Origin of the sequence: Streptomyces tyrfis (assembly GCF_037034285.1) — a bacterium.
Lineage (GTDB): Bacteria > Actinomycetota > Actinomycetes > Streptomycetales > Streptomycetaceae > Streptomyces.
On record NZ_JBAGJZ010000030.1, the window covers coordinates 56,540 to 103,407 of the forward strand.

Annotated in this window: 42 protein-coding genes and 2 pseudogenes; 22 read left to right on the forward strand and 22 right to left on the reverse strand. The window is 74.0% G+C overall.

Annotated elements, in window-relative coordinates; genetic code table 11:
• The first annotated feature begins 55 nt into the window (after positions 1-55).
• Positions 56-277, forward strand: coding sequence for a hypothetical protein (locus WA762_RS22545; protein WP_335937858.1), 222 nt, complete (start codon positions 56-58; stop codon positions 275-277).
• A gap of 27 nt (positions 278-304) precedes the next feature.
• Here the strand turns inward: WA762_RS22545 and WA762_RS22550 are convergent, their stop codons facing one another.
• Positions 305-1,912, reverse strand: coding sequence for an AMP-binding protein (locus WA762_RS22550; protein ID WP_335937860.1), 1,608 nt, complete (start codon positions 1,910-1,912; stop codon positions 305-307).
• 55 nt (positions 1,913-1,967) lie between these two features.
• A complete protein-coding gene (locus WA762_RS22555; RefSeq protein ID WP_335937862.1) occupies positions 1,968-3,644 on the reverse strand; it encodes an AMP-binding protein in 1,677 nt (558 codons plus the stop codon).
• Between the two features lie 132 nt (positions 3,645-3,776).
• Between WA762_RS22555 and WA762_RS22560 the strand changes: the two genes are divergently transcribed.
• From WA762_RS22560 to WA762_RS22570, 3 genes are all read left to right on the forward strand, one after another.
• A complete protein-coding gene (locus WA762_RS22560; protein ID WP_335937864.1) occupies positions 3,777-4,628 on the forward strand; it encodes a response regulator transcription factor in 852 nt (283 codons plus the stop codon).
• 321 nt (positions 4,629-4,949) lie between these two features.
• On the forward strand, positions 4,950-5,825 hold the full coding sequence (locus tag WA762_RS22565; protein ID WP_335937865.1) for a DMT family transporter: 876 nt from the start codon (positions 4,950-4,952) through the stop codon (positions 5,823-5,825).
• A gap of 110 nt (positions 5,826-5,935) precedes the next feature.
• Entirely contained in the window at positions 5,936-6,361 is a 426-nt protein-coding gene (locus WA762_RS22570; protein WP_335937866.1) for a cold-shock protein, read from the forward strand.
• A gap of 168 nt (positions 6,362-6,529) precedes the next feature.
• Here the strand turns inward: WA762_RS22570 and WA762_RS22575 are convergent, their stop codons facing one another.
• Entirely contained in the window at positions 6,530-6,760 is a 231-nt protein-coding gene (locus WA762_RS22575; RefSeq protein ID WP_335937868.1) for a DUF6296 family protein, read from the reverse strand.
• Positions 6,761-7,028: 268 nt separating this feature from the next.
• On the opposite strand from WA762_RS22575, the gene WA762_RS22580 reads away from it, so the two are divergent.
• Positions 7,029-7,484, forward strand: a complete 456-nt coding sequence (locus WA762_RS22580; protein ID WP_335937870.1) for a DUF5709 domain-containing protein — start codon at positions 7,029-7,031, stop codon at positions 7,482-7,484.
• A 314-nt stretch (positions 7,485-7,798) separates the two neighbouring features.
• Complete coding sequence (locus WA762_RS22585) at positions 7,799-8,164, forward strand: nuclear transport factor 2 family protein (protein WP_335937871.1); 366 nt, start codon at positions 7,799-7,801, stop codon at positions 8,162-8,164.
• Between the two features lie 138 nt (positions 8,165-8,302).
• On the opposite strand, the gene WA762_RS22590 is transcribed toward WA762_RS22585, so the two are convergent.
• Positions 8,303-9,121 carry an ArsR/SmtB family transcription factor gene (locus tag WA762_RS22590; protein WP_335937916.1) on the reverse strand — a complete coding sequence of 273 codons (819 nt, stop codon included), beginning with the start codon at positions 9,119-9,121 and terminating at the stop codon, positions 8,303-8,305.
• Between the two features lie 229 nt (positions 9,122-9,350).
• Between WA762_RS22590 and WA762_RS22595 the strand changes: the two genes are divergently transcribed.
• Positions 9,351-11,750, forward strand: a complete 2,400-nt coding sequence (locus tag WA762_RS22595; protein WP_335937873.1) for an endonuclease/exonuclease/phosphatase family protein — start codon at positions 9,351-9,353, stop codon at positions 11,748-11,750.
• An 88-nt stretch (positions 11,751-11,838) separates the two neighbouring features.
• Here WA762_RS22595 and WA762_RS22600 read toward each other — a convergent pair whose 3' ends face one another.
• From WA762_RS22600 to WA762_RS22610, 3 genes are read right to left on the reverse strand one after another with little or no spacing between them, the layout of a single operon-like run.
• Positions 11,839-12,810, reverse strand: a complete 972-nt coding sequence (locus WA762_RS22600; protein ID WP_335937875.1) for an alpha/beta fold hydrolase — start codon at positions 12,808-12,810, stop codon at positions 11,839-11,841.
• Between the two features lie 20 nt (positions 12,811-12,830).
• Positions 12,831-14,081, reverse strand: a complete 1,251-nt coding sequence (locus tag WA762_RS22605; RefSeq protein WP_335937877.1) for a beta-ketoacyl-[acyl-carrier-protein] synthase family protein — start codon at positions 14,079-14,081, stop codon at positions 12,831-12,833.
• Positions 14,078-14,311, reverse strand: coding sequence for a phosphopantetheine-binding protein (locus WA762_RS22610; RefSeq protein ID WP_335937879.1), 234 nt, complete (start codon positions 14,309-14,311; stop codon positions 14,078-14,080). Before WA762_RS22610 ends, WA762_RS22605 begins: the two co-directional genes overlap by 4 nt.
• 363 nt (positions 14,312-14,674) lie before the next feature.
• Here WA762_RS22610 and WA762_RS22615 point away from each other — a divergent pair, with 363 nt between their 5' ends.
• The 9 genes and pseudogenes from WA762_RS22615 (at position 14,675) to WA762_RS22655 (ending at position 25,560) form a co-directional block, all read left to right on the forward strand.
• Positions 14,675-15,424 carry a nitroreductase family protein gene (locus WA762_RS22615; RefSeq protein ID WP_335937917.1) on the forward strand — a complete coding sequence of 250 codons (750 nt, stop codon included), beginning with the start codon at positions 14,675-14,677 and terminating at the stop codon, positions 15,422-15,424.
• A gap of 181 nt (positions 15,425-15,605) precedes the next feature.
• Positions 15,606-16,706 (forward strand): annotated as a pseudogene (locus WA762_RS22620) (N-acetylmuramoyl-L-alanine amidase); the annotation flags it as partial.
• 295 nt (positions 16,707-17,001) lie between these two features.
• Positions 17,002-18,438: an MFS transporter gene (locus WA762_RS22625; protein ID WP_335937881.1), complete on the forward strand. Its 1,437-nt coding sequence runs from the start codon at positions 17,002-17,004 to the stop codon at positions 18,436-18,438.
• Positions 18,439-18,532: 94 nt separating this feature from the next.
• The gene (locus WA762_RS22630; RefSeq protein ID WP_335937882.1) at positions 18,533-20,110 is read left to right on the forward strand and encodes an FGGY family carbohydrate kinase; all 1,578 of its coding nucleotides are present in this window, start codon (positions 18,533-18,535) and stop codon (positions 20,108-20,110) included.
• A gap of 74 nt (positions 20,111-20,184) precedes the next feature.
• Positions 20,185-21,858, forward strand: coding sequence for a glycerol-3-phosphate dehydrogenase/oxidase (locus WA762_RS22635; RefSeq protein ID WP_335937883.1), 1,674 nt, complete (start codon positions 20,185-20,187; stop codon positions 21,856-21,858).
• The gene (locus tag WA762_RS22640; RefSeq protein WP_335937884.1) at positions 21,855-23,408 is read left to right on the forward strand and encodes an FAD-binding oxidoreductase; all 1,554 of its coding nucleotides are present in this window, start codon (positions 21,855-21,857) and stop codon (positions 23,406-23,408) included. The genes WA762_RS22635 and WA762_RS22640 overlap by 4 nt, the downstream gene beginning before the upstream one ends.
• A 43-nt stretch (positions 23,409-23,451) precedes the next feature.
• The gene (locus WA762_RS22645; RefSeq protein WP_335937885.1) at positions 23,452-24,114 is read left to right on the forward strand and encodes a glycerol-3-phosphate responsive antiterminator; all 663 of its coding nucleotides are present in this window, start codon (positions 23,452-23,454) and stop codon (positions 24,112-24,114) included.
• Between the two features lie 7 nt (positions 24,115-24,121).
• Positions 24,122-24,424, forward strand: a complete 303-nt coding sequence (locus tag WA762_RS22650; RefSeq protein ID WP_335937886.1) for a putative quinol monooxygenase — start codon at positions 24,122-24,124, stop codon at positions 24,422-24,424.
• The gene (locus WA762_RS22655) at positions 24,421-25,560 is read left to right on the forward strand and encodes a zinc-binding dehydrogenase (protein WP_335937887.1); all 1,140 of its coding nucleotides are present in this window, start codon (positions 24,421-24,423) and stop codon (positions 25,558-25,560) included. The genes WA762_RS22650 and WA762_RS22655 overlap by 4 nt, the downstream gene beginning before the upstream one ends.
• 175 nt (positions 25,561-25,735) lie before the next feature.
• Here WA762_RS22655 and WA762_RS22660 read toward each other — a convergent pair whose 3' ends face one another.
• Positions 25,736-26,404: a class I SAM-dependent methyltransferase gene (locus WA762_RS22660; protein ID WP_335937888.1), complete on the reverse strand. Its 669-nt coding sequence runs from the start codon at positions 26,402-26,404 to the stop codon at positions 25,736-25,738.
• A gap of 285 nt (positions 26,405-26,689) precedes the next feature.
• On the opposite strand from WA762_RS22660, the gene WA762_RS22665 reads away from it, so the two are divergent.
• The gene (locus tag WA762_RS22665; RefSeq protein WP_335937889.1) at positions 26,690-27,967 is read left to right on the forward strand and encodes an MFS transporter; all 1,278 of its coding nucleotides are present in this window, start codon (positions 26,690-26,692) and stop codon (positions 27,965-27,967) included.
• Between the two features lie 22 nt (positions 27,968-27,989).
• Here WA762_RS22665 and WA762_RS22670 read toward each other — a convergent pair whose 3' ends face one another.
• The 10 genes and pseudogenes from WA762_RS22670 to WA762_RS22715 all read right to left on the reverse strand — a co-directional run bounded on the left by WA762_RS22670 (position 27,990) and on the right by WA762_RS22715 (position 37,990).
• Complete coding sequence (locus WA762_RS22670) at positions 27,990-28,802, reverse strand: urease accessory protein UreD (protein WP_335937890.1); 813 nt, start codon at positions 28,800-28,802, stop codon at positions 27,990-27,992.
• On the reverse strand, positions 28,799-29,458 hold the full coding sequence (ureG, locus tag WA762_RS22675) for an urease accessory protein UreG (protein WP_335937919.1): 660 nt from the start codon (positions 29,456-29,458) through the stop codon (positions 28,799-28,801). Before ureG ends, WA762_RS22670 begins: the two co-directional genes overlap by 4 nt.
• A gap of 97 nt (positions 29,459-29,555) precedes the next feature.
• A complete protein-coding gene (locus tag WA762_RS22680; protein WP_335937891.1) occupies positions 29,556-30,221 on the reverse strand; it encodes an urease accessory protein UreF in 666 nt (221 codons plus the stop codon).
• Positions 30,221-31,923 (reverse strand): annotated as a pseudogene (locus tag WA762_RS22685) (urease subunit alpha). Before WA762_RS22685 ends, WA762_RS22680 begins: the two are co-directional and overlap by 1 nt.
• Position 31,924: 1 nt before the next feature.
• Positions 31,925-32,245 carry an urease subunit beta gene (gene ureB, locus WA762_RS22690; protein WP_335937892.1) on the reverse strand — a complete coding sequence of 107 codons (321 nt, stop codon included), beginning with the start codon at positions 32,243-32,245 and terminating at the stop codon, positions 31,925-31,927.
• Positions 32,242-32,544, reverse strand: coding sequence for an urease subunit gamma (locus WA762_RS22695; RefSeq protein WP_335937893.1), 303 nt, complete (start codon positions 32,542-32,544; stop codon positions 32,242-32,244). The genes ureB and WA762_RS22695 overlap by 4 nt, the downstream gene beginning before the upstream one ends.
• 245 nt (positions 32,545-32,789) lie before the next feature.
• On the reverse strand, positions 32,790-33,968 hold the full coding sequence (locus WA762_RS22700; protein ID WP_335937894.1) for an XdhC family protein: 1,179 nt from the start codon (positions 33,966-33,968) through the stop codon (positions 32,790-32,792).
• A 166-nt stretch (positions 33,969-34,134) separates the two neighbouring features.
• Positions 34,135-36,519, reverse strand: a complete 2,385-nt coding sequence (gene pucD, locus WA762_RS22705) for a xanthine dehydrogenase subunit D (protein WP_335937895.1) — start codon at positions 36,517-36,519, stop codon at positions 34,135-34,137.
• Positions 36,520-36,521: 2 nt separating this feature from the next.
• Positions 36,522-37,097, reverse strand: coding sequence for a (2Fe-2S)-binding protein (locus WA762_RS22710; RefSeq protein WP_335937897.1), 576 nt, complete (start codon positions 37,095-37,097; stop codon positions 36,522-36,524).
• 2 nt (positions 37,098-37,099) lie between these two features.
• Positions 37,100-37,990 (reverse strand): FAD binding domain-containing protein, encoded by an 891-nt coding sequence (locus WA762_RS22715; protein ID WP_335937899.1) that lies wholly within the window; start codon positions 37,988-37,990, stop codon positions 37,100-37,102.
• 411 nt (positions 37,991-38,401) lie between these two features.
• On the opposite strand from WA762_RS22715, the gene WA762_RS22720 reads away from it, so the two are divergent.
• Entirely contained in the window at positions 38,402-40,099 is a 1,698-nt protein-coding gene (locus WA762_RS22720) for a PucR family transcriptional regulator ligand-binding domain-containing protein (protein ID WP_335937920.1), read from the forward strand.
• Positions 40,100-40,428: 329 nt separating this feature from the next.
• Positions 40,429-41,211: a hypothetical protein gene (locus tag WA762_RS22725; RefSeq protein WP_335937901.1), complete on the forward strand. Its 783-nt coding sequence runs from the start codon at positions 40,429-40,431 to the stop codon at positions 41,209-41,211.
• A 213-nt stretch (positions 41,212-41,424) separates the two neighbouring features.
• On the opposite strand, the gene WA762_RS22730 is transcribed toward WA762_RS22725, so the two are convergent.
• Together WA762_RS22730 and WA762_RS22735 are read right to left on the reverse strand one after the other, a co-directional pair.
• Complete coding sequence (locus WA762_RS22730) at positions 41,425-41,919, reverse strand: hypothetical protein (RefSeq protein ID WP_335937903.1); 495 nt, start codon at positions 41,917-41,919, stop codon at positions 41,425-41,427.
• Positions 41,920-42,069: 150 nt separating this feature from the next.
• Positions 42,070-42,882, reverse strand: a complete 813-nt coding sequence (locus WA762_RS22735) for a GntR family transcriptional regulator (RefSeq protein ID WP_335937905.1) — start codon at positions 42,880-42,882, stop codon at positions 42,070-42,072.
• Positions 42,883-43,027: 145 nt separating this feature from the next.
• Between WA762_RS22735 and WA762_RS22740 the strand changes: the two genes are divergently transcribed.
• Positions 43,028-43,876, forward strand: a complete 849-nt coding sequence (locus WA762_RS22740; RefSeq protein ID WP_335937907.1) for a (2Fe-2S)-binding protein — start codon at positions 43,028-43,030, stop codon at positions 43,874-43,876.
• A gap of 191 nt (positions 43,877-44,067) precedes the next feature.
• Positions 44,068-45,141 (forward strand): DUF2637 domain-containing protein, encoded by a 1,074-nt coding sequence (locus tag WA762_RS22745; protein ID WP_335937908.1) that lies wholly within the window; start codon positions 44,068-44,070, stop codon positions 45,139-45,141.
• A gap of 42 nt (positions 45,142-45,183) precedes the next feature.
• Here WA762_RS22745 and WA762_RS22750 read toward each other — a convergent pair whose 3' ends face one another.
• Positions 45,184-45,558 carry an ATP-binding protein gene (locus WA762_RS22750; protein ID WP_335937910.1) on the reverse strand — a complete coding sequence of 125 codons (375 nt, stop codon included), beginning with the start codon at positions 45,556-45,558 and terminating at the stop codon, positions 45,184-45,186.
• A 346-nt stretch (positions 45,559-45,904) separates the two neighbouring features.
• Here WA762_RS22750 and WA762_RS22755 point away from each other — a divergent pair, with 346 nt between their 5' ends.
• Positions 45,905-46,330 carry a ribonuclease domain-containing protein gene (locus WA762_RS22755; protein ID WP_335937911.1) on the forward strand — a complete coding sequence of 142 codons (426 nt, stop codon included), beginning with the start codon at positions 45,905-45,907 and terminating at the stop codon, positions 46,328-46,330.
• 130 nt (positions 46,331-46,460) lie between these two features.
• Here the strand turns inward: WA762_RS22755 and WA762_RS22760 are convergent.
• On the reverse strand, positions 46,461-46,868 hold a 408-nt coding region (locus tag WA762_RS22760; RefSeq protein WP_335937912.1), incomplete at its 5' end, for a PPC domain-containing protein.

The following is a 46,868-nucleotide window of genomic DNA, read 5'->3' on the forward strand; positions in this document are numbered from 1 at the left end:
CAGCGGGACACAGATGTTCGGTGGTTTGTCAGTGGCGGCCCCTAAACTGGGGCGCATGGCATTAACTCCACGACACGCACCCTCCACCGGCCCCGTTTCCCCGTCCCGTTCGTCCCGCCCGTCCGCCGCCCAGGCGAACGAGGCGATACGGGCGCTGGTCGACGCGCGGGCCGGTCAGGAGTGGTCCTCCGTGGAGTCGGCCGCCTACGAGGTCCTGCTGATCGAGTGGGCGGCCGCGACCCGGGGCGCCGGCGGCGACATCATCGAGGCCGCCTGACCGCGCCCCGGCGCCGGGGCGGGCCGTTCAGGCCCCGTAGCCCTCGCGCAGCTCGATCTTCCGGACCTTTCCGCTGACCGTCATCGGGAAGGACTCCAGGATCCGCAGCCGTCGCGGGATCTTGTAGTGGGCCAGCTGTTCGCGGCAGTGGTCCGTCAGCTCCTCCAGGGTCGGCGGGTCGGCCGGGTCCTTCGGGATGACGCAGGCCAGTACCTCCTCGCCGTAGGTGTCGTCCGGCACCCCGACGACCTGCACGTCGGCGATCTTCGGATGGCCGTGGAGGAACTCCTCGACCTCCCGGGGATAGATGTTCTCGCCGCCGCGGATGATGACGTCCTTGATCCGGCCGACGACCTCCACATAGCCGTCCTCGCGCATCACCGCGAGGTCGCCGGTGTGCATCCAGCGGCCGGGGTCGATGACCTGCGCGGTGCGCTCGGGGTCCTCCCAGTAGCCGAGCATCACGCTGTAGCCGCGGGTGCAGAGCTCGCCCGCCACGCCGCGTTCCAGGGTCGCTCCGGTCACCGGGTCGACGACCTTGACCTCCAGATGAGGCATGACCCGGCCGACCGTGCCGGTGCGGCGCTCCAGGTCGTCGTCCCGTCGGGTCTGGGTGGAGACCGGCGAGGTCTCCGTCATCCCGTAGCAGATGGAGACCTCCTCCATGTGCATCTCCGCGACGACCCGCTTCATCACCTCGACCGGGCACGGCGATCCGGCCATGATGCCGGTGCGCAGCGAGGACAGGTCGTACGAGGCGAAGTCGGGCAGGTTGAGCTCCGCGATGAACATCGTGGGCACGCCGTAGAGCGAGGTGCAGCGCTCCCGCTCCACGGCGGCGAGCACCGCGGCGGCGTCGAAGGCGGCGGCCGGGATCACGATGCAGGCGCCGTGCGAGGTGATCGCGAGGTTGCCCATGACCATGCCGAAGCAGTGGTAGAACGGGACGGGCAGACAGACCCGGTCCCGCTCGGTGTAGGCGACCAGCTCCCCCACGAAATAGCCGTTGTTGAGGATGTTGTGGTGGGTGAGGGTGGCGCCCTTGGGGAAGCCGGTGGTGCCCGAGGTGTACTGGATGTTGATCGGGTCGTCGCAGGACAGCTCGGCCTCGCGGGCGGCGAGCCGTTCCTCCGTCACGGACCCGGCGGCGGCCAGCAGTTCGTCCCATGAGGGGTCGCCGATGTAGTGCACGGCGCGCAGACCGGGGCAGTCGTCGCGGACCCGGCCGACCAGGGCGCGGTAGTCGCTGGTGCGGTGCGAGAGCGAGGAGATCAGCAGGGACACCCCGGCCTGCTTGAGCACGTACGCCAGCTCGTGCGCGCGGTAGGCCGGGTTGACGTTGACCATGATGGCGCCGATCCGGGCGGTGGCGTACTGGGTGAGCACCCATTCGGGGCAGTTGACCGCCCAGATGCCGACCCGGTCCCCCCTGCCGATCCCCGATCCCATCAGCGCGCGGGCCAGTTCGTCGACGGCCGCGCCGAACTCGGCGTAGGTCCAGCGCCGTCCGGAGGCGACGTCGACCAGCGCCTCGCGGTCGCCGAACGCCTCCACGGCGCGGTCGAGATTGCGTCCGATGGTGTCGCCCAGCAGCGGCGTGGTGCCGATGCCGTGCGCGTAGGACAGTTCGCTCATTCCACTTCCCCCTCTGCGTGCCCGGTTCCGGTGATGTGCGCGCGGCGCGGCCCGCTCATCGGAAGTCGCCCTCGTCGTACTCGGCGCCGCCGCCCTGCGCCGTGCGCTCGCGCAGTTCGATGCGGCGGATCTTGCCGGAGACGGTCTTGGGCAGGTCCGCGAACTCCAGCCGGCGGACCCGCTTGTATGGGGCGAGGACCGAGCGGGAGTGCTCGAACAGCACCTTCGCGGTGTCCGGGCCGGGCTCCCAGCCGTCCGCGAGCACGATGTACGCCTTCGGCACGGCGAGCCGCACCGGGTCCGGGGCCGGGACGACCGCGGCCTCGGCCACGGCCTCGTGCTCCAGCAGGGCGCTCTCCAGCTCGAACGGCGAGATCTTGTAGTCGGACGCCTTGAACACGTCGTCGGCGCGGCCGACATAGGTGATGTAGCCGTCCACGTCGCGGGAGCCGATGTCGCCGGTGCGGTAGTAGCCGCCCGCCATCGCCTCGGCGGTCCGCTCCGGATCGCCGTGGTACGCGGTCATCAGGCCCACCGGGCGGTTCGACAGGTCGATGGAGATCTCGCCCTCGACCGCGCCGGGCTCACCGGTGACCGGGTCGAGGAGCTCGATCCGGAACCCGGGGCTGGGGCGCCCCATCGACCCGGCCTTCAGCAGCTGGCCGGGGGTGTTGGCGACCTGGACGGAGGTCTCGGTCTGGCCGAAGCCGTCCCGGATGGTGACGCCCCAGACCCGCCGTACCGTCTCGATGACCTCCGGGTTCAGCGGCTCTCCGGCCGCGACGACCTCGCGCGGCGGGTTCTTCAGCTGGGAGAGGTCGGCCTGGATCAGCATCCGCCAGACGGTGGGCGGCGCGCAGAAGCTGGTGACCCCGGAGCGGTCCATCTCCGCCATCAGCCGCGCCGCGTCGAAGCGGGTGTAGTTGAAGATGAAGACGGTCGCCTCGGCGCTCCAGGGCGCGAAGAGGTTGGACCAGGCGTGCTTGGCCCAGCCGGGCGAGGAGATGTTGAGGTGCACGTCGCCGGGCTTGAGGCCGATCCAGTACATCGTCGAGAGGTGGCCCACCGGGTAGGAGACATGGGTGTGCTCCACGAGCTTGGGGCTGGCCGTCGTGCCCGAGGTGAAGTAGAGCATCAGCGGCTCGTCGGCGTCCGTCTCGCGGTCCGGCGTGTAGGCCGCCGGGTGGCCGTCGGCTCCGGCGTACGACAGCCAGCCGGGCACGTCGGCGCCGACGGCGATCCGGGTGTAGCCGCCGGGCACCTCGTCGAACTTGGCGGTGTCGGCGTCCCGTACCAGCACGTGCCGGATGCGGCCGCGCTCCACCCGGTCCCGCAGGTCGACCGGGCCGAGGAGGGGGGTGGCCGGGACGATGACGGCGCGCAGCTTCATCGCGGCGAGGGCCGTCTCCCACAGCTCGGCCTGGTTGCCGAGCATGACCAGGATCCGGTCACCGGCCCGAACCCCCTGGGCGCGCAGCCAGTTCGCCACCCGGGCGGAGCGCTCGGACATCCGGGCGAAGGACACCTCGGTGCGCTCGCCGTCCTCCTCCACGATGTGCAGGGCGGTGCGGTCGTTGCCCTCGGCGATCACGTCGAACCAGTCGAGCGCCCAGTTGAAGTGGTCGGTCCGGGGCCAGCGGAAGCCCTCACAGGCCGCCTGGTAGTCCTCGCGGTGCCGCAGCAGAAAATCCCGGGCGGCCCGGAACGTCTCCGTCGCGTTGGTTGCCGACATGTGCCCTCCTCGTTGCGGACCGGACCGGTCGCTTAACATCATGTAAACAGTGACCCAGATCTCACCACCCCCGAACGGGGGTGCGCCGGGCGGGGTCGCCCAGCCCTCCGGACCGGTCAGAGAGGCGTCAGCGTGCCGGAACCCGACAATGCGGTCGACATGCGGGCAGCGCTGTCGCGGCTGCGCCGGACCAGCGGGCTGCCCGTGGTCTTCGGCGGGCTGGTCGCGGACACCCGCCATGCCCGGATCGCCGAACTGAACGGGGCACAGACCGCCGCCCTGCGCGGGCTCGTCATATCGGCGGGCAGCGGCCTGGGCGGCAAGTCGATCGCCCTGTCCCGGCCGTGCGCGGTCACCGACTACCGCGCCTCCCGCCACATCAGCCACGAGTACGACATGGCCGTCGCGGCGGAGGGCCTGCGCTCCGTGGTGGCGGTGCCCGTCGTCGTACGGCGCAGGGTGCGCGGCCTGCTGTACGGGGCGCTGCGCGAGCCGCTGACGCTCGGGGACCGCACGTTCGACGCGGCGGTCGCGGCGGCCCGCGACGTGGAGCAGGCCCTGGTCGTGCGGGACGAGGTGCGACAGCTGCTGGCCACCGCCCGGGACCAGGCCGCCGACCACGGGGCCGCGACCCCGCAGGCGTGGGAGGACGTGCGGGAGGCCCATCGCGAACTGCGCGCCCTGATGCCGAGGGTCGTCGACCCGGCGCTGCGCGAGGAGCTGCTCGCGGTGTGCGGGCGGCTGGCCTCGGCGTCGGGCGCGGAGGCCCGCGCTCCGGCGCGGTGCGAGGTGCGGCTGGCGCCCCGTGAGCTGGACGTGCTGACCTGTGTGGCCGCGGGCACGACGAACGCGGTGGCGGCGGCACGGCTCGGCCTGCGGCCGGAGACGGTGAAGGGGTATCTGCGGTCGGCGATGCGCAAACTGGGCGCGCACACCCGGCTGGAGGCGGTGGTGGCAGCCCGGCGCGCGGGGCTGCTGCCGTAGGGGCGGCGCCTTTCGTGGGATGCGCTCCCGGGCGAACCGCCCGGGAGCGCCGATGTGGAGCACCGCTCGCGCACCGGTCCGCACGCCGCTTGCGCACCCGTGTGGCGCGGCGCGCGGCCCGTGCTCCGGCGCGGAGCGGCTCCGTGCGTTCCGGCGGGCCGGGGCGCGCGGCAGGCGCGGCGGACGCGGAGGGTGTGACGGGACGCCCGCGCGGGAGCCGCCGGTCCGGCGCGGGCGGGCGCGCCCGGCGGCTCGGCGTCCCGCCATGCCGCAGGGCGGCCGGACCCGGGTTCGCGGGCCCGTCGCCCGCATCATGAGGAGGTGATCAGTGTCCTGTTCGCCATCCTGACCGCACTCAGCAACGGCGCGGCCTCCGTCCTGCAGCGCCGGGCGGCCCGCGACGTCCCGGACAGCGAGGCGATGCGCCTGTCGCTGATCGGGCATCTGCTGCGTCGGCGGACCTGGCTCGCCGGGATCGGCATGGTGATCGTCGCGGCCGTCTGCCAGGCGGTGGCACTGGCCACCGGGCCGATCGCCGTGGTCCAGCCGATCTTCGTGATCGAGCTTCCGGCCGCGCTGCTGATGGCGGGGTTCGCCATGCGGGTCCGGCTGCCCGGCCGGCTCTGGTACGCGGTGGCGGCCATGACCCTGGGGCTCGCCCTGGGCATGGCCTCGGCGGCGCCGGCGGGCGGGGGCGCCTCCGTGCACGGGGTGCTCTGGGTCCCGGCGCTCGTCCTCACCGGGATCTTCGAGGCGATGCTGATCGGCGCGGCCCTCGGCACCCGGGGCAACGCCCGGGGAGCGCTGCTCGGCCTGGCCGCCGCCTGCGGCTACGCGCTCACGGCCGCTCTCATGAAGGACGCCATGGCGCGGCTCGAAGGGGGCGGCGGGGCGGTGGCGCTGCTGACCTCCTGGCAGCTGTACGCCACCGCCGCAGCCGGGGTCGGGGCGCTGTTCCTCCTGCAGAACGCCCTCCAGGCGGGCATGCTGGTCGCGGTGCAGCCCCCGCTGACCCTGGGTGACGCCGTGATCAGCGTTCTGTACGGGGTGACGCTCTTCGGCGAGCAGCTGCGGACCGGGTGGTGGCTGCTGCCGGAGCTGCTCGCGCTCGGCATGGTCGCGGCCGGCAGCGTCGAGCTGGCCCGCTCCCCGCTGGCCTCCGGAGCCGTTCCTCCGCCGCCGCGCACGCTGCGCTGAGCCGCGCGCGATTCCCCGGGCGGGTCGCGCGACGCGACCGCCCGGGCTATTCTCCGGTCGAGCCATGTGAGGCGACGGGCGAGGGGCCCGGTTCTTTTCTGGGGGTAGGTGTGGTTTCTGGTCGCGTGGTGCGATTCGACAGTGCGCGGGGATACGGCTTCATCGCGCCGGATCACGGTGGGGAGGACGTCTTCCTCCATGTGAACGACATGCTGATCCCCGAGTCCTATGTGCACACGGGCACCGTGGTCGAGTTCGAGATCGAGGACGGCGACCGGGGGCTGAAGGCGTCCTCCGTCAGGCTCGCGGAGGGCCCCGATGGCAAGCCGCTGACCCCGCCGAGGCCCGCCCCGTCCGCCCACTCCGCGTCCCCGGACGACGACACCCTGTGCGATGTGCTGAGTTCGGCCGCGTACACCCGGGAGGTGACCGACATCCTGCTGGAGTCGGCGCCTTCGCTGACGGGTGCTCAGATCCTGCAGATCCGGGGCGCGATGCTCCAGTTCGCCAAGAACCACGGCTGGACCGAGGGCTGACCCGAGGGGCCGTCCCGCGCACGGCGGGCGTCCCGCCCCCGCCGCCGGACACGGTCCGACGGCCGCACACCGACCGGAGGCCGCACACGGTCCGGGAGCCGCACACGGTCCGGGAGCCCGGGGGCCGCGCAGGCCGCCGGCCCCCGCGTACGGCACGCGCGGGGCGCTTCACGCGCTCGGTTCGCGCACCACCAGCGGTGTGCCGAGAACCTGGTGTCCGCCACTGGCCAGCATGCGCACCTCTCCTCGGTCGCTGATCTCCGCGCGCACGATCCCGGTCTCGTCCTCGTAGATCGGGTACCCGCCCGCGCCCGACCGCTCGGTACGCCGGACGGTCACGGTGTCGTCCTCCACGGCGGACGACTGGAACACCAATTCGTAGATCTCCGGGTAATCCATGGCGGCTCTCCCGAATACCGATGGGGCGCAGGACCTGGCCCGCCTGCCACTCTCATCGTGCCTCGGACCGGCCGTCCGCGCCCAGGGGCCAACGGCTGCGGACTCGCGCCCCGGCCACTTATCCTGAAGCCGTAAGGGCGTTTCGGGGACCTCGGCGCATCGAGCGCGCGTTCCGGGACATGACCCGTATCCACCGGAGCCGCCCGCTTCACCCGGGTCGTGTGTACGGCCGCGTGGCCGGGCCCCCGGGACCGGGAAGGAACCGACCATGAAGGATGCCGAGATGGGGGACGATGTCTACCAGCCCCAGTCGCCGGAGGCATCCGACCTCACCGAGCAGCTCGACGCCGGGGACACCCTCGACGTCCGCGGCCCGGCCGACCCGCTCGACGAGGGCTATTCCCCGCCCGAGCGGCCCTGGGCGGTGGAGGACCGGGGCACCACGGCCGCCGAGCAGCACAGCGGCGAGTCCCTGGAGGGCCGTCTGGCGCGGGAGCTTCCCGATGTCGCCGCGGCCGACGGCGACGGTGTGGGCGATCTCTCCAACGGCGACGGCGAGCTCTGGGACATGGAGGTCGGCGTGATGCGCGCCGGGCGTCTCACCCGGCAGCTGGACCTCGACGATCCGGACACGCTGGCGGCGGAGGACGTCGGGATCGACGGCGCGGCGGCGTCCGCCGAGGAGGCGGCCGTGCATGTGATCCCGACGGACAACCAGGTGTGAGCGGGCGAAGCCGCCCGCCATGCGCCCGCCATGCCTCCGCAGGCCGCCGGTGCCCGTCCGCGGCCGCGTCCGGCCGCGCTTGACCCGGCGCGCATGACCCGCGCGCATGGCTCGGCGGCGCATGACAACGGTCGCGCATGACCCGGTCGCGTGTGACGCCGGTGGGGCTCGGCCCCGGTCCGCATGGTCCGGTCCCGCATGGTCCGGTCCCGCATGACCTCGGGAGTAATCGACGTGCCACCGGTCGTCGGAGATCGTGTGTTCACCGACGGAAACCCGGCGCCACCGCCGGGACACCAGGAGAGGAACACACCATGACCGCGCACGAGCACGCCGTCAGCCGCTACTTCGCCGCCTGGAACGCGGCCCCCGAGGACCTGGAGAAGGCCGTGGCGGACGCCTTCACCGAGACCGCCCCCTACACCGACCCGCTGGTCGAGGTGCGCGGCCACCAGGAGCTCGCTGCCGTGATCGCGGGGGCCCACGAGCAGTTCCCCGGCTACGAGTTCCGACCCCTCGGCACCCCGGACGGGCACCACGACGTCGTGCGCTTCAGCTGGGAACTGGTGCTGCCCGCCGACGGTTCGGCGCCGGTCGCCGGATCGGACGTGATCACCCTCGCCGAGGACGGACGGATCACGTCGGTGACCGGCTTCCTCGACCGGGTGCCCACGGCCTGAACGCCGCCCCGTCCGGCGCCCCGCCGCGCCCCGCCGTCCGCCACGCGCCGCACGGCGGACGGCGGACGCCGGACGCCGGACGCCGGACGCCGGAAAGGCCGGACCGTACCGGCGGACGCCGGACGTACCGCCGTCACGTCACGCCGGTTCGTCGAGGAACTTCCCGCCCTCCAGCAGGGTCTTGAGCGTCGAAAGGATCACCACCCAGCCGCCGCTGACGCCCTCCAGCATCCTGCTGTCCGGGCTGTCGAAGCCGTCGTGGGTGACCGTCAGCCTGACTCCCGCCTCGGGCTCCTCGGCCGGCTCGATGTCGAAGGCGACCTTCGACCGCTCCCGGACCGCCTTCTCCCACTCCTCGTCCGAGGCGAAGTCGAACATCTGGCGGTGCATGGGCTGCAGCGTGTGCCAGGTGTACGAGAGGCGCCGGCCCGGCACGGCCTCCAGCACCCGCTGCCCGACCTCCTCGAACTCCCCGTCCGGGTCCATCTTCCAGCGGACCGGTGCGCCGGGCTCCCAGGTCGAGTCGGGGCCGTACCCGCCCATGTAGATCCGGATGGACTCGGGGTCGGTCAGCGCCTGGTAGAGCTTGTCGGGCGTGGTCTGGATGTAGATGGGGTAGACGAACTCGGGCTTGTCCATGGCTGTTCCCTCCAAGGTCCGTGCGAGGCGGGACGGGGCGGCCGGGCGGTGGTGTCCGTAGCGTCCGATCCAACGGTCCGCGACCTCCCGGAGCGGCTCCGGGTCGAGGTAGTGCAGCTTCTCCCGGCCCCGCCGCACGGCGACGACCAGGGACGCCGCCTCCAGGACCGCCAGGTGCTTGCCCACCGCCTGCCGGGTCATCGCCAGGCCCTCGCCGAGCTCGCGCAGGCTCTGTCCGTCCCGCGCGGTCAGACGGTCGAGGAGTTCGCGCCGGCTCGGGTCGGCGAGCGCCCTGAACATCGCGTCCGTCACCGTCATCGCCGCCACCGCCGCCCGTTCCGTCCGCGCTCCTGTCTCCCCCTTCACCCTAAGGGCTGTCCTGTCGAGCGGCACTTCTCGGGCAACCATTCGGTTGCGCACCGGGCGGGACCCGCCCTCGTCCCTCCCGGACGCCGTCATGATGTACGGAATTCACTTCTGATGTCTTGTCAAGGGTGGTTCTACGCGCATAGTTTTTGCCCTCACCAGACTTCGGGAGCAACTCACCGTGCGCATAACCAGACCCCGTTCCGTCCTCCTGGCCGGCGCCGTCGCCGTGACGCTGTCGGCCACCGCGCTGCCCGCCGCCTTCGCGGCCCCGTCCGCGACCGCCGTCATCTCCGAGGTGTACGGCGGCGGGGGCAACTCGGGTGCGACGCTCACCCGGGACTTCATCGAGCTGGCCAACGCCGGCACCGCCGCGTACAGCCTGTCGGGCTTCAGCGTGCAGTATCTGCCCGCCGCCCCCTCGGCCGGTTCGCTGTGGCAGGTCTCCGCGCTCACCGGTTCCCTCGCCCCCGGGGGCCGCTACCTCGTCGCCGAGGCCCCGGGGACCGGCGGCACCGAGGCGCTGCCGACGCCGGACGCCGCCGGCAACATCGCGATGGCGGCCACCGGCGGCACCGTGGCGCTCGTCTCCGGGACGACCCCGCTGACCTGCAAGACGGCCGCCGACTGCGCGGCCGACAGCCGGATCGTGGACCTCGTCGGCTACGGCTCCGCCGTCGTCAGGGAGGGCAGCGGCCCTGCCGCGGGCGCGTCGAACACCGCCTCGGTGGCGCGCGGGGCGTCCCTCGCCGACACCGATGACAACGCCGCGGACTTCACCGCGGGCGCCCCGACCCCGGTCAACTCGGCCGGTGAGACGTCCGGCGGCTCCGGACCGGTCGACCCCGGCGGCCCGACCGAGCCCGGCAGCGTCCGGATCCACGACATCCAGGGCACCACCCGGGTGTCGCCGCTGAACGGCCGGCAGGTGGCCGGGGTCCCGGGCATCGTCACCGGCGTGCGCGCCACCGGTTCGCGCGGCTTCTGGATGCAGGACCCCTCCCCGGACTCGGACCCCCGTACCAGCGAGGGCGTGTTCGTGTTCACCGGCTCCGCCGCCCCGGGCGTCGCCGTGGGCGACTCGGTGCTGGTCAGCGGCAAGGTGGACGAGTACTACCCGTCGACGACCAGCCAGTCGGTCACGGAGATCACCACGCCCAGGACGACGGTCCTGTCCTCGGGCAACCCGCTGCCCGCCCCGGTGGTGCTCGACGCCGCCTCGGTGCCGGACGCCTATGTGCCGTCGGCCGGCGGCGGATCCATCGACCCGCTGCCCCTGGAACCGTCGGTGTACGCCCTCGACCTGTACGAGTCGCTGGAGGGCACCCGGGTCCAGATCTCCGACACCCGGGTGACCGGCGCCACCAACGCGTACGGCGAGGTCTGGGTGACCGTGAAGCCGCACGAGAACCGGACGGCGCGGGGCGGCACCCTCTACTCCTCGTACGACGGCCAGAACACCGGGCGCGTCAAGGTGATGTCGCTCGACGCCGGCCACCCGGTCCCGGTCGCGAACGTCGGCGACGTGCTGTCCGGCGCCACCACCGGGGTGATGGACTACGCCTCGTACGGCGGCTACACCCTCCAGGCCACCGAGCTCGGCACGCGCACCGACCGTCACCTCCGGCGCGAGGTGACGCGGAAGCAGAAGGGCGGCGAGCTCGCCGTCGCCACGTACAACGTGGAGAACCTGGACGCGCTGGACGAGCAGGCCAAGTTCGACACCCTCGCCGAGGGCGTCGCCGTCAACCTCTCCTCGCCGGACATCGTGTCGCTGGAGGAGATCCAGGACGACAACGGCGCGGTGAACGACGGCACGGTCGGCTCCGAGGCCACCCTGAAGCGATTCACCAACGCGATCGTCGCCGCGGGCGGTCCCCGGTACGCGTGGCGGTACATCGCCCCCGAGAACAACAAGGACGGCGGCGAGCCCGGCGGCAACATCCGCAACGTCTTCCTCTTCAACCCCAAGAGGGTCGACTTCGTCGACCGTCCGGGCGGCACCGCCACCACCACCGTGGCCGCGGTGCGGACGAAGAAGGGCGTGACGCTCTCGGTGTCGCCGGGCCGGATCGCCCCGAACAGCGACGCCTGGGCCGACAGCCGCAAGCCGCTCGTCGGCGAGTTCCGCTTCCACGGGAAGCCGGTCTTCGTCATCGGCAACCACTTCGCGTCCAAGGGCGGCGACCAGCCCCTGCACGGCAAGTACCAGGAGCCCAAGCGCAGTTCGGAGACGAAGCGGGTGCGGCAGGCGGCGGAGGTCAACACCTTCGTCAAGTCCCTGCTGGCGGCGGACGACTCGGCCCGGATCGTCACGCTCGGGGACCTCAACGACTTCGCCTTCTCCCCGACGGTGAGCGCGCTGACTGCCGGCAAGGTGCTGAAGCCGCTGATCAACACGCTGCCGGCGAACGAGCGTTACAGCTATGTGTACGACGGCAACTCGCAGACGCTGGACCACATCCTGACCAGCCCCGCCATCCGCCGCTTCGACTACGACGTGGTGCACATCAACGCGGAGTTCGCGGACCAGGCGAGCGACCACGACCCGCAGATCGTGCGCGTCAAGGTCACCGGATAGGAAGCCGGGACGGCCTGATACGCCGTCGCGGGCGGGTGCCCGCGACACGGGGTGGGGGCGACCGGACGGCCGGACGCCCCCACCGGTGTCACCGCCGTCCGGCCTGCCGGCCCGGCGGGCCGGACGGCGCGTTCACGCGGCCGGCGCCGGGCGCGGCGTTCACGCCCCCGGCGCCGGCCGCGCGCGGTCCGCGCGGCGCGGGGACGGCGGCCAGTCCGGGCGCCGGTTCCAGCGGGCGGTCGGTGAAGAAGCGGGCCATGAGGTCGGCCACGTCGTCCGGGCGCTCCAGCACCACCCAGTGGTCGGACTGCCCGATCGTGACGAACCGGCTGCCCTCGATCGTGGCGGCGAAGGCCCGCTGCCGTTCCGGGGAGGTCACCGTGTCGTGCTCGCCCGCGAAGACCAGGGCGGGCACCCCGGCGAGACCGCCGGTGAAGTCCGGCCGGTGTTCGAGCGAGCGGTGCAGCGACCGGGCGGCGTGCGGCGAGTGGGTCAGGGCACGCAGAAAGGAGCGCCGGACGTAGCGCTGCGCCAGCTCCCGCCGGTGCACGTGGCGTTCCGGGTTCTGGCACATCAGGGCCGCGGCGGCGAGGCCGGCCAGCCCGGCCGTGTCGCCGGCCGCGAGCCGGCCGACGGCCCGGGCCCAGCCGGCCCGCTGCTCCTCGCTGATGTGGCAGGGGACGCCGCCGAGGGCCAGCCGGGCGATCCGGCCGGGGTGCCGCCGGGCGCAGTCGAAGGCGATCGAGGTCCCGTAGGAGAACCCGAACAGGTTGACCTTCGGCGCCCCGAGGTCGTCGATGATCCCGGTGACGGCCTCGCGCAGCAGGTCGTCGTCCGCCCCGGGCGGGAGCGGGTCGGCGTCGCCCATGCCGGGCAGGTCGGCGGTGACGACGGGGGCGAGGGGCCCCAGGTGGTCGTCCATCTGCGGCCATCCGTGCATGCCCTGGAGCGCGCCTCCGAGGACGACGACCGGTTCGGTGCGCGGCGCGGGCTGTGCGAGGACCCGGTAGCCGTAGCGCAGTCCGCGCACCGACAGGGTCCGGATGATCTCCTCGGCCATGGTGGGTCCTCGTCTCCGGGTCAGGCCCTGGTGAGGACGAGTGCGGCGTTGTGCCCGCCGAAGCCCAGCGAGGTCTTGACGGCCGCGTCGAAGACGCCCGGCCGGGCCTCCTTGCGCACCGGGTCGACGGGGATGGCGGGATCGGGGGCGTCCAGGTTCACGGTCGGGGGCACGAGCTGGTGCTCCAGGGCCAGGGCGGTCAGCGCGGTCTCGATGCCGCCGGCGGCGCCGAGGGTGTGTCCGGTCATCGCCTTGGTGGAGGTGATCAGGGGGTGCTCGCCGAGGACCCGGCGCAGCATGGTGGCCTCGATGAGGTCGTTGGAGACGGTCGAGGTGCCGTGGGCGTTGACGTGGCCGATGTCCCGGGCGTCGACCCCGGCGTCCGCGAGGGCGGTGCGCAGGGCGCGTTCGATGCCGCGGCCCCCGGGGTCGGGGGCGACGGCGGAGTGGGCGTCGCTGGAGGCGCCGTATCCGGCGACGCGGGCGCGGACCCTGGCGCCGCGGGCACGGGCGTGTTCCGGTCGTTCCAGGACGAGGAGTCCGGCGCCCTCGCCGATGACGAAGCCGTCCCGGTGGATGTCGAACGGGCGGCAGGCCGCCTCGGGATCGTCGCGCCGGGTGGAGACGGCCTTCAACTGGCAGGCGCTGGCGACCAGCAGCCGGGAGCAGACCGATTCGGCGCCGCCCGCCACGGCGATGTCGCAGGCTCCGGCGCGGAGCATCTGATGGGCGGTGCCGATGGCGACGGTGCCGGACGAGCAGGCGGTGGAGACGGCCTGGCTGGGGCCGTGGGCGCCGAGGTCGGTGGCGACGCTGCTGGCCGCGCCGTTGACGACGGTGAGAGGGGCGAGTTTCGGGGAGACGCGGCGGGCGCCGCGCTGGGCGAGGACGGTGTGCTGTTCGTCGTAGAAGGGCAGCCCGCCGTGCGCGGAGCCGATCACGACGGCGACCCGGGCGCCGTCCCAGACCGCCGGGTCGAGTCCGGCGTCCGCGACGGCCTCGCGGGCGGCGAGGACGGCCAGTTGGGAGAAGCGGTCCATCAGTCGGGCGACGGCGACCCCGAGCACGGCCCGGGTGTCCAGGCCGGTGATGGTGTACATGAAGTCGCAGGGCAGCCCGTCGAGTTCGGGCCGGCGCGGCACGCAGGGGGCGCTGTCGGCCGCGGTGACCGCGCGCCAGGTGGCGTCGGCGCCCGCGCCCGCGGCGGTGACCAGGCCGATGCCGGTGACCGCGGCGGCGAACGGGGCGGGGCGCCCTGGGCGGGCCGTCACGCGGCTGCCTTGCGGTGCACGACGGCGACGAGATCCGCGACGGTGTCCCGGGAGGTCAGCTCGACGTCGTCGAGGTCGACGCCCATCCGCTCCTCGATGAGCAGCCGGAGCTCCTCCAGGGCCAGGGAGTCCAGACTGAGCCGGCGGAGCGGCTCCTCGGGGCGGATGGCGAGCGGGTCGGTCCCGAAGTTGGCGACCAGCAAGGCGTTGATCTGTTCTGCCGTGCTCATGCGGCACTCCTGCGCTCTCGTACGCGGTGACGCCCTGCCGCGTGAGGGGGGTGAGTGCCATTCGGGGGACGCCGGCCGGTCCGGAGGAACCCTTTATACGCCTTCGCGCGGGTGCTTCCGTTCCGCGTTCCCCCGTGTGGAGGGATGTCGTCCAGTCGTGCGAATCCGCCGGTGCCCCGGGGCGGTCCGGGCCGGGGAACCGGGCCCCGCGCGCCGGACCGGGGCACGGGCCCGGCAGTCCGCCGGAGGCGCCGCGGCCGACCGCCGGGGGGCGCACGGCCGGATGGTCCGGGCCGGGGCCGATCGGCCCCTCCCGGTGGCGGGACCGCGTTCCTAGACTCCGCGATCATGACCACAGAAGCGATGACGACCACGGACGCGACCGGGCCGGCCGACGCGCCGCAGACCGCCGGCGGGGCCGACGGACCGGCGCTGTTCTCCGTCATGTCCACCATGCGCGCCATGCGCCGCCTGAAGCCCGACCCGGTGCCCGACGAGCTGCTGGAGCGGCTGGTGCAGGCCGCGGTCTGGGGCCCGAGCGGCGGCAACATGCAGTGCTACGAGTACGTAGTGGTGACGGATCGTGAGGTGATGGCTCGTCTGGCCCCCTTGTGGCGACGGTGCGTGGACGCGTATCTGGCGACCACCGGGAAGTACGCGCCGAAGGGCATGGACGAGGCGGCGTACGGGCGGATGGTCGCCGCGATCGAGTACCAGCGCGACCACTTCGCCGACACGCCCGCGCTGATCATTCCGTGCTACCGCTTTCCGGAGCCCCGGGTGGACGAGGAGGGGCTGCGGGCCTCCGCGCGGGCGCTCGGTCCGGCCGGGACCGAGCACATGGCGCGGACGGGGACCCGGTTCCAGGCGCTCGCCGAGGGCTCGTGCGTCTACCCGGGCGTGCAGAACCTGCTGCTGGCCGCGCGGGCGCTGGGGCTCGCGGCGAACATCACCCTCTGGCACCTGATGCTGGAGCGGGAGTGGAAGGAGGTCCTCGGCATCCCGGAGGACATGCGCACCTTCGCGGTCGTCCCGGTCGGCCTGCCGCTGGGCCGCTTCGGCCCGGTGCGGCGGCGGCCGGCGGCGGACGTCATCCACCGCGACCGCTGGTAGCGGCACGACCGGATGCCCGGACGGCCCGTCAAGTCCGTTCGGGTGAAAGGGAGTTGGACACGACCGCGCAGCATGTCATGCCCTGAACACGTCGATACGCTGAGCGGGCTCCGGCCCTCGGCCCGCCCGGGTCCGGGGGCCCTTCCTCTTCTCTCCCCCACCGCACAGAGCAGGAGCAGGTATGCCCCGACGAGCCGCCGTCCATGCACGGGCCCGCGCATCCGTGCTGGCGGCCCTCACCGCCACCGTCCTGACCGCGGCCGGCGCGCCGGCCCTCGCCGACGACGGCGGCTCAGGTCCTCTGGACCGGGCGCTCCGGCGGGCGGCCGGGGAGTCCGGCGTGCCGCGCGACCTGCTCGCCGCCGTGGGGTATGCCGAGACCCGCCTGGACGGCCATGCCGGGCGTCCCAGCCAGGCCGACGGCTACGGGGTGATGCATCTGGTCGACGCCCCCGCCGGCCGGACGCTGGAGCGGGCCGCGGCCCTCACCGGCGCGTCCCCGGCCGCCCTGCGCGCCGACGCCGCGACCAATGTCAGGGGCGGCGCGGCGGTGCTGCGGGACTACGCGGACCGGCTCGGCCTGGACGCCCGCGAGCGCGCCGACGTCGACGCCTGGTACCCGGTCGTCGCCCGGTACGGCGGCACGGACGGCGGGGCCTCGGCCCTCTACGCCGACGCCGTCTACTCCCTCCTGGCCCAGGGCATCGACGCCGTCGTCCCCGACGGGGAGCGGATCTCGGTGCCGGGCCGCCCGGTCGCCCCGCAAAAGGACGGGGCCGCCTCCGACGACGTGCGCGCGCCCAGCCCCGACTACCCGTCGGCGCTCTGGGCCCCGGCCCATGCGAACAACTTCGCCAAGGGCCGCTCGGCGGAGATCACCAAGGTGGTCCTCCATGTCATGCAGGGCTCGTACGCGGGCTCGATCAACTGGTTCCGGAACCCGGCGGCGGGGGTGAGCGCGCACTACCTGGTGCGCTCGTCCGACGGCGAGATCACCCAGGCGGTCCGCGACGGCGACACGGCGTACCACGTGCTCGGCGCCAACCCCTCGACGCTCGGCGTCGAGCACGAGGGCTTCGTCGACGACCCGTCGTGGTTCACGGACACGATGTACCGCTCCTCGGCGGCGCTGACCCGCCATCTGTGCGACCGGTACGGCATCCCGAAGGACCGGGCGCACATCGTCGGGCACAACGAGATGCCCGGCAACGACCACACCGACCCCGGCCCGCACTGGGACTGGTCGCGGTACATGGAGCTGGTCGGCGAGGGCGCCGGGGGCTGACCCGTCCGGCCGCGGGCCGGCGCCGGGCGGGACGGCGCCGGGCGGGCCGTCCCCCGGTGCGCACCGCCGCCGGGACAGCGTCACTTTTCGGTAACCTGGCCGAAACCCTTGACGTTTCTCATGGCCGGTTCCTAATCTCCTGCCTAGTTGGTACTTCCAGCGGCAGTTCACGTGCTGCGGCGCTTTCCGCAGTGTTTTGACAGGCACAGACACAGACCACCTGTCGGTGGCTTCGTCATGCCTGTTTCTGTGCTCCCCGTGCCGCCGACGGGTCTTCCTCGAAGGCGGACTCATGGCACAACGTCCGAGCGTCAAAGGCGTCGCCGACGTCGTTGCGCTCATCGATGGGCTGGGAAAGATCACCGGCCGGGCGCAGATCATCTGGTTCCTCGTGTTCGGCGGGCTGTTCCTCGACGCCTACTCGAACGCGGCGCTGAGCGCCGGTCTGGGTCCGATGACGACCCAGATGGAGCTGACCAGCACCCAGGTCTCGATCCTCACGGCCACCGCTCCGGCCCTGGCGATCATCTTCAACCCGGTCGGCGGCTGGCTCGCCACCCGGATCGGCCGTGTTCCCCCGCTGCTCATCGCCAAGGTGTTCGCCATCGCGGGCGCCCTGCTCGCCGCGTTCGCCGGTGACTTCACGGTCGTCTGGCTCGGCCGGGTCCTGGTGGGCGTCGCGTACGGCATCGACTTCGCCGTCGCCATGGCGCTGCTCGCCGAGTACACGCCCGCGAAGCTGGGCGGCCGGCTGAATCTGTGGCAGGCCGTCTGGTACGTCGCCACCACCAGCAACCTCGCCCTCGCCCTGGTCTTCTTCAACCTGGACGTCGGCGCCGACATCTGGCGCTGGTCGGTCGGCTCGGCCTCGGTCGTCGCCGCCGTGCTGCTGATCGGCCAGGCGCTGATGCTCAAGGAGAGCCCCACCTGGCTGGCCAGCAAGGGCCGGCTGGACGAGTCGGTGGCCAACCTGGACCGGATCTACGGGATCGAGGCGGTCGCCGGGAAGCCCGACGAGGCGACCCGCGCCGCCGCCGAGGCGCCCGCCATCGGGTTCCGCCAGGCCGGGCTGCTGTTCAAGGGCGAGTACCTGCCGCGCACGGTCCTCTCCTCGGTGATCTCGCTCGGGCAGTCGATGCAGTACTTCGCGGTCGGCTGGTACCTGCCGCTGATCAGCCTGGCGATCTTCGGCGAGAGCTTCGAGAAGGCCACCGTCGGCTCGATGGTGTTCAACGCCTTCGGCATCGCCGGCGGGCTGCTGTCGGCGTACTTCGGCCGCCGCCTCGGGCTGCGCCTCAGCTCCGCCGCCGGTTTCGCCGGGGTCTTCGTGGCCCTGGTGGCGATGGGGCTGACCTTCGAGAAGGTGCCCACGGCCGTGGCGTTCCTGCTGCCGGTGCTGTTCATCCTCTGCCACTCGGCGGGCCCCGGCGCCAACGGGAAGTCCATCGCCGCGCTCTCCTACAGCAGCGACGTGCGCGCGCTCGGCACCGGTGTCACCGGGATGGTCGGCAGCTTCGGCAGCGTCGTCGGGCTGTATGTGTTCCCGCAGATCAAGGACTCGCTCGGGCTCGCCGACACCTTCCTGGTCCTCTCCGTCGTGCCGCTGCTCGGTCTGATCACCTGCCTGGTGATCAAGTGGGACCCGACGAAGGCGGCCTCGCCCGACGAGGCCGTCGGGCAGGGCCACGGGGCCGCCGCCCGGCCGGCGCCGTCCGCGGCCGCGCGCTGACCCCGCCGCGCCCCGTCCCCCGTACCGCCGTACCCGTCCTCTCCCGTATCCCTCCGCACGGCTCGCTCGCGATGCCCGCAACGAAAGGGCTGCCATGACGCAGACGTTCCCCGGCGCCGCCGCACGGCGCGGCGTGCTGTCCATCGACGAGGGCACCACGGGCACCCGGGCCGGAGTCGTCCTCGACTCGGGCGCCGCCCACGAGGTGTTCTACCGGTCGATCGCGGTCTCCCACCCGGACGACCTCTCGGTCGAGCAGGACCCGATGGAGATCTGGACCGCCACCGTCGAGGTGGCGCGCCGGGCCGTCGGCCGGGCCCGCGAGGACGGCATCGAGGTCACCGCGGTCGCGCTGTCCACGCAGCGGGCCACGGCGATGCTCTGGGACCGGGTCACCGGCCGGCCGCTGCTGCCCGCGGTGGTGTGGCAGGACCGGCGGTACGCGCAGGAGCTCACCGCGTACGAGGCGGAGTGGGACGCCGCCCTGCTGGCCCGGCAGGGCCGGCCGGTCGGCGCCCGCTCCCCGTTCCTCTGGGCGGCCCGGCAGATCGCCGCGCACCCGGAGGCGGCCGAGGCGCACCGGGCGGGGCGGCTGCTCTTCGGCACCGTCGACACCTGGCTGATCTGGCGGCTGACCGGCGGCGCCGTGCACGCCACCACCCCGACCAACGCCGCGTCCACCGGTGGATACCTGCTGGAGGAGCACGCCTGGGACGAGGAGTGGATCGACCGTCTCGGCTTCCCCCTCGACCTGCTGCCCGAGCTCCGCTCCGACGACGCCGGGTTCGGCGTCACCGACCCGGCCGCCCTCGGCGTCGCCGTCCCGCTGGCCGCCTCCATGGGCGACCAGCACGCCGCTCTCGTCGCGCTCGGCGGGCTCGCCGCCGGGCAGGGCATGTGCGTGTACGGGACCGGCGCGTTCGTCGACGCGGCGACCGGCACCACGCCCGCCCTGCCCCGGCCGGACATCTCCGGGGTGCTCGCCCAGCCCGGCCGGCGGCAGGGCGACATCAGCCACTACAGCCTGGAGGCGTACACCTCCACGGCGGGTTCGGCGCTGCGCTGGCTCTGCGACGACCTGGGCCTGTTCGCGTCGCCGAAGGAGCTCGGTGAGGAGGCGGGCCGGGTCCCCACCCGGCCGGGCCGCACCCCGCGTTTCGTCCCGGCGCTCGCCGGGGTCCGTACGCCGGTCTGGCATCCGGAGGCCACCGCCGCCCTCACCGGGCTCACCCTCGCCACCACCCGCGCCGACCTCGCCCGGGCCGTGCTCGACGGGATCGCGCACTCGGTGTGCGACCTGATCGACGGGGTCGCGGACACCATGGGCGCCCCGTTCACCCGGCTCCGGGTCGGCGGCGGCGTCTCCGGCAGCGACCCGCTGATGCGGATCCAGGCCGACCTGACCGGGCTGCCGCTGGAACGGGTCTCCGACTCCGCCACCGCCAGCCTGCGCGGCACCGCCTATCTGGCCGGGGTCGCCCGCGGCCTGTGGTCCTCGTTGGAGGAGGTCGTGGAGGCGCAGCCGCACGGACAGGTCTTCGAACCGTCGCTCCCGGCGGCCGAACGCGCCGATCAGCGGGCCGCCTGGCGCGATGTGCTGATCGCCCACCTGCACGACCCCGCGCTGCTCCCCCTGCGGGAGGGCGCACCCGAACCTCACACCCCCCACTGACGGCCCCGGCCGTCACACCGGCGGCCCGCACACGATGACAGGGCCGCCGAACCGAAACACCAGGAGTTGATGTTGTGATCACCATGCCCGCCCGGAAACCGCGGCGCAACGCCGCGGCGACCCGCCGGACGCCCCTGCTGCTCGACCGGGCGGCCCTCAAGCGCCGGCTGGCCGACGACACGTACGACGTGCTCGTCATCGGTGGTGGCATCACCGGGGCGTACGCCGTGCTGGACGCCGCCTCGCGCGGTCTGCGCGCGGCCCTGATCGAGAAGGACGACTTCGCCTCCGGCACCTCGTCGAAGTCGTCGAAGATGGTGCACGGCGGACTGCGTTACATCGAGCAGGGCAACGTCAACCTGGTCCGCCACTCGCTCCTGGAGCGCCACCGCTTCCGGAAGAACGCCCCGCACCTGGTGCACCGGCTGCCGTTCCTCTTCCCGATCCTGGAGAAGGAGGGCGTGTTCGACGCCCGCCTCGCCAAGGGCTTCGAGGGCCTGCTGTGGACGTACGACCTGGTCGGCGGCTGGCGGATCGGCAAGCTCCACCAGCGGCTCACGGTGCCCGAGGTGCTGGCGCAGGCGCCGACGCTGCGCGCCGAGAACCTCAAGGGCGGGCTGATGTACTTCGACGCCCGCACCGACGACGCCCGGCTCGTCCTCACCATCGTCCGCACGGCCGCCGCGCTCGGGGCCACGGTCCTCAACGGGGCGAAGGCCGAGGGCCTGCTGACGCAGGCCGGCAAGGTGTCCGGCGCCCGGGTCTCGGCGGACGGAGACACCTTCGACATCCGGGCGCGGGCCGTCGTCAACGCCACCGGGGTGTGGACCGACGAGCTGGACGCCAAGGCGGACGAGGGCCATCGGCCGCAGGTCCGGCCCGCCAAGGGCGTCCACATCGTGGTGCCGTGGGACAAGGTGCGGATCAACTGCACGGTCACCGTGCCGATCCCCGGCCGGGCCCGCCGCGCCACCTGCACCCGCTGGGGCAACAGCGTCGTGCTGGGCACCACCGACGAGGACTACCAGGGCTCGCCGGACGACGTGCACTGCACCCGGCAGGAGATGGACTTCCTGCTGGAGGGAGCCAACACCGCGTTCGAGGGGAAGCTCACCCCGGACGACGTGGTCGGCTCCATCGGCGGGCTGCGTCCGCTCGTCGGCGGCAAGGAGGGCGCGACCCTCGACATGCGCCGCGACCACCACATCACCGTCGGCCGCACCGGCATGGTCACGGTGACCGGCGGCAAGCTCACCACCAGCCGGCACATGGGCGAGCTCGTCATCGACAAGGTGATGACCGTTCTCGGCCGCAGGGCGAGGAGCCGCACCGGCGATCTCCCGCTGCTGGGCGGCGCGGGGTACGACTCCGAGGCCGTCGCCGCGTCCGGCGGCATCGCCGCGCACCTGGGCGAGCGCTTCGGCACCGAGGCCCGGTTCGTCGGCGACCTGATCCAGGAGGACCCGTCGCTGGCCGAGCCGATCGTCGCGGGACTCCCCTACACCGGGGCGGAGGTCGTCTACGCGGCCCGCGCCGAGCTGGCCCGCTCGGTCGACGACGTCCTCTCCCGCCGCACCCGTGCCCGGCTGTTCGCCCGGGACGCCTCCGCGGAGGCCGCCGAGGCCGTCGGCGCGATCCTCGGCCGGGAACTGAACCTCACGGAGGCGGAGGTCGAGCGCTCGGTCGCCGAGTACCTCGCAGCCGTCCGTCACGAAAAGTCCGTACTCCTCGAAGGGGCAGCAGCATGATCAGCCGTCAGACCATCACCCACCCGTTCAACCGGGGCGACTACACCGTCGGCGCCCCCAGCTTCGCCAAGTGGGCGCGGAACACCCCGATCGGCGACGGCGAGGCCGCGCTCCAGGCGGACCCGGTCGAGGTCCCTCGGTCCGTGGTCGAGGCGCTGCGCGAGGCCGCGCACGCCGTGCACACCGCCCGCGAGGAGGTCGTGACCCGGACCCGCGACTGGTGGGCCGGTTCGATGATCGGCGAGACCGAGGGCCGTCCCGCGACCCCCGACGCCGTGGTCGTCGAGGCCGTCGACGCCGACCAGGTCGCCGCGGTGCTGCGGATCTGCCACGAGGCCGGCGTCCCGGTCACCCCGTCCGCGGGCCGCTCCAACGTCACGGGTGCGGCGCTCCCCGTCTTCGGCGGCGTGGTCCTGGACCTGTGCGGGCTGAACCGGATCACCGGCTTCGACGCCGAGTCGAACATCGTGGACGTGCAGCCCGGCATGTTCGGGGACCTCTTCGAGAAGCAGCTCCAGGAGGAGTACGGCGTCACCACCGGCCACTGGCCGTCCGCGTTCGCCGTCTCCACCGTCGGCGGCTGGATCGCCTGCCGGGGCGCCGGCCAGCTCTCGACCCGCTACGGCAAGATCGAGGACATGGTCGTCGGCGTCGACGTGGTGCACGCCGACGGCACCCGGGCCACCTACGGCGACTACGCGCGCGCCGCCGTCGGCCCGGACCTGCGCCAGCTGTTCGTCGGCTCCGAGGGCACGCTGGGCGTCATCGTCTCGGCCCGGCTGCGGGTCCACCCGCTGCCGGAGTACGCCTCCGCCGCCGCGTACGGCTTCACGACCTTCGCCCAGGGTCTGGAGGCCTGCCGCCGCATCATGCAGCGCGGCGCCACCCCGGCCGTCCTGCGCCTGTACGACAAGCTGGAGTCGGGCACCCACTTCGGCCACCCGGAGACCAACCTGCTGCTCATCGCGGACGAGGGCGACCCGGCGATCGTCGACGCCTCGATCAAGGTGGCCAAGGAGGTCTGCGAGGAGTACGGGCCCGAACTGGACAGCCAGGCGGTCTTCGAGCGCTGGCTCGACGAGCGGATGCTCGTCGGCAAGTCCTCCGACGGCTTCAAGCCCGGTCCGGGCTTCGTCGCCGACACCCTGGAGATGGCCGCGTCCTGGACTGCCCTGCCGGCGATCTACGACGAGGTGGTCGCCGCGATCCAGGCGGTGGACGGCACCCTGGCCGCCTCCGCCCACCAGTCGCACGCGTACACCGACGGCGCCTGCGTCTACTTCTCGCTCCGCGGCGACGTGGCGCCCGAGGCGCGCCGCGACTGGTACCGGTCGGTGTGGGACGCCGCCAACGCCGTGCTGATCAAGCACGCGGCGGCGATCAGCCACCACCACGGCTGCGGTCTGCTGCGCGGCCCGTACGTCGGCGAGTCGCTCGGCGCGGGCTTCGCGACCTTCGTCGCGGTGAAGAACGCCCTTGACCCGAAGGGCATCCTCAACCCTGGGAAACTGGGCCTTCCCAGCCGATTCGGTACGTCTCCGCTGAACTGATCCCAGCAGACACGAACCCTCCCTCTCCAGGCAGGTCCTCGCCATGAACCCTTCCCCCTCCCGGTCCGCCGCCGCACTCGACCCCCGGCTCGCCTCGGCGCTCGCCGAGGTCCCGGTCGTCGCGTCGGTCGTCGGCACCCAGCCGCTGCGGCAGTTCCTGACCGCACCGGCCAGGGTGTGCATCCTGGCGTCGCTCGCGGTGGGGCAGCTGCCCCAGGTCGTGCCGGCGCTGGGCCGGGCGGGGAAGACCGTGTTCGTGAACGTGGACAGCAGCCCCGGTCTGGCCCAGGACCGGGGCGCGCTGGAGTTCATCAAGAACATGGGCGCCCACGGCGTGGTCAGCACCCGGCTCTCCCTCATAGAGAAGGGCCGCCCGCTCGGCCTGCTGACGATGATGAAGGTGTTCGTCACCGACCGGTCCAATCTGCGCCGCTCCACGGACGCGATCTCGCGCGGGGCGCCGGACCTGGTCGAGATCATGCCCGCCCCGATCGTCGCCCGGATGAGCGCGCAGGCGCAGCGCGCGATGTCCCCCTCGGTCGCGGCGGGCTTCGTGGAGACCCCCGCCGACGTGGCGCTGGCGCTGGCCCTCGGGTCCGTCGCCGCCGCCACCTCCGACCCCCGCCTCTGGCATCTGCGCCGGGACCAGTTGCCGCCGGTCCCGCCCGCCGCCCTGAAGAGGCCCGCCGCACCACCCCAGGAGTGAGACCCCCATGACCTATGTCGTCGTCGCCCGCTACCGCACCAAGGAGGGCGAGCAGGACACCGTCCTCCCGCTGCTCGACGCCATGGCCGCCGCCTCCCGCCAGGAGCCGGGCAACCTCGCCTACCGGGTCCACCAGGGCACCGAGGACCCGCGGGCCATCGTGCTGTACGAGGAGTACGCCTCCGAGGCCGACTTCACCGCGCACTGCGCCACCCCGCACTTCCAGCGGATCGTGCTGGGCGAGGTCGTGCCGCTGCTGGAGAGCCGGGACGTGCTGCGCTGCGCCCCGCGTCCGGAGGTGCGGGCATGAGGACCCGCGCGGCGGTGCTGCGCGGGGTGTCGACGGACCGCCCCTACTCCGCGACCCGCCCGGTGGAGGTGGAGGAGCTGGAGCTGGGCGCCCCGCGCGAGGGCGAGGTGCTGGTCCGGATCGCGGCCGCCTCGCTCTGTCACTCGGACCTGTCGGTGGTCAACGGCGACCGGGTCCGCCCGCTGCCGATGGCGCTCGGTCATGAGGCGGTGGGCGTCGTGGAGGAGACCGGTCCGGGCGTGAACCGGGTCTCCCCCGGCGACCACGTGGCCCTGGTCTTCGTGCCCAGCTGCGGGTTCTGCGCCGACTGCGCGGCGGGGCGGCCCGCCCTGTGCGAGCGGGCGGCGGCGGCGAACGGGGCGGGGGCGCTGCTGCACGGCCCGTCGCTGCTGACCGACGCCTCCGGCGCCACCGTCCACCACCAGCTCGGGGTGTCCGCGTTCTCCGAGCACGCGGTGCTGGCCCAGGAGTCGGTGGTGCCGATCCCCGCGGACGTGCCGTTCACGGTGGCGTCGATGTTCGGCTGCGCGGTGCTGACCGGCGCCGGGGCCGTCATCAACACGGCGGCCCTGCGCCCCGGCCAGTCGGCGGTGGTCTACGGGCTGGGCGGGGTGGGCCTGTCCGCGGTGCTGGGGGCCCGTGCCGCCGGTGCGTACCCCGTCGTCGCGGTCGACCCGGTCGCGGAGAAGCGCGCGCTGGCCCTCCAGCTGGGCGCCACCCACGCGTACGCCCCGGCCGAGGCGGTCGAGGCGATCCGCGAACTCACCTTGGGGGGAGCCGAGTTGGCGGTGGAGGCGGTGGGCAGCCCGAAGGTGACGGCCGAGTGCCTGACGGCCGTCGCCCGAGGCGGCAAGGTCGTCTCGGTGGGCCTGCCGGCCCCCGGCCGGATGCTGGAGGTCCCGGCCCTGGCGTTCGCCGGCGAGGGCAAGTCCCTGATCGGCTCCTACATGGGCGACGCGGTCCCCCGCCGGGACATCCCCCGGTTCCTGGACCTGTGGCGGGCCGGGCTGATGCCGGTGGAGCGCATGCACACCGGCACGCTGCCGCTGACCGGCATCAACGAGGCCCTGGAGGAGCTGGCCTCGGGCCGGGCGATCCGCCAGGTCATCGACACCTCGGGCCTGCCGGCCGCCTGACGGCCGCGCGGCCGACGGGCCTGCGGCTGTCGGCCGACGGGCCTGCGGCTGTCGGCCGACGGGCCTGCCGCCGACTGCGCCCCCTCCGAGACCGGAGGGGGCGCTGTCGGCCGGGGGTCTCCCGTCGGCCCCGGCCGGCACGGCGGCGGCCCGGCGGGGCGTGTCCCCCTCGCCGTCATCGGCCGCCGGAGCCGTCGCGCCACACCAGCGTGTACCGCCAGAACAGCCTGCGCCGCGCCTTCGCGCCGGGCAGCACGTCCCGTGCCTCGCGGACGATCTCGCGGTACGTCGTCCCGGCGGGCCGGGTCACGGCGGTCATCGAGACCGGGCGCGGCGCCCTGCGGCCCCTGTTCCTGACCCAGCCCGTGGCGGCGTTCAGGGGACTGGAGACGAGAGCCAGCAGGTGGTCTCCCACGGTCTCCTCGCGGGCGAGGCCGACCACCACCAGGGTTCCGCCGGGCGCCAGACGCTCCCGGAATCCGGCGAGGGCGTCGGCGAGGGGAAGGTGGTGGAGGGTGGCGACGCACGTGATCACGTCGTACGGGCCGGCCGGCATCCCGGCCGGCGCCTCGGCGACGGCGAAGGTCACCGGGGCGTCGGGGCGCGTGAGTTCACGGGCCCGGTCCACGATCCCCGGGTCGGCGTCGATGGCGTGCACCCTCCCCGCCCGGGTCGCCAGGAGCCGGGCCAGGTCCCCGCTGCCGCAGCCGACGTCCAGGGCTCTGTCGAACCGGCGCGGGAGCCGGCGCAGGATCCATCGGTGGAAGTGCGCGTTGTGGTCCCAGGGATGGGCGGCGTTGAAGCGGTCGAGTGCCTGGAGGATCCGGTGCGACGGCGTCGTCATGCCCCGCACCGTACGAGGCGTCCCGCGGCATGTCGAACCGTTCCGGGGCTCCGGCGGCGAAGCCCGGACCGGAGCGCAGCCGCCGGGCGCGCACGTCCGCGCGCCGGGCCGTCGCACCGCCCGCCGCCGCGCGCCTCTCCTCCTGATACGTTGGTCCGCATGTTCCTCCCCTGTGCGTAGAGCCCCGTGCCGGCCGCGCCCCGTGTTCCAGCGGGTGCGGTCCTCCGGTGTCCCCGCATGCCCGCGGCGCGGCCCGCTCGCGCCGCCCTCACGAGGAACGTCCTCATGTTTCCGCGCTCCCCCGCCCCTTCGTACGCCTCCGTCCTGCGCACCCCGCACGCCGCCCGCGCCTTCGGCGCCGCCCTGCTGGGGCGGTTGTCGAACGGGGTGGCCCCCCTCTCCCTGGTGCTGGCGGTGAAGGACGCCACCGGCTCGTACTCCGTCGCCGGTGTGGTCATGGCCCTGTTCGGGGCCGCCAGTGTCTCCCTCTCCCCCGTCCGTGCCGCGCTGGTCGACCGGTTCGGACCGCGCCGGGCCCTGCCGCCGATGGCCGGCGCGTACGCGGTCCTGCTCGCCGTCCTGGCGTACATCACCTGGCGGCCGGGGGCCTCCCCGCTCCCGCTGGGGACGCTCGCCGTGGCCGCGGGCACCTGCACACCGCCGCTGGGGCCGGTGATGCGGACCCTGTGGAGCCGTCTCCTCCCGGACCGGGAGCTGCTGCGGCGCGCCTACAGCCTGGACGGCGTCGCCGAGGAACTGCTGTTCGTCACCGGGCCGTTGCTGGTGGGCGTGGTGATCCGGCACACCGTCCCCGCGGCGGGCGTCGCGATCGGCGCCGCGCTGGTGCTGGTGGGCACGGGCGCGCTGGTGTCCTCCCCCGCGCTGCGCGGCACGGGACCGGGCCCGGCGGAACGGCCGGCCGAGACGCCGGACGGGGCGGCCGGCGGGCGGCGGACGCTGCTCGGGATCGCCGGTCTGCGGCACGCGGCGCTCGCGGCCGCCGCCGTGGGGCTGTGTCTGGGCGGGCTGGACCTGCTGGTGGTGGCGTTCGCCGAGCAGCACCACCGGGGCGGGTCGGTGGCGTGGGTGCTCGCGGCGCTGTCCGCGGGCAGCGCGGTCGGCGGGCTCGCCTACGGCGCGGTTTCCTGGCGCGCCCCGAACGGGGTGCGGCTGCCGGTCCTGGTCGCCGGTCTGGGCGCGGCGCTGGTCGTGGCCGGTCTCTCGCCCGGTGTGCCGGCGCTGGTCGCGGTGGTCGCGGCGGCCGGGGTCTTCGTCGCGCCGGCCCTGACGACGGCGTATCTCGTCGCGGACGAGTCGGTGGATCCGGACGCCCGGACGCGGGCGGGCGCGTGGGTGAACACGGCGGTCAACGCCGGGTCCGCGCTGGGCGGCGCGACGACGGGGCTGCTGGTGGACCGGCTGCCGCCGTCCGTCTGCTTCGCGATCGCGGCGGCGCCCGCGCTGGCGTGCGCGGCCGTGGTGGCGTGCGGTACGCCCTCGCACGGCCGCGCGGACCGGGCCCCGGCTCCGGCTCCGGACGCCGACGGGGCGTCGCGGGTCTGAGGCACCGGGGAGTTCAGTGCCATCAGTGCCGGGGCCGGTCTTCGCCCGGCGGCCTCCGGCCGGAGGTCCCCGGGCCGTGCGGAGACGCGCCCTGGTGGCGCCAGTCCTCCCAGACCGCCGCGAGCTCCGCCTCGATCGCGGGGGCCACGGTGTCCAGCAGGCGCACCTGCGCCCCCGGGCCCGCCAGGTCCGTGCGGTACGGGTGGGGCGGGCCGGCGGGGCGGGCGCCGAGGGCGGTGACCGAGCCGATGACCCGGTTGGGCCCCAGGACGCCGGGCAGCTCGCGCATCTGCCGCTCCGTCAGGTCCAGGTCCTCGACGAGCAGTTCGTCGCCGTCGTAGGTGACGCGGGTGGTCGCCCGCACGCTGCCGCCCCGTTCGCCGGAGCGTCCCAGGACCAGGGTGTCCCGCCACAGCATCCGTGCCCCGGCGCCCAGCGTCACGTCCATGGAGCGGGCCACCCGCGCGCCGTCGCAGACCACGAACGGCCGGGCGTCCCAGAGCAGTTCGCCGCCCTCCGCGATGTCGACCCGGGCCCGCCAGCGCGACGAGCCGCCGCGGTGGTGGTAGGCGACCAGTCCGGAGGGCTCGACCAGTTCCAGGCGGGCGCCGGGGCCGACCCGGACGCCCAGTTCCAGTTCGTCTCCCGCGAGCAGTCCGGCCCGGGTGCCGACCAGGGCGATCCGAACCCGGTCGGGGGCCGGCGCCAGGGGGCGGGGGGCGAGGAAGGCGCCGGGGCGCAGTTCGCGGACGAGGTGGCGGCCCGTTCCGTCGCGCTCCACGGCGACGACCGTGGGGTCGGCCGGTTCGGGGCGGGCGGCCGCGGGGCCCGTCACGAGTCGTGGCTGTGGCTGTGCGGTGCCATCGGTCCCGGATCGGTGGGGACCAGGGCACCGGCGCGGTGACGTGCGAGCACCGACCGCACCCAGTCGGCGAGTTCGGCGGTGGACGCCGGGTCGTGCTTGGAGAGCGCGAGCACCGGCAGGCCGTCGCGGGCGGCGCGGGCGTCGGCGACCATGGCGTCCACGTCGACCTCGACGTGCGGCGCCAGGTCGGTCTTGTTGACGATCAGCAGATCGGCGCCGGTGATGCCAGGGCCGCCCTTGCGCGCGACGTCCCCGCCGCCCGCGACGTCGATGCAGAACAGCTGGGCGTCGGCGAGCGCCGGGCTGAAGGTGGCGGTGAGGTTGTCGCCGCCGCTCTCCACGAGCACCAGGTCGAGCGGGCCGAACTCCTCCTCCAGGTCCTCGACGGCGTCGAGGTTGGCGCTGATGTCGTCGCGGATCGCGGTGTGCGGGCAGGCGCCGGTCTCGACGGCCCGGATGCGTTCCGTCGGCAGGACGCCGGCCGAGCGGAGGAAGCGGGCGTCCTCGTCGGTGTAGATGTCGTTGGTGACGACGCCCATGGCGAGTTCGCCGGCCAGTTCGCGGCAGAGGGTGGCGAGGATCGAGCTCTTGCCGGTGCCGACCGGGCCCGCGACGCCGATCCGCAGGGCGCGCGGCCGGGCGGGGCCCGCGTCGTGCCGGTGGTGGCCGGAGCGGTGGTCGTGCCGGTGGCCGGAGTGCTGGTCGTGCTGGTGGTCGTGCTGGTCAGGCAAGGAAGAGTCTCCGTTCTCGTCGTGCGTGTTCCAGGGCCCACTGTTCGGTGAGCAGGGGGGTACGGGCGGGCAGCCCGGCCGGGTCCCGTACCGCGAGGGCCTCGCCCACCGCGGCGGAGGCGTCGGGCTCGGCGGCGAGGATCCAGGCGACCGTGTCGAGGGGGTCGCCGGGCAGCAGTTTGAGCGCCGCCGAGGTGATGGTCTGGAGTTCGTCGTAGACGACGGCGTGCGCCAGTTCCTCCTCGGACACCCCCATGACGGCCCCGAGGGCGCCGAGCGCGACCGGCCGCAGCGGGCGGGGGCGGAGCGCGGACAGTGCGGTGACCGCCGGGTGGTCCGGGGCCAGCCGGCGGGCCAGCCGGTGCACCCCGCGGCCGAGGGTCGCGGACGCCTCCCGCAGGGGTGCGACCGGGGTCCGGGCGGCGAGGGCCCGTTGAACCGGCCCGTAGTCCGCCTCCTCCTGCCCGGCGGCCCGCAGGGCGAGGACGGCGGCGGCGGCCTCGGTGACCGCGGCGGTGCGCAGCCGGGCCCGGAGCAGGGCCGGGATCCGGTCGCGGGTGAGGCCCGCCGCGACGGCCGGTTCGAGGCCGGCGCTGTAGGTGTACGCGCCGACGGGGAGCCGGCCGTCGCCGAGCAGCAGGGATGCCAGGTGCGCCATCAGAACATGGCGTACCGCTGGGCCAGCGGCAGGACGGTAGCGGGGGCGGGTTCGACGAGTTCTCCGTCGATCCGGATGGCGAAGGTCTCCGGGTCGACGTCGATCCGCGGGAGGGCCGTGTTGTTCGGCAGGTCCGCCTTGGTGAGGTGGCGGGTGGGCTGCACGGCGACCAGTTCCCGTTCGAGGCCGAGGCGTTCGGCGAGGCCGTCCTCCAGGGCCGCCGGGCCGACGAAGCTGACCGAGAGATGCGGGGCGGCGTCGAAGGCGGCGGTGGGGCGCAGGAGCACGGGCTGGGTGGTGGGGATCGCGGCGTTGGCGTCGCCGAGGGGCGCGTACACCACCATGCCGCCCTTGATCACGGCGGCCGGGCGGATGCCGAAGAAGGCCGGGTCCCAGAGCACCAGGTCGGCGAGCTTGCCGGGTTCGACGGAGCCGACGACGTGGTCGATGCCGTGGGCGACGGCGGGGCAGATGGTGTATTTGGCGACGTAGCGGCGGGCGCGTTCGTTGTCGGCGGGCAGTTCGGCGCCGCGGTCGCCGAAGCGCTGTTTCATGGTGTGGGCGACCTGCCAGGTGCGGCAGATCACCTCTCCGATGCGGCCCATGGCCTGGGCGTCGGAGGAGGTGATGGAGAGGGCGCCGATGTCGTGCAGGACGTCCTCGGCGGCGATGGTGGTGGCGCGGATGCGGGACTCCGCGAAGGCGAGGTCCTCGGGGACGCGCGTGTTGAGGTGGTGGCAGACCATCAGCATGTCGAGGTGTTCCGCGACGGTGTTGACGGTGTGCGGGAGCGTCGGGTTGGTGGACGCGGGGAGGATGTGGGGGTGGGAGGCGACGGTGATGATGTCGGGCGCGTGGCCGCCCCCGGCGCCCTCCGCGTGGAAGACGTGGATGCCGCGCCCGGCGATGGCGTCGAGGGTGCCCTCGACGTAGCCGGCCTCGTTGAGGCTGTCGGCGTGCAGGGCGACCTGGAGCCCGTAGGCGTCGGCCGCCTTGAGCGCGGCGTCGATGGCGGCGGGGTGGCGCCCCAGTCCTCGTGGACCTTGTAGCCTCCGGCGCCGCCGAGCGCCGCCTCGCGCAGGCCGTCCTCGCCGACGGTCGAGCCCTTGCCGAACAGCATGACGTTGAGCGGGACGCGGTCGAGGGAGCGGTGCATCATCGCGAGGTTCCACGCGCCGGGGGTGACGGTGGTGGCCTTGGATCCCTCGGTGGCGCCGGTGCCGCCGCCGATGACGGTGGTGGTGCCGGTGGCCAGGGCCTCGTGCAGGGCTCCGGGCATCAGGAAGTGGACGTGGGTGTCGACGGCGCCGGCGGTGAGGATGCGGCCCTCGCCGGAGATCACGTCGGTGCCGGGGCCGATCACCAGGCCGGGGTGGACCCCGTCGCCGATGTCGGGGTTGCCGGAACGTCCCAGGGCGACGATCCGGCCGTCCCGGACGCCGACGTCGGTCTTGACGACGCCCCAGTGGTCGAGGACGACGACGTTGGTGATGACGAGGTCGAGGGCGCCGTCGGCGCGTGAGGCGGTGGACTGGCCCATGGACTCCCGGATGGACTTGCCGCCGCCGAAGACGGCCTCGTCGCCGCCGAAGCAGCGGTCCTCCTCGACCTCGATCCACAGGTCGGTGTCGGCGAGGCGGACGCGGTCGCCGGTGGTGGGCCCGTAGAGCGCCGCGTAGGCGGCCCGGGTCAGTTCTGCCATGTCACATGTCGTCCGTTCGTGCGGTGCGGGCGCCGGGCACGACGATGCCGGGCACCTCCCGGCGGCCGCCGAGTTCCACGAGGAAGACCTCGGCGCCGACTCCGGGTTCGAAACGCAGGGAAGTACCGGAGGGAATGTCGAGCCGGAATCCTTCGGCCAGATCCCGTTCGAAGGAAAGCGCGGGATTCGCGTCGGGGAAATGCAGATGCGATCCGACCTGAATGGGGCGGTCGCCGTCGTTCACCACGGTCAGTTGAATCCGGGTGCGGGTGTCATTGATTTTCAGTACGCCGGAGCCGGTCCGGATCTCGCCGGGGATCACGGGATGGGCGAGGTGATCGTGACGAGCTTGCGCCCGTCCGGGAAGGTCGCCTCGACCTGGACGTCATGGAGCATCTCGGGTACTCCTTCGAGCACGTCGGCGCGGGTGAGGACGTTGCGGCCCTCGGTCATCAGGTCGCTGACGAGGGCGCCCTCCCGGGCCCTTTCGACGGCCCAGCAGGAGAGCAGCGCGACGGCCTCCGGGTAATTGAGAAGCACGCCGCGTTCCTTCCGGTCCCGGGCGACCATTCCGGCGACGCTCAGCAGCAATTTCTCCGTGTCGGACGGAGTGAGAAACATGGGAAACCTCCGCGGCGGGCGCAGTCCCCGGAATTCCCGGAATCGCTTCCGCCACGCTCTTCTTATAAGCCCACCCGCGTCACCGTGGCAACTCGATCCGCACCTCGATAAATCCCTTTCTCTCCTTATCGCCCACCATGTACGGGCAAAGCAGACAAATTTTGGTCATCAAGGGAGGGTAAAAAATGGCGGCCCCGCACCCCCGGTGAGGGTGCGGGGCCGCCTCAAGAGAGGGATTCAGCAGGTCACTTCAGGCCGAATGCCCGAATGATCTCCTGGTCGACGCCGAGCCCGCCGGCCGGCGGCGGACCGGCCTCGTGGTGGATCGGGGTGTGCGCGCCCCTGAGCGGCACGCCGCTGCCGCCGCGCAGGTCGGCGACGATCTCGGCGGCGATCGACAGCGCGGTCTCCTCGGGGGTGCGGGCCCCCAGGTCGAGGCCGATCGGCGAGCGCAGCCGGGCCAGCTCAGTCTCCGTGACGCCGGCCGCGCGCAGCCGGTCGTTGCGCTCCAGGTGGGTGCGGCGCGAGCCCATCGCCCCGACGTACGCCACCGGCAGGCGCAGCGCCCGTTCCAGCAACGGGACGTCGAACTTGGGGTCGTGGGTGAGGACGCACAGCACGGTGCGGGCGTCGACGCCGGTGGTCGCGAGGTAGCGGTGCGGCCAGTCGACGACCAGTTCGTCGGCCTCCGGGAACCGGGCCTCGGTGGCGAAGACGGGGCGGGCGTCGCAGACGGTGACGTGGTACCCGAGGAACTTGCCCGCCCGCACCAGCGCCGCGGCGAAGTCGACGGCCCCGAAGACGATCATCCGGGGCGGCGGGACGCTCGACTCGACGAGCAGGGTCAGCGGCCGTCCGCAGCGTGAGCCCTCCGCGCCGATGGTGACGGCGGCGGTGCGGCCGGTGTCCAGCAGGGCGCGGGCCTCGGCCGCCGCGGTGCGGTCCAGTTCCGGGTGGCCGCCGAGTCCGCCCCAGGACGAGCCGTCGGCGCGGACCAGCAGGGGGCGGCCGAGGAGTTCGTCCGGGCCGTCGGTGATCCGAGCCAGCGCCGCCGCCTCCCCCCGCGCGGCGGCGTCCAGCGCGGCGGCGAACACCGCCCGGTCGGGATCGTCCGCGCGGATCGGCGTCACCAGGATGTCGACGGTGCCGCCGCAGGTCAGGCCGACCGCGAAGGCGTCGTCGTCGCTGTAGCCGAACCGTTCGCGGACGGTCGCGCCGTCGTCCAGCGCCCGCTCGCACAGTTCGTACACCGCGCCCTCCACGCATCCGCCGGAGACCGATCCGATCACCGTGCCGTCGCGGTCGACGGCGAGGGCGGCCCCGGGCTGCCGGGGCGCGCTGCCGCCGACCGCGACGACGGTGGCGACGGCGAAGTCGCGTCCCCGCCCGGTCCACCGGCCGAGCTCGACGGCGATGTCCAGCATGGTGACTCTCCTTGACTGCGCGGTCGGACGGGGGGTGTCGAAGGTACCGGCATCCGCCCGGATTCCGCCCGCGACGCCCGTGACGTGCGCGCCCCCGGCCTACCCGCTCCCCTGCCGTACCCGCCCGCCGCCGCACGCGCCACGCGGGGCGCGGGGCGCGTACGGCTCAGGTGCCCGTGAGGTGCTCGGGGCGCACCGGCGTCCGGTTGAGCTCCAGCCCCGTCGCGTCCCGGATGGCCGCGAGGACCGCCGGGGTCGACGACAGGGTGGGCGCCTCGCCGACGCCCCGCAGCCCGTACGGGGCGTGGTCGTCGGCGAGTTCGAGCACGTCGACGGGGATGGCCGGGGTGTCGAGGATGGTGGGGATCAGATAGTCCGTGAAGGAGGGGTTGCGCACCCGGGCGGTCTCCGGGTCGACGAGGATCTCCTCCATGACGGCGACGCCCAGGCCCTGGGTGGTGCCGCCCTGGATCTGTCCTTCGACGGAGAGCGGGTTGAGCGCCTTGCCGACGTCCTGGGCGCAGGCCAGTTCGACGACCTTGACCAGGCCGAGCTCGGTGTCGACCTCGACGACGGCGCGGTGGGCGGCGAAGGAGTACTGGACGTGGCCGTCGCCCTGCCCGGTGTGCGGGTCGAAGGGCCGGGTGGGGCGGTGGCGCCATTCCCGTTCGACGTCGATCGCGTCGTCACCCAGCACGTCCGCCAGCGCCGCCAGCGCCTCGCCGCCGTCGGTGACCACCTTGCCGCCCTCCAGGCGCAGTTCGGCGGTGGCCCAGGCGGGGTGGTGGGGGCCGAACCGGCGGCGGCCCAGCTCCAGGACCTTCTCGCGGACGGTCTCGCAGGCGTGCTTCACGGCGCCGCCGGTGACATAGGTCTGCCGGGAGGCGGACGTGGAGCCCGCCGAGCCGACCCGGGTGTCGGCCGGGTGGATGGTGACCCGGGCGACGCCGAGCTCGGTGCGGGCGATCTGCGCGTGGACGGTGACGCCGCCCTGGCCGACCTCCGCCATGGCGGTGTGCACGGTCGCCACGGGTTCGCCGCCGACGACCTCGATCCGGACCCGGGCGGTGGAGTAGTCGTCGAAGCCCTCGGAGAAGCCGACGTTCTTGATGCCGACCGCGTAGCCGACGCCGCGCACGACGCCGTCGCCGTGGGTGGTGTGGGAGAGCCCGCCGGGCAGGGCCCGTACGTCGGGCGGCTCGCCGGCCGTCTCCCACTGGCGTTCCGGCGGCAGCGGCCTGGCCCTGACCCGGCGCAGCAGTTCGGCGACCGGGGCGGGCGAGTCGACGACCTGCCCGGTGGGCAGCGTGCTGCCCTGTTCCATGGCGTTGAGCTGTCTGAACTCGACCGGGTGCATGCCCAGTCGGGCGGCGAGCCTGTCCATCTGGGCCTCGTAGGCGAAGCACGCCTGGACGGCGCCGAAGCCGCGCATGGCCCCGCAGGGCGGGTTGTTGGTGTAGAGCGCGAGGGCCTCGACGTCGACGTCGTCGACGGTGTACGGGCCGACGCCGAGCGAGGCGGCGTTGCCGACGACCGCCGGGGAGGAGGAGGCGTAGGCCCCGCCGTCCAGCACGATGCGGCACTTGACGTGGGTGAGCCTGCCGTCGCGGGTGGCGCCGTGCTCGTAGCGGAGTCGCGCGGGGTGGCGGTGGACGTGGCCGAAGAAGGACTCGAACCGGTTGTAGACCATCTTCACGGGCCTGCCGGTGCGCAGGGCGAGCAGGCAGGCGTGGATCTGCATCGACAGGTCCTCGCGTCCGCCGAAGGCGCCGCCGACCCCGGAGAGCGTCATCCGGACCTTCTCCTCGGGCAGTCCGAGGACGGGGGCGATCTGGCGCAGGTCGGAGTGGAGCCACTGGGTGGCGACGTAGAGGTCGACGCCGCCGTCGTCGGCGGGCACGGCCAGCCCGGACTCGGGGCCGAGGAAGGCCTGGTCCTGCATGCCGAACACGTATTCGCCGGTGACGATCACGTCGGCGCGGGCCGCCGCCGCGTCGGCGTCGCCCCGGACGACGGGCTGGCGGTGGACGACGTTGGGGTGCGGGACGTGCGCGGCGTGGTGGTCGGCGCGGGCCTCGTGGACGAGCGGGGCGTCCGGGGCCAGCGCGGACGCCTCGTCGGTGACGACGGGCAGTTCGCGGTAGTCGATCCTGATCCTGGCGGCGGCGCGGCGGGCCGTCTCGGGGTGGTCGGCGGCGACGAGCGCCACGGGTTCGCCGTGGTGGCGCACCTTGCCGTGGGCGAGGACCGGGGTGTCCCGGATCTCCAGGCCGTAGTGCTTGACGGGGGCCGGCAGGTCGTCGTGGGTGAGCACGGCGTGGACGCCGGGGGTGGCGAGGGCCTCCGTGACGTCGAGGGACAGGATCTCGGCGTGGGCGACCGCGGAGCGCAGGGTGTGGCCCCAGAGCATGTCCTCGTGCCACAGGTCGGAGGAGTAGGCGAACTCGCCGGTGACCTTCAGCACGCCGTCGGGGCGCGGGGTCGACTCGCCGATGCCGCCCTGGGCCCCGGTGTGCTGGTCGATGCTGGTGGGACGGCCGGTGACACGCATCGTCAGACCGCCCCTTCCGACCGGGCGGCGGCGAGGCGGACCGCGTCGAGGATCTTCTCGTAGCCGGTGCAGCGGCAGAGGTTGCCGGAGAGCGCCTCGCGGATGTCGGCGTCGGACGGGCTCGGGTTGTGTTCGAGGAGTTCGTCGGCGGCGACCAGCAGGCCGGGCGTGCAGAAGCCGCACTGGACGGCCCCGGCGTCGAGGAACGCCCGCTGGATCGGGGCGAGTTCGACGCCCGAACGGTCCTCCGGTCCGGTGGGCCGGGCCGCCCGCCGGCGGGCCCGGTCGAGCGGGGCGCCGGAGGCGTCGGGGTGCGGGCGGGCGCGGCGGGCGGCGAGGTCCGCGAGGCCCTCCACGGTGACCACCTCCCGGCCCTCCGCCTGCCCGGCGGCGACCAGGCAGGAGCAGACCGGGACGCCGTCGAGCCGGACCGTGCACGACCCGCATTCGCCCTGCTCGCAAGCGTTCTTCGAGCCGGGCAGGCCCATCCGCTCGCGCAGCACGTGGAGCAGCGACTCGCCCTCCCAGACGTCGTCCGCCTCGTGCCGGCGGCCGTTGACGGTGAAGCTGACACGCATGATCAGTGGGCTCCTTCGCTGCTGCGGCCGTCGCCGCGGTACGACTCCCAGGCCCAGCCGAGGGTGCGCCGGGCCATGACCTCGACCGCGTGCCTGCGGTAGCGGGCGCTGCCGCGCACGTCGTCGATCGGGTTGCAGGCGCCGGCCGCGAGGGCGGCGAACTGCCGGGCCAGGGACGGGGGGACGGGGGTGCGGCGGTCCCACATCCCGCCTTCCTCCAGGGCGGCGTTCAGGAACTCCTCGGCCGCCTTCGCCCGCACGGGGGTGGGGGCGGCCGAGCCGATGCCGGTGCGGACGGTGCGGGTGTCCGGGTGCAGGGCCAGGCCGAAGGCGCAGACCGCGATGACCATGGCGTTGCGGGTGCCGACCTTGGAGTACTGCTGCGGTCCGCGGGCCTTGCGGATGTGCACGGCCCGGATCAGCTCGTCGGGGGCGAGGGCGTTGCGTTTCACCCCGGTGTAGAAGGCGTCGATCGGGATCATCCGGGTGCCGCGCACGGAGGCCGCCTCCACCTCGGCGCCCGCGGCCAGCAGCGCCGGGTGGGCGTCCCCGGCGGGCGAGGCGGTGCCCAGGTTGCCGCCGACGCCGCCGCGGTTGCGGATCTGCGGGGAGGCGACGGTGTGCGAGGCGAGCGCCAGTCCCGGCAGCTCGGCGCGCAGCTCCGCAATGATCCGGCTGTAGGGCACGCTCGCGCCGAGCCGTACGTCGTCCTCGCCGACCTCCCACGCGGACAGCTCGTCGACACGGTTCAGGTCCATGAGGTACTCGGGCCGCCGGTGGTCGAAGTTGATCTCGACCATGACATCGGTGCCGCCCGCGATGGGCACGGCCCCGGGGTGCTCGGCCTTGGCGGCGAGCGCCTCCTCCCAGCTGGCGGGGCGCAGGAAGTCCATGGGCGGCTCTCTCTCGGTCGGGTCGTCGTGCGCGGGCCGGGACGGGCCGGGCCGGACGGGGGAGCACAGGGACGGGCGGGAGGGGGAGAAGCGCGGGGACGGGTGGGGGACGGAGAGCGGGAACGGGTGAGGGGACGGAGAGCGCGGACGGGGGCGGGAGGGGGGCGGCGCGCGGGGCGGAGGCGGACGGGGCGGAGGCGGACGGGGCGGGGCCGGTCCTCCCTGTGTGGTTATCGCGTCGTGACGCCCAGTACACAAGCGGTGCTCCACTCGGGGCAGTCACCGAAACCATGAAGGCGTTGGCCGGGCGAACGCGCCGTCTTGTAGATTCGAACGAATGGCGTGACCCGGTGGTCTCACCGGTTCACCCAGTCCTCACCCGCACCCATGGAAGAGATCGGCGGCGACGAGATGCGGCTGCGCGCACTGCTGGAGACCGACGCGCTGGGCCTGCGGCTGCTCGGCGGCGAGGACGAGCTGGACCGCTCGGTCCGCGGCGTGATGACGACGGACCTGCGCGACCCCAGCCGCTATCTGTCGGGCGGCGAACTGGTCCTGACGGGGCTGGCCTGGCGCCGCGGCGCGGCGGACTCCGAGCCGTTCGTCCGCATCCTGGCGGCCTCCGGGGTCGCCGGGATCGCGGCGGGCGAGGCGGAGCTGGGGGCCGTCCCCGGCGACCTGGTGGCGGCCTGCGCGCGACACCGCATGCCGCTCTTCGCCGTCCACGAGACCGTCGCGTTCGCGACGATCACCGAGCACGTGGTGCGGCAGGTGTCCGGCGAGCGCGCGGGCGATCTGGCCGCGGTCGTGGACCGGCACCGCAGACTGATGACGCCGGGCCCGGCCGGCGGCGGCCCGGAGGCGGTCCTCGGCCTGCTCGGCTCCGACCTCGACCTGCGCGCCTGGGTGCTCTCCCCCACCGGGCGGCAGGTCGCGGGCTCCGGCGCCGCGCCGCTGCCGGGTCCGGTCGGCGCGGCGCTCGCCGGACACCATCTGGTCGCCACTCGCGCCGGCCGCCGGGCCCCGTACCGGACCGCGGTCGGCGGCACCACGTATTCGCTCTTCCCGATCCGGAGCATCGGGCGGGGCGCGGTTGCGGCATCCGGGGACGTGCGCGAGTCGGTGCTCTCGGACTGGCTGCTCGCGGTCGAGGCGGACGCCGGCGACTGGCCGGCGGCCCGGCTGGACCTGCTCCACGGCGTCACCCAGCTGATCGCGGTGGAACGGGACCGGCGCGACGCGGCCCGCGCGGTGCGCCGCAGGCTCGCCCAGGAAGTCCTGGAGCTGGTCCAGGCGGGCGCGCAGCCCGCCGAGATCGCGGCCCGGCTGCGGGTCGCCGCGCCGGTGCTGCTGCCGGGCCTGGGGACCGCGCCGCGCTGGCAGGTCGTGGTGGCGCGGGTCGAATGGGGCGGTCCGGCGGGCGACCCCGCGACCGCCGACGCGGGGGGCGCGGTCGCCCAGGCGCTGCTGGAGGAGATCCTCGTCGACCCGGCGGTCGCCGGGGCCGACTCCGCCGACCGGATAGCGGTCGCCCACACGGGTGAGGAGGCGGTGGCGCTCGTGCCGCTGCCCGCCGGGGGCGTCGGCGCGGGGCCCGCCGACGTCGAGGGCGCCTCGCTGCACGCCGAGGTCCTGCTCGCGGCCGTCCGGGAACCGCTCTCCGCGGGCCTGGCCGAGGACGGCCGGCTGACCCTGGGCGTCAGCGCGGCCGTGCACTCGCCCGAGGGGCTGCGCGGCGCGCTGGAGGAGGCCCGGCACGCCCGCCGGGTGGCGGCGGCCCGCCCGGGCCGGGTCTGCGCCGCCGGCCATCACGAGCTGGCCTCGCACGTCCTGCTGCTGCCGTTCGTCCCGGACGACGTGCGCCGCGCGTTCACCGCACGGCTGCTCGACCCGCTGCGCGACTACGACCGGCGCCACCGCGCGGAGCTCATCCCGACGCTGGAGGCGTTCCTGGACTGCGACGGTTCCTGGACCCGCTGCGCGTCCCGGCTGCACCTCCACGTCAACACCCTGCGCTACCGGGTCGGGCGAATCGAGCAGTTGACGGGGCGTGATCTCTCGCGTCTGGAGGACAAGCTCGATTTCTTCCTCGCCCTGCGGATGAGCTGATTCCCGGCCTGTCGACGCCTCCCGTCGGGCGCGGCCGTTTGTGAAATCTTTCACCTGAGATGGGTACGACCTCTTGGCCCGGCGTGCCGATCCGTGCTGAGATGCGGCCCAGACTCGACAGCTCAATGGCGCGCGAGGCCGGGTCGTCCCAGTGGTCCGGCCGCGAGCGGTGTCCGGTGCGGTGCGGTGCGCGGCGGAGGAACACTCTCGTACGGCAGGTGTGCGGGGGCGGCTCCGGCGGCGCGGCGCGATGCCGTGCCGGGCATCGGGAGCAGGGCGCGCATCGGTGACGAAGCGGCCCAGGGGAGGGCAATGTGGCGCATACCGCCATGTCTGGTTCCGGCACGACAGCAGATGACGATCCGCCGCTCCAGACCGCGGTATGGCGGCTGCGGTCACGGGCCTGCTGGACGGACGCCGCCGCACTGCTCGAACAGGACGCCGCCGCCGATCCGGCCGCGGCGCTCCAGCGGACCGCCCTGCTGACCGAACGCTGCCTGTACACCGGGGAGGGCTGGACCGACGCCGAGGACGCGCTGCGCACGGCCGAGGCGCTGGCCCACGACGACGCCGAGCGCGGCGCCGCCGCCTGCGAGCGCGGTCATCTGGCGTACGCGTCGACGCTCCTGGGGGTGCGGGACCGGGCGGACGAGGCCAGCGTCGCCCTGAGCCGGGCCGCCGCGCTCCTCTCCCCGGCCGCGCCGAACCGTCCGCTGCTGGACTTCCGCCGGGGGCTGATCGCGCACAACATCGCCGACTCGCCGCAGGCCGCGCGGGCCGCCTACCGCAGGGCGCACGCCGGCGCCGCCGCCCAGGGGGACGCGCTGCTGCTCTCCTCGACCTGGCGCCATCTCGCGCTGCTGGCCCTGCGGGAGGGCGAGACGGCGGAGGCCCGGCACGGTTTCGCGGAGTCCCTGCGGTTACGGGAGGAGCTGGGCTATCTGATCGGCACCGCGCCCGCGCTCATCGCCCTCGCGGACGCCGAGCCGGAGCCCGAGACCGCGAGCCGGCTGCGCGCGGAGGCGGGGCGGCTGTTCCGGCTGCTCGGGGGCGTACCTACCTGGCTGGCCCCGCACTTGGACCCGCCGCCTGCCGCCGCCGGGGCGAACTGACGGCCGTACGCCGCCGCCCGGGCCGCGTCGGCGCGGGGCGGCGGGTCGGGACCGGCGTCCTAAGGGCTGTCCCGGTTCAGCCCGTCCTTCGCGGACAGGAGTTCGACGTCATCGGCGGGGCGGACGGGGCAGCCGGGCCCAGTCCGGCCCGGCCGGGTCCGAGACGGCCGGGTCCGAGACGGCCGGGTCCGAGACGGCCGGGTCCGAGACGGGTCAGGTGCGGTCGTCCACCGGGTCGCCGGGCTTCCGCCCGGCGTCCTCCCACTCCGGGGTCGGCGCGGGCCGGGGCGGCGCGGGCGGCGGGTGGGGACCCCGGTTGGGGTTCTGCGGGACGGCGCCGGACCCGTCGCGCGCTCCCCCGCCGTCCCGGCGCGGCGGGGTGACGGGGGCCTTCGGCGGGGCGGGCTTCCGCTGGACCGCCGGCACGGGCGGGATCCCGGCGGCGTGCGAGGGGGCCGGGGCCCGGTCCGGGCGCCGCGACGGCGTCGGTGACGACGGGGAGGCGGCGGCCGGGGGCGGGGACGAGGACGGCACAGCGGAGGCGGAGGGGGTCGCGGACGGCCGCGCGGTCGCGGACGCCGGGGCCCCGCCGTCCGGCACGGCCGCGTCCCCGGAGCTCTCCCGCGAGCAGCCCGCCCCGGCCAGGACCAGTACCAGCACCGCCGCCGCCAGTGCGGGCGCCGGTCCCGGCGCCCGTGTCAGCGCCATGTCCCCCGCCCCTCCCCGGAACGATCATGTGATCGAGGGCGTAGCGTAACCCCCTCCCGGCACGGCGGACGGCGCGGCCCCGGACCCCGTCGGCTCCCAGGCCGGTGAAGTGCCCGCCCTCTCCCCCGTCGAGGGCGGCGGAGCGCTCGCTCAGCCCCCGGCCGCGGCGAAGTGCTCGCGCAGCAGCGACTGCACGGCCGCGAGATCCTGGGCGATCAGCGCGTCCAGCAGATCGCTGTGCTCGGCGGCGTCCGCGAGGAGGACGGCCCTGCGGGTGGCCGGGTTCTCCGCCACGGGCCACTGCGCGCGGCGGTGCAGGTCGTCCGCGATCCTCACCAACTGCTCGTTGCCGCAGAGCGAGAGCACCGCGCCGTGGAACGCCCGGTCCGACTCGGCGTAGGCCGCCCGGTCCCCGACCGCGGCGGCGGCCGTGCCGGCCTCCGCGAGCGGCCGCAGGGCGTTCCAGCGGGCGGGCGGGACGGTCCGGGCCAGCCGCAGCACGACGGGGACCTCCAGCAGGGCCCGCACCTCGGCGAGCTGGGCGCGTTCGCGCGGGTCGCGCCGGGACACCCGGAAGCCCCGGTTGGGCACCACCTCGACGGCGCCCTCGGCGGCCAGTTGCTGCATCGCCTCGCGCACCGGGGTGGCGGAGACCCCGAAGCGGGCCCCGAGGGCCGGGGCGGAGTACACCTCCCCCGGCACCAGCCGGCCGTCGGCCAGGGCGGTCCGCAGCGCGTCCAGGACCTGGCCGCGCACGGAGTGACGGCGCACCGCCGCGCGCGGGGCCTGCGGTTCGGCGCGGGCGTACTCGCCGGGAGGGCGCTCGCCATGGGTGTACTCGCCGCGCGCCTGGTCCGGCACCCGGTCGCCGCGCTGCTGCTCGCCGCGTGCCTGCTCGGGCACGCGCACGGAGGCGGCGGAGGGTCCGGCCGGCGGCCGCCCACGCGCTCTGCCCTGCTCCACTCGGACCTCCTCGGCCTGCCGTGGGCGCGGCTCGCGTGCGCCATGCCCCCCGGTGCACGATAGGCGGAGCGGGCGTCAGTTCACACCTCGATCCATTCGGGTAAGGTAAGGCTTACCTGCAAACTTCGTGATTCGGCGGTCCCGCATGCCCCTCCCCGCCCCGCTCTCCGAAACCACCGCGTCCGCCGTCGCGGGCGCGTACGCGCGTCTCGCCGAGGTCTTCCCCGGGCTGCGCGCCGAGGTGCTGACGGACCGCGAGGAGACGCCCCGGGGCGGCGGCTGGGTGCGCGCGGAGGAGCTCGCGGCGGGCGGCGCCGCGCTGGACGCGTTCCTCGCCTGGGACCATGCGCAGATCCTGCGGGACTACGGACAGCAGCCCCGTCCCGACGTGGTCGCCGGATTCGGGCTGCACCGGTACGCCTGGCCCGCCTGTCTGCTGGTGACGGTGCCGTGGTTCCTGCACCGCCGGGTGCCCCGGATCCCCGTGGGGGACGTGGCGTTCCAGCGGGCGCTGGGCCGCATGACCGTCCGCGCGCGGGAGTTCGCCTGCCTCCCGGACGATCCGGCGGCCGGACTGCCGGGCGCCCGGGTGGTCCCGGACGAGGCGGCGCTGCGGGCCGAGGTGCTCGCCGCCGTGGCCGACCACATCGGGCCGGTGCTGGACGGATTCGCACCCCGGATGCGGCGCGGCCGCCGGGCGCTGTGGGGCATGGCGACGGACGAGGTCGTCGAGGGCCTCTGGTACGTCGCCTCGCTGCTGGGCGAGGAACGGCGGGCGATGGCCGAGCTGGAGTCGTTGCTGCCGGGCACCACGAAGCCCTATGTCGGCGCCGCGGGCTTCCGCGAGCTGACCGGCCCCGACGGCGCGTCGCTGCCCACCCGCGACCGGGTCAGCTGCTGCCTCTTCTACACCCTGCGCCCCGACGACACCTGCGTCACCTGCCCCCGCACCCGTGACGCCGACCGGGTACGGAAACTGACGCCCACTCATTGATCGACACCCCTCGAACGGGTAGTAGTATTCGAACGCAGATCACTGGCCGCACACGGATATTCGACTAGATCCCGGCTATCCGTATGCTCTGCCAACCCAATGGCGTTCTCTTGTCCCGAAACCCCCTATGTGTGCTGCGGTTTCGGCAATCATGGCGCCCGAAATGCCCTACGCGACGCAAGGGACCGCGCATGAGACTGACCGACATATCGCTTAATTGGCTGCTTCCGGGCGCCGTGCTGCTCGTGGGGGTCCTGGCGGCGGTGGCGGTGGTCGTACGCGGCAAGCGCGCCGCGGACAAGTCCGCCGCCGTCGAAGACAGCTGGGAACGCAGCGAGGAACGCCGCAGACGCAAGGAAGCGCTGTACGCCACCGCCTCCTACGTCCTGCTGTTCTGCTGTGCGGCGGTCGCCGCCGCCCTCTCCTTCCACGGGCTCGTGGGCTTCGGCAAGCAGAACCTCGGCCTCTCCGGCGGCTGGGAGTTCCTCGTTCCGTTCGGCCTCGACGGGGCCGCGATGTTCTGCTCCGTGCTCGCGGTGCGTGAGGCCAGCCACGGTGACGCGGCGCTCGGCTCGCGACTGCTCGTGTGGCTGTTCGCGGGCGCCGCGGCCTGGTTCAACTGGGTGCACGCTCCGCGCGGGATCGACCACGCGGGGGCCCCGCAGTTCTTCGCCGGCATGTCGCTCTCGGCCGCGGTGCTCTTCGACCGCGCGCTGAAGCAGACCCGCCGGGCCGCGCTGCGCGAGCAGGGTCTGGTGCCCCGCCCGCTGCCGCAGATCCGCATCGTGCGGTGGCTGCGCGCTCCCCGCGAGACCTTCGGCGCCTGGTCGCTGATGCTCCTGGAGGGCGTGCGCACCCTGGACGAGGCGGTCGAGGAGGTCCGTGAGGACCGGCGGGAGAAGGAGCAGTCCCGCCTTCGCCGCAAGGAACAGGCCAAGCTGGACCGGGCCCACATCAAGGCCCTGAACCGGCAGAACCGGGCCTGGCGTCGGATCGGCCGGGGAGGCACGCAGGTGGATGTCCAGCTCCCTCCTACGGCGCAAGCCGTCCAGACGGCCGGGGAGCCCGCCATACCGGAACCGGAGCAACTGCCCTTGCGGTCGCGGCCATCCCTGCAGGCCGTGACGGGTCCGGAGGCGAGCTCCCAGGACCGGAAGCCGGGTGACCCGGTCGTCGACCTCACGGCCGAGGACGACACCCAGGCACTGCCCCGGCTCGACTCCCTGGAGCGGAAACTGAAGGATCTGGAGCAGCAGTTCGGCTGATCCGCCGTGAAAGGCCCTGACGGCCCGGTCCCTTCCGGGCGGTCAGGGCCTTTCGGCGTCCAGTTCGAACCAGACGGCCTTGCCCGGCGTCCGCAGGTCCACGCCCCAGGAGTCCGCGAGGCGCCGGACCAGGACGAGCCCTCGGCCGTGCGTACCGTCGTCGGCGTCCGGTACGTACGACTGGGGCAGTCCGGGGCCGAAGTCCCGCACCTCCACCCGCAATCCTGCGGGCGTCAGGCCCGCCGTGACGACCGCGCCGTGTCCGGTATGGATCAGCGCGTTGGTCACCAGCTCGCTGAGCAGCAGTTCCGCCACCCCGATCGGCTCGGCCCGCCAGCGGTCGCGCAGCAACTCCCTCAGCTCACGCCGTGCTTCGCTCACCTCGGCCAGATCGGCGCGGGCCAGCCCCCGGCGCATCCGGACCGGTCCGGGCCCCGGCCCCCGTGCCCCGGGCCATGGCCCCGGCGTGCCGGCCGCCGGCTCCTCGTTCCCCCGGTACTCCGTCGTCTCCCCCGCCCGCACAGTGAATCGCCCCCTGTTCGTCGTCGCGTCGGACTCTTCTCGGAACGCCTTCACGGGGATGCATGCCCCACAGACGGGCCGCCACGCTCGGCGGCGCCTCATCAAGTGAACGCGGGCACAAGCCGGTTGGCACCCCCTCGGCCACATGAACGCCATATGTCCATCTCTCCGGGCAACTTCCACAGAATTCCCATGCGTTGGCGTTGACGGGCCGCCATCTACGCGCGTCATCATGGTGGTCATGCGAATCCCCCCACGAATCACCGTGCTCGGCGGCGCGGCCGCCCTGCTGTCCGCGCTCCTCGTCGGCGGCGCCGTCACCGCCTCCGCCGACGGGGCGCCGGCCGCCGCCACCGTCTCCGCCTCGTCCCGCGTCGCGTCGGTGGGCAGCGTCTGCTACTCGGCGCTCCCCTCCCAGGCGCACGACACCCTCGCCCTGATCACGGCGGGCGGGCCGTTCCCGTATTCGCAGGACGGTTCCGTCTTCCAGAACCGCGAGGGCGTCCTGCCCAAGCAGAGCACCGGCTACTACCACGAGTACACCGTCGTCACTCCCGGCTCCCCGACCCGCGGCGCCCGACGCGTCGTCACGGGGAAGCAGACCCGGGAGGACTACTACACCGGTGATCACTACGCCACCTTCGACCTGATCGACCGAGGCTGCTGAAGCCCGGCCCGTGGAGCCGGTCCGCGCCGCAGCCCCCCACCTGCGGCGCGGATCGCCTTGCGACGCGGGCAGGCCTGCCCGCGGAGGAGCATCCCTTCGCGGGCAGGCCGTTGTCGTGTGTCCGGAGGTCTCAGTACTTGGTGGAGACGGTCACGCCGTCGAATCCCTCGACGGCGTGCAGGCTGATGAAGCGGTCTCCGGCTTCCGGGTGGTCGATGGTCAGCGTGTGTTCGTTCCCGGCGCCGACGGCCCGGCTGGTGTAGGCGGTGGTGGTCGCCCATTTGTCCGCGTTGTAGTAGAGGTCGGCGTCGCCCGTGCCGCCGGTCACGGTGATCTGCAGCTGAGCGGTGCCCGCCGGGATGCGTACGTACAGATAGGCGTAGTCGTCCTTGACCGCCTTCAGTCCGCTGCGCTTGCAGTCCTTGCCCAGCTCCCTGGTGTCCTTGCTGGTGCACTCGCCCCCGGGCTCGGTGGGCGTGCCGCCGCCGCAGCTGCCGGCCGCGCAGGCGGTCAGCCAGGTGTTCCAGTCGGTTTCGTA

Bases quoted from the DNA above. Each gene is read 5' to 3' on its own strand.
- WA762_RS22545 (WP_335937858.1), top strand. From the start codon at position 56: ATGGCATTAACTCCACGACACGCACCCTCCACCGGCCCCGTTTCCCCG.
- WA762_RS22550 (WP_335937860.1), bottom strand. From the start codon at position 1,912: ATGAGCGAACTGTCCTACGCGCACGGCATCGGCACCACGCCGCTGCTG.
- WA762_RS22555 (WP_335937862.1), bottom strand. From the start codon at position 3,644: ATGTCGGCAACCAACGCGACGGAGACGTTCCGGGCCGCCCGGGATTTT.
- WA762_RS22575 (WP_335937868.1), bottom strand. From the start codon at position 6,760: ATGGATTACCCGGAGATCTACGAATTGGTGTTCCAGTCGTCCGCCGTG.
- WA762_RS22580 (WP_335937870.1), top strand. From the start codon at position 7,029: ATGAAGGATGCCGAGATGGGGGACGATGTCTACCAGCCCCAGTCGCCG.
- WA762_RS22585 (WP_335937871.1), top strand. From the start codon at position 7,799: ATGACCGCGCACGAGCACGCCGTCAGCCGCTACTTCGCCGCCTGGAAC.
- WA762_RS22590 (WP_335937916.1), bottom strand. From the start codon at position 9,121: ATGACGGTGACGGACGCGATGTTCAGGGCGCTCGCCGACCCGAGCCGG.
- WA762_RS22600 (WP_335937875.1), bottom strand. From the start codon at position 12,810: ATGGCCGAGGAGATCATCCGGACCCTGTCGGTGCGCGGACTGCGCTAC.
- WA762_RS22610 (WP_335937879.1), bottom strand. From the start codon at position 14,311: ATGAGCACGGCAGAACAGATCAACGCCTTGCTGGTCGCCAACTTCGGG.
- WA762_RS22615 (WP_335937917.1), top strand. From the start codon at position 14,675: ATGACGACCACGGACGCGACCGGGCCGGCCGACGCGCCGCAGACCGCC.
- WA762_RS22625 (WP_335937881.1), top strand. From the start codon at position 17,002: ATGGCACAACGTCCGAGCGTCAAAGGCGTCGCCGACGTCGTTGCGCTC.
- WA762_RS22630 (WP_335937882.1), top strand. From the start codon at position 18,533: ATGACGCAGACGTTCCCCGGCGCCGCCGCACGGCGCGGCGTGCTGTCC.
- WA762_RS22640 (WP_335937884.1), top strand. From the start codon at position 21,855: ATGATCAGCCGTCAGACCATCACCCACCCGTTCAACCGGGGCGACTAC.
- WA762_RS22645 (WP_335937885.1), top strand. From the start codon at position 23,452: ATGAACCCTTCCCCCTCCCGGTCCGCCGCCGCACTCGACCCCCGGCTC.
- WA762_RS22650 (WP_335937886.1), top strand. From the start codon at position 24,122: ATGACCTATGTCGTCGTCGCCCGCTACCGCACCAAGGAGGGCGAGCAG.
- WA762_RS22655 (WP_335937887.1), top strand. From the start codon at position 24,421: ATGAGGACCCGCGCGGCGGTGCTGCGCGGGGTGTCGACGGACCGCCCC.
- WA762_RS22660 (WP_335937888.1), bottom strand. From the start codon at position 26,404: ATGACGACGCCGTCGCACCGGATCCTCCAGGCACTCGACCGCTTCAAC.
- WA762_RS22665 (WP_335937889.1), top strand. From the start codon at position 26,690: ATGTTTCCGCGCTCCCCCGCCCCTTCGTACGCCTCCGTCCTGCGCACC.
- WA762_RS22680 (WP_335937891.1), bottom strand. From the start codon at position 30,221: ATGGCGCACCTGGCATCCCTGCTGCTCGGCGACGGCCGGCTCCCCGTC.
- WA762_RS22695 (WP_335937893.1), bottom strand. From the start codon at position 32,544: ATGTTTCTCACTCCGTCCGACACGGAGAAATTGCTGCTGAGCGTCGCC.
- WA762_RS22700 (WP_335937894.1), bottom strand. From the start codon at position 33,968: ATGCTGGACATCGCCGTCGAGCTCGGCCGGTGGACCGGGCGGGGACGC.
- pucD (WP_335937895.1), bottom strand. From the start codon at position 36,519: ATGCGTGTCACCGGCCGTCCCACCAGCATCGACCAGCACACCGGGGCC.
- WA762_RS22710 (WP_335937897.1), bottom strand. From the start codon at position 37,097: ATGCGTGTCAGCTTCACCGTCAACGGCCGCCGGCACGAGGCGGACGAC.
- WA762_RS22715 (WP_335937899.1), bottom strand. From the start codon at position 37,990: ATGGACTTCCTGCGCCCCGCCAGCTGGGAGGAGGCGCTCGCCGCCAAG.
- WA762_RS22720 (WP_335937920.1), top strand. From the start codon at position 38,402: ATGCGGCTGCGCGCACTGCTGGAGACCGACGCGCTGGGCCTGCGGCTG.
- WA762_RS22725 (WP_335937901.1), top strand. From the start codon at position 40,429: ATGTCTGGTTCCGGCACGACAGCAGATGACGATCCGCCGCTCCAGACC.
- WA762_RS22730 (WP_335937903.1), bottom strand. From the start codon at position 41,919: ATGGCGCTGACACGGGCGCCGGGACCGGCGCCCGCACTGGCGGCGGCG.
- WA762_RS22740 (WP_335937907.1), top strand. From the start codon at position 43,028: ATGCCCCTCCCCGCCCCGCTCTCCGAAACCACCGCGTCCGCCGTCGCG.
- WA762_RS22745 (WP_335937908.1), top strand. From the start codon at position 44,068: ATGAGACTGACCGACATATCGCTTAATTGGCTGCTTCCGGGCGCCGTG.
- WA762_RS22750 (WP_335937910.1), bottom strand. From the start codon at position 45,558: ATGCGCCGGGGGCTGGCCCGCGCCGATCTGGCCGAGGTGAGCGAAGCA.
- WA762_RS22755 (WP_335937911.1), top strand. From the start codon at position 45,905: ATGCGAATCCCCCCACGAATCACCGTGCTCGGCGGCGCGGCCGCCCTG.